This window comes from Nonomuraea sp. NPDC050536 (assembly GCF_044457685.1).
Classification (GTDB): Bacteria; Actinomycetota; Actinomycetes; order Streptosporangiales; family Streptosporangiaceae; genus Nonomuraea.
Genome location: NZ_JBITHD010000015.1, coordinates 222827 through 279060, shown reverse-complemented (window position 1 = coordinate 279060; position 56234 = coordinate 222827). Strand labels below are relative to the sequence as shown.

Below are 56234 nucleotides of genomic sequence, written 5' to 3'. Positions count from 1 at the left end.
CCAGTCGACACTGTCGCCGAGCTTCTTCATCTGGCCCAGGATCTTGCCGCCGGACTCGGCCTTCCACTCCCAGACCTTGTCGACGAACGCCTCGCGCCCCAGGTCGTGGCGGGACAGCCCCTGGCCGGCCAGCCGGCGCTCGACGACGTTCTGGGTGGCGATGCCCGCGTGGTCCATGCCGGGCAGCCAGAGCGCCTCCTTGCCCCGCATCCTGGCGCGGCGCGTCAGCGCGTCCTGGATGGAGTGGTCGAGCGCATGCCCGATGTGCAGCACGCCGGTCACGTTCGGCGGTGGCAGCACGATGCTGTACGGCTCGCGCGAGCTGCCGGAGTCGGCGCCGAAATACCCCTCGGCTACCCAGCGCTCGTAGCTCCGGGTCTCGACGTCGGCGGGCGTGTACTGGGTAGGCAGCTCTGGCGTTGTCACAGCAAACCAGTCTAGGGCCCGCACCAGGCGTTCATGGATCGTCAACCAACCGTCGATGCCGCGCCCCGATGCTCACATCCCATGAAGCTCAAATACGCGGCCTGCGGGATGCTCGCGGCCCTAGCCCTTACCGCCTGTGGCAGTGGAACTCCAGCCGAGAGCGCGCCGCCGGCGGCGACGAAGTCCGCCGTCGCGCAGAAGTCCGGCAAGGTCAAGGTGGTCTACGGCGAGGTCACCAAGAACCAGGACCTGGCCGCCGTCAAGGACGAGTGGGAGCAGGACAAGGGCCTCGAGGGCATCGGCGACATGATCACCGGTCTACTCAAGCTCCCCTCCGACATCACCGTGGAGGGCAAGGAGTGCGGGGAGGAGAACGCGTTCTGGCAGCCCGACACCAAGACCCTCACGCTCTGCTACGAGGTCCAGCCGTGGATGGAGGACACGTTCGCGCAGTCCATGGACGAGAAGCAGGCCAAGGAGAAGGCCTCCAATGCGGTGATGGGCATCATCCTGCACGAGCTCGGCCACGCCACCGTCAGCCTGTACAACCTGCCGATCACCGGCAAGGAGGAGGACGCGGTCGACCAGCTGGCCACGGTCCTGCTCGCCAAGGGCGGTGACGATACGGCCGAGATGGCGCTCGACTTCGGCGAGTTCTGGCAGATCCTGGCAAGCCAGAGCGACCTTGAGGATCTGGACTTCGCCGACGAGCACTCCACCGATGACCAGCGCGCCTACAACGTCATGTGCTGGGTCCTGGGCTCCAACCCGGACAAGTTCACCGACGTGCTGGTGGGCAGCCAGGACGACGGCCTGCTGCCCGAGTCGCGTGCCCAGCGCTGCCCCGAGGAGTACGCGCAGATCGAGAAGGCATGGATGACGCTGCTCAAGCCACACCTCGCCGCCTGATCCACCCCGGATACGGCAAAGCCGCCCCTCACGTCGATGGGGCGGCTTGCCGTACGGGATGGGTCAGGCCGACTTCTCGCGCGGAGTGCGCTGCTGCTTGGCGGCCAGCTGATCGCGCGGGACCAGGGTTGGGATCGCGTGCTCCAGCACCGACTCGCGGGTGATGACGACGCGGGCGACGTCCTGTCGGGAGGGCACCTCGTACATGACCGACAGGAGCACCTCCTCCAGGATCGCGCGCAGGCCGCGGGCGCCGGTGCCGCGCAGGCTCGCCGTGTCGGCGATGGCCTCGAGCGCGTCGTCGGTGAACTCCAGCTCCACGCCGTCGAGCTCGAACAGCTTGCGGTACTGCTTGACCAGCGCGTTGCGGGGCTCGGTGAGGATCTGGATGAGCGCCTCGCGGTCGAGGTTGTGCACCGAGGTGATGACCGGCAGGCGGCCGACGAACTCGGGGATCATGCCGAACTTGAGCAGGTCCTCCGGCATGACCTCGCCGAAGATGTCGGCGGAGTCCGTCTCCTCCTTGGAGCGGATGATGGCGTTGAAGCCGATGCCCTTTTTGCCGATCCGGGAGTCGATGATCTTCTCCAGGCCGGCGAACGCGCCGCCGCAGATGAACAGCACGTTGGTGGTGTCGATCTGGATGAACTCCTGGTGCGGGTGCTTGCGGCCGCCCTGCGGGGGCACGCTCGCGGTGGTGCCTTCCAGGATCTTCAGCAGGGCCTGCTGGACGCCTTCGCCGGAGACGTCGCGGGTGATCGACGGGTTCTCGCTCTTGCGGGCGATCTTGTCGACCTCGTCGATGTAGATGATGCCGGTCTCGGCCTTCTTGACGTCGTAGTCGGCGGCCTGGATGAGCTTGAGCAGGATGTTCTCGACGTCCTCGCCGACGTAGCCGGCCTCGGTCAGCGCCGTGGCGTCGGCGATGGCGAAGGGGACGTTGAGCATCTTGGCCAGGGTCTGCGCCAACAGCGTCTTGCCGGAGCCGGTGGGGCCGAGCAGCAGGATGTTCGACTTGGACAGCTCGATGCCCTCGTCTCTGCCTCGGTCACCGGACTGCACCCGCTTGTAGTGGTTGTACACCGCCACCGAGAGGGCCTTCTTCGCCTTGTCCTGACCGATGACATAGGCGTCGAGGAACTCGTAGATCTCTCTCGGCTTGGGCAGGTTGTCCCACTTGAGCTCGGAGGACTCGGAGAGCTCCTCCTCGATGATCTCGTTGCAGAGATCGATGCACTCATCGCAGATGTAGACGCCAGGACCGGCAATGAGCTTCTTGACTTGCTTCTGGCTCTTTCCGCAGAAAGAGCATTTCAGCAGGTCTCCCCCGTCGCCGATGCGTGCCACCCCAGATACTCCTTTGCGTGGGACCGCCCTGCTCCCGCGATCCGTATTTCCGGACCCGGTCCGAACCGCTCAGGTTTCGACGTTACCGTCTTCTGGGCCCTAGGTGAGCCCCCTGGCGGCGAGTCGCACCGGAACGTGCCTTATTGGGCAGCGCTCCGGTGCGCTACACCTCGTCAGGAAGCGACGGCCTGAGCCGCCTTCTTCCTGGACGGGATGATGTCATCGATCAGACCATACGCCTTCGCTTCGTCCGCAGTGAGAATCTTGTCACGTTCGATGTCTTTACGAACATCTGCGGTAGACCTGCCGGTGTGCTTGGAGATGATGTCCTCCATCAGCGCACGCATGCGGAGAATCTCGCGGGCCTGGATCTCGATGTCGCTACCCTGGCCGCCGCCCTCGGTGGACGGCTGGTGGATCAGCATCCGGGCGTTCGGCAGCGCGAAGCGCTTGCCCGGCGTGCCACCGGCCAGCAGCACGGCCGCGGCGGAGGCGGCCTGGCCGAGGCAGACGGTCTGGATCTCCGGCCGGACGAACTGCATCGTGTCGTAGATCGCCGCCATGGCGGTGAACGAGCCGCCGGGCGAGTTGATGTAGATGCTGATGTCACGGTCGGGATCGAGCGACTCAAGCGTCAGCAGCTGCGACATCACGTCGTTGGCCGACGCGTCGTCGATCTGCACGCCGAGGAAGATGATCCGGTCCTCGAAGAGCTTGGTGTACGGATCCATGGTCTTGGATCCGTAGGACGTGCGCTCGGTGAACTGAGGGAGCACGTAGCGGCTTTCGATATTCACTTCAACTCCCCCCTTAGGAGACTGCGCCCTGCGATTGCACCTGCCGCGCGCTGCGAACGACATGGTCGATGAAGCCGTAGTCCTTGGCTTCCTCGGCCGTGAACCAGCGGTCGCGGTCGGAATCGGACTCGATCAGATCGAGCGACTGACCGGTGTGGAAGGCGATCCGCTCGGCCAGGGTCTTCTTGATGTAGAGCATCTGCTCCGCCTGGATGGCGATGTCGGCGGCGGTGCCACCGATGCCGCCGGAAGGCTGGTGCATCATGACGCGAGCGTGCGGAAGCGCGTAACGCTTGCCCTTGGCACCTGCGGACAGCAGGAACTGGCCCATGGAAGCGGCCATGCCCATGGCAACCGTGCACACGTCGTTCGGCACGTATTCCATCATGTCGTAAATCGCCATTCCGGCACTGACCGAGCCGCCGGGCGAGTTGATGTACAGCCAGATGTCACGGTTGGGATCGTCGGCCGCGAGCAGCAGGAGCTCCGCGCAGATGCGGTTGGCGATCTCGTCGTTCACCTCCTGGCCGAGCACGATGATCCGCTCACGCAGCAGGCGCTGGTAAAGCTGGTCCTCAAGCCGGAAGGCAGAGCCGTTCTCACGGCCTCGTGACTCGGGCTGATAGAAGGTCGGCGGGCTGGTCACAGCGTCACCTTCCGATGCGTCGTAATCGATGGGCTTGCTTGTGACCTTAACGCGCGTCGCGCACAGGTCATGCCCAGTCCACGTACTGTTCGCTGACGGCGCAGGTTGGCCTTGCGGGGAATAACAGGCGGAATACGGCAAGGCCCCGGAACCCGCGTGCCGCGGGTCCGGGGCCTTGCTCGTACGGGTCACTCGTCGGTCTTGTCCTCGGCCGAGTCGTCGGCCTGGTCCTCGGCGGCCTCCTCGACCGGCGGCTCACCGTTGATCTCGGTGTAGATCGCCTTGAGGTCGACCTCGTTGCCGTCGGTGTCGACGACCTTGGCGGCGTCGCCGACCACGGCCTTGGCCTTGTCGCGGACGATCTCGACCATGGCCAGCGTGAGCTGGTCGTTGTCGGCCAGGTGCTGGGCCAGCTGGTTCGGCTGGACGCCCATCTCCATGGCGCGCCGTACGACGAAGTTGGTGAGCTCCTGCTCGGAGACGCCCAGCTCCTCGGCCTTGACGATCTTGTCAAGGACGAAGCCGGCCTTGATGGCGCGCGAGGAGTTGTCGTCGAACTCCTTGAAGCGCTCCTCCTCGGTCGTCTGGTAGAGGCGGAAGTAGGCGTCGCGGCTGAGCCCGCTCTCGGCGATCTGGTGCTCGAGGTTGTGCTTGCGGGCGTCGACCTCGGCCTTGAACGCGCTGTCGGGGATCGGGATGTCGATCTTCTCGAGCAGCGCCTCGAGGGCCTTCTCGCGGGCCTGGACGACCTGGTCGATGAGCTTGTTGCGGCGGGCACCCTCGCTGATGCTGGTCTTCAGCTCCTCCAGCGAGTCGAACTCGCTGGCCAGCTGGGCGAACTCGTCGTCGAGCTCGGGGAGGACCTTCTCCTTGACCGACTTGACGCTGATGATCACGTCGGCCTCGTCGCCGGCGTTGGCGCCGCCGACGAGCTCGGTCTTGAAGCTCTTCTCCTCGCCCGCGGACATGCCCTCGAGGGCGTCGTCGAGGCCCTGCAGCACGGAGCCGGCGCCGACCTCGTAAGAGACCTCGTTGGCCTGCTGCTCCTCGATGTTCTCGCCGTCGATCTCGGCGCGCAGGTCCATGACGACGAAGTCGCCCCCGGTGGCCGCGCGCTCGACGCCGGTCAGCGTGGCGAAGCGCTGGCGCAGCGCGTCGAGCTGGGTGTCGACGTCGGCGTCGGTGACCTCGGCGGAGTCGACCGTGACCTCGGCGCCCTGGTAGTCGGGCACGTCGAAGTTGGGCCGGATGTCGACCTCGGCGGTGAACTCGATCTGGTCACCGTCCTCGATCTTGGTGACCTCGATGTCGGGCTGGCTGACCGGGAAGACGTCGACCTCGTCGACGGCCTGGCCGTACAGCTTGGGCACCGCGTCGTTGAGCGTCTCCTCCAGCACCACCGCCCGGCCGAAGCGCTGCTCGATGATGCGGGCCGGAACCTTGCCAGGGCGGAACCCGGGGACGCGCACCTGCTGCGCGACCTTCTTGTACGCCGCATCCAGGCTCGGGCGCAGCTCGTCGAACGGCACCTCGACAGTGAGCTTCACCCTTGTCGGGCTGAGCTCCTCGACAGCGGTCTTCACGGGGTGGTCTCCTTGATCAAGCTTCGAGTGATCGCGGGCGCGTCCATTCGGTACGGCTCACGCGCCGCGCCCACATGAGCGGCGCCGGGCATGCTCCGCCACGGCGGGAGCCGAGCGCCACGGCCAGTCTAGGGCAGACCAGGCAGCTCTCAGAACTCTTCGGCTATGGCGCGCAGCAACTCGACCGTCTCGTCGGGAGTGGTGCTGACCGCGCACAACCGTTCCATCACTTCTGTGTACCTGTCGACGTCCTCACGCTTGTCCAGGTAGAGGGCGCTGGCCAGTTGCTCAACGTAGACGACGTCAGGCAGGTCCTGGTCGGGGAAGCGCAGGATGCTGAAGGCGCCCCCCTCGGCGCTGTGGCCGCCGAAGCTGAAGGGCATGACCTGAATCGTGATGTTGGGCTGGCGCATCTGCTCGATGAGGTGCTCGAGCTGGGCGCGCATCACCTCGGCGCCGCCGATCGGGCGGCGCAGCGCCGCCTCGTCGATGACGGCCCAGAAGATGGGCCCGTCGGCCTTGTCGAGGACGCGCTGGCGTTCCAGCCGCAGGTCGACGCGGCGGGAGATCTCCTCGCTGCCGAGTCCCGCGGAGCCGGCGGTCACCACGGCCCTGGCGTACTCCTTGGTCTGCAGCAGTCCGGGCACGAACTGGACCTCGTAGGTCCTGATCCGGGCGGCGGCCTCCTCGAGGCCGACGTAGGCCTGGAACCAGGTGGGCAGGACGTCGTTCCAGCGGTGCCACCAGCCGGGCTCGTTGGCGGTCTTGACCAGGTCGAGTACGGCGGCGCGGGCCTCTTCGTCGGTCACGCAGTACAGCGTCAGCAGGTCGGCGACGTCGCGCTCCTTGAATCCGACCCGGCCGAGCTCCATGCGGCTGATCTTGGATTCCGAGCCCCTGATGAGGTGTCCCGCCTCCTCGCGCGTGACGCCGTTGGCCTCTCTGAGCCTGCGCAGCTGGGAGCCCAGGAGTATGCGCAGCGCCGTAGGCCCGGAACCCGGCTGGTTCTGCGTCACACTTCCTCCTATCAAGGTCCGCACACACAGTGACACCACATCGACGGCTATGACAAGGTCTCAACCTCGTGTCCGATTCGGATACCCACCCTAGTAATCGCCCATGCCGTTGCACATTGCACATGCACGTGCATTTGGGTCTTGCAGCCACGCCAGACGTGACCCATGATGGCCTAGTGCATATTGGGCTAAACATGCACTAAACCCATGGCAAGCGGGAGGTATCGGCGGGATGGTGGAGGATCCTCTGGCCACTGCCGACTGCCTCCAGATCACCCGTGAGGTGGGGTTCGACAGGCTCCTGTCGGACGACCAGCCTTTCACGACCTCCTGCCCGCTCCCTTTTCAGGCGGACTCCGTCAAGACCGCGCGTGACGTCACGCGCTCGACGCTGTCGAGCTGGGGTCTGTCGGAGCTGAGCGACGACGCCGCGCTGGTCGTCTCCGAGCTGGTCACCAACGCCGTCAGGTACGCCGTCTACGCCCGCGCGCGGCGTGACATCCAGCTGCTGCTGATGCGGGTCAGCCCGCACGTCCTGCTGGCCGTGGCCGACCCCAGCGACGACGTGCCCACGCCCAAGGAGCCCGATTTCGTCTCCGAGCACGGCCGCGGGCTGTACATCGTGGAGACCTACAGCCAGTGCTGGGGCTGGGACCCGCTGGCGCACGGCGGCAAGGCCGTCTGGGCGCTCTTCCGCACCGAGTCCTGATTCATTACCCTTTCTTGGTAGTGAAGGGGAGTACCTCTCAACACGCCTGATCGTCAGTACGGCTCGCGCAGCCCGGTCAGGCGGGCCGCCTCCGCGGCGAGGGAGACCTTCCGGCCGATCGACATCGAAGGCTGGAGGTTACGGACATGCGCATGCCGCTTCCCATAGGTCTGCTGACGGCCGCCTACTGCGGCGTGCCGGCAGGGCTCGTGCTCATCGGCGCTTCTGTGCAGGTTCGCGTGGCGCGCTTGATCAACAGGCGGTAGGTTCTCTCGCCGTGACTCGGTTACTGGAGCGGATCGGGCCCGCTTCCCTGCTCGTCGCGCTGGTCGCGGTGCTCGCGGGCATGCGTCTCGAGCATGCCTGGGTGATGGGGGCGCTGGGGATCTTCGCGGTCGCTCTCTCGCGCGCCGGTGTACGGCGGGCTGCCACGATCGCCACGGTCTACAACCGCAGCACCTCGGTGGCGGGGATGACGCTCGGACTGGTCGCGGTCGGGCTGGCCATCGTCAAGATGGCCGTCGTGCCGCTGGTCTTTCCATGAGTCGGGGCGACAGGATTTGAACCTGCGACTTCGTGCTCCCAAAGCACGCGCGCTACCAAGCTGCGCCACGCCCCGCGGCGCCAGGTGCGCACACGCTCCGCGACTCCGGTACGCTTACGCCCTGACGACCGGATGAAGTCTAGACCAGACTTCGACCGGTTCGCGCGGACGTAGCTCAATGGTAGAGCCCTAGTCTTCCAAACTAGCTACGCGGGTTCGATTCCCGTCGTCCGCTCTCATGGCGAAAGGCCAGGTCAGCCCCTCCGGGGAGACCTGGCCTTTCTGATGCTCTTTTTGATCTTCCGTGCCCGATACGTGTCCGATCGCTTGGCGATCTTGAGTCCTTCCCGAAGATCCACAGCCGTGATCGGGCGAGGGTAGTCTCGCCATGACCTACGCCGGGGACTGTTCAGAGGAGGGTCGCGTGGGCGTCCTGTTCGACTACTACCGCGCCGCGGATCGTGAGGCGGCGATGGTACTGCCCGAGCTGGGGCGGGCCGGCAACCGTCGCATGCCGGAGGGGCAGGGCTTCGACGCGGTGGACGCCAAGGGCATCGAGCCGGCCGTGATTCTGGGGCAGCTCATCGGGCTCATCCAGGGGGTTCCGTGGTCTGTGGGCCTGGTGGAGATGGTGGAGATCTATCCGCCATCCGAAGGCGCTCCGCGGACCGAGGAGGAGTGGGAGGCCCTGCCGCCCGATTCGCCCTTCCTGGACGGCCCGGGGATTGAGGAGTTGTCGGCCGCCGTGCGCGACACGCTGGCCGATGTGGACCATGGCCGGATGGCCGAGTTGGCCGAGCAGTGGGCGGGGATCGAGGAGTTCGATGGGCGCGCCGACGCCGAGTTGCTGCGTGGGGTGATCGAGGAGCTCGTGGGGCTGGCCAGGCGGGCCAAGGAGAGCGGTCAGCTGTTGTACTGCTGGACGTTGGTGTAGTGCGAGCCCACCCGATTTCGTTCGACGCCCTGGTGGGCGAGCTGGTCGAACGGATCGACGGCGTCGCCGGGCGGGTGCGCGTGGTGGTGGACGGGGCGCCGGCGGCGGAGCCCGGGCGGCTGGCCGAGGCGTTGGTGGATCCGCTCCGGGTTCTGGGGCGGGGCGTGGTGCGGGTTTCCGCGGGCGACTTCCTGCGGCCGGCTTCGCTCAGGCTCGAGTTCGGGCGGGAGGACCCCGACGTCTTCTATGACGACTGGCTCGATCTGAAGGCGCTCCGGAGGGAGGTGCTCGAGGGGCGCGACGGGCGGGTGCTGCCGAAGCTGTGGGACGCGGCCGCCGACCGGGCCTACCGCGTGCCGTACGAGGAACTCCCGGCGAACGGGGTGATCGTCGTGGACGGGGCGCTGTTGCTGGGCAGGGGGTTGCCGTTCGAGGTGAGCGCGCATCTGTGGCTGTCGGGCCGGGCGCTGGCGCGGCGGACCCCGCAGGAGCAGGAGTGGACGCTCCCGGCCTACGAGCGGTACGAGCGCGAGGCCCGTCCGCGGCAGATCGCTGACGTCGTGATCAAGGCCGATGACCCCCGGCATCTGGCCAGGGTGATCGGATGATCACCCCCTGAGCAGGGCCTCGAGCTCGGCGATCGCCTGCGCGGTGTCCCTGAAGTGCACCGCCCGCATCCCGACCGCCCGCGCCCCCTCGACGAACGCCTCCACGTCGTCGAGGAAGATCGCCTCCTCGGGCCGTACGGCGAGCCGTTCGCAGGCCAGGTGGTAGATGCGCGGGTCGGGCTTGGCCACGCCCACCTCGTGCGAGTAGACGATGTGGTCGACCAGGTCCTCGAAGCCGTAGGCGGCCTGTTCCCGCTCACGGGCGCCCACGAAGCTGTTGCTCATGATCCCGGTCCGGTAGTGGGGGCGCAGCCCGCGCAGGTATTCGGCCAGTTCCGCGTTGAGGGTGCCGAGGTACTCCGCCCACAGGTCCTCCATGTAGGCCTCCGCGTGGTCGCCGATGACGTCCCTGAGGGCCGCCAGCACCTCGTCGTACGACGCCGCGCCGATGGTGCCCGCCTTCCACGCGGCGGTCATCCGGGTGCCGATCTCCCCCGTGGGCAGCCCGAGCCTGCGCTCCCATCGACCCGCCACGTCGAGTCTGGGGGCGATCTCCAACACGCCGCCGACATCGAAAATGATCGCTTGTGAAGTCATTCAACCAATGTAGTAAGCGTGTGATGGATTGTCTATGCCCGGCCCGCTACCAAACGCCTCCGCCTAGGAGGTCGTGCCCGACTGGTGGCTCTGGAACGCGGCGGGCAATAGCGCGAGACTGGATCGATGACGCCCAGCCACTGGTACAACGTCGTTCCAGATCTGCCAGAGCCGCCTCCGCCGCCGCTGCACCCGGGCACGATGCAGCCGGTCGGCCCGCAGGACCTCACGCCGCTGTTCCCGATGGAACTGATCGCGCAGGAGGTCAGCACCGAGCGCTTCATCCCGATCCCGGGCGAGGTGCTCGACGTCTACCGGATGTGGCGGCCGACGCCGCTGTTCCGGGCGCGGCGGCTGGAGAAGGCGCTCGGCACGCCCGCGCGGATCTACTACAAGTACGAGGGGGTCTCCCCCGCCGGGTCGCACAAGCCGAACACGGCCGTCCCGCAGGCGTACTACAACGCGCGCGAGGGCGTGCGCAGGCTCACCACCGAGACCGGCGCCGGGCAGTGGGGCAGCGCGCTGGCGTTCGCCTGCTCCCAGTTCGACCTGGAGTGCGAGGTCTGGATGGTGCGGGCCTCCTACGACCAGAAGCCCTACCGCCGCTCGCTCATGCAGGTGTACGGCGCGACCGTGCACGCCAGCCCGTCACCGCTGACGAGCTCGGGCAGCAAGGTGCTGGCCGACGAACCCGAATCGCCCGGCAGCCTGGGCATCGCGATCAGCGAGGCCGTCGAGGTGGCCGGCGGCTCCGACGACACGCGCTACGCGCTCGGCTCGGTGCTCAACCACGTGCTGATGCACCAGACCGTGATCGGCGAGGAGGCGCTCAAGCAGCTGCCCGAGATGCCCGATCTGATCGTCGGCTGCACCGGCGGCGGCTCCAACTTCGCGGGCCTGTTCTTCCCGTTCCTGCGCGAGAAGCTGGCGGGCAGGGTGGCCACCACGTTCCGCGCGGTCGAGCCGGCGGCCTGCCCGTCGTTCACCCGCGGCCGCTACTGCTACGACTTCGGCGACACGGCCGGGTTCACGCCGCTGCTGAAGATGCACACGCTGGGGCACGACTTCGTCCCTGACCCGATCCACGCCGGCGGGCTGCGCTACCACGGCATGTCGCCGCTGCTGTCGCACATGTACGAGCTGGGCATGTTCGAGGCCGTGGCCAAGTCGCAGACCGAGTGTTTCGAGGCGGGCGTCCGCTTCGCCCGCACCGAGGGCATCGTGCCTGCGCCCGAGCCCACCCACGCGCTGGCCGAGACCATCGCCGAGGCGCTGCGGTGCAAGGAGAGCGGGCAGGAGAAGGTGATCCTGACCGCGCTGTGCGGCCACGGCCACTTCGACCTGGCCGCCTACGACCGCTATCTGTCGGGCGAGATGGAGGATTACGACCTCCCGCAGGAGAAGATCGACGACGCGCTGGCTAGGTTGGGGCCATGGACGTCGATGTGATCGTGCTGGGAATGGGGCCGGGCGGCGAGGATGTCGCGGGACGGCTGGCCGAGGCGGGGCTGCGGGTCGCCGGTGTAGAGGGCAACCTGGTCGGTGGCGAGTGCCCCTACTGGGGATGCGTTCCCTCCAAGATGATGGTCCACGCCGCCGCGGCGCCGAAGCCCGACTGGCCGGCGCTGGCGCGCCGGATCAGGAAGGAGGCCACCGACGACTGGAACGACAAGGTGGCCGCCGACCGCTTCACCGGCAAGGGCGGCCATCTGGTCAGGGGCTACGGCCGGATCACCGGCCCGCGCGAGGTCACGGTCGGTGACCAGGTGCTGCGGGCACGCAAGGGCATCGTGATCGCCACGGGTTCGCAGCCGGCCGTCCCGCCCATCGACGGGCTGGAGGGCACGCCGTACTGGACCAACCACCAGGCGATCGAGGCCGAGGAGCTGCCGGGGTCGCTGATCGTGCTCGGGGGCGGGGCGATCGGGGTGGAGCTGGCGCAGGTGTTCTCGCGGTTCGGCTCGCGGGTGACCGTGCTGGAGGGCTCCGACAAGGTGCTGTCCATGGAGGAGCCGGAGTCGGGCGAGCTGATCTGCAAGGTCTTCGCCGACGAGGGTATCGACGTGCACGCCGGCGTGCACGTCTCGCGCGTCGACTACGACGGCTCGATGTTCACGCTGGACGGCGCGCGGGCCGAGAAGCTGCTGGTCGCCACCGGGCGGCGGGTCGATCTGAAGGCGATCGGCGTGGGCGCGCTCGGGCTCGACGAGAGCGCCAGGGCCGTCCCGACGGACGCGCGGATGCGGGTCACCGACGGCGTGTGGGCGCTGGGCGACGCGGTCGGCCACGGAGCGTTCACGCACATGTCGATGTATCACGCCGACATCATCGTCAAGGAGATCCTTGGAGCGCAGGAGCTCGGGCGGAGAGAGCGAGGCACGATGCCAACGGAGCCCGAGCGGGCGCGACCATGGGCACAGCAGGGCTCACACGACGCCGAGTACCACGCGGTGCCGCGGGTGACGTTCACCGATCCCGAGGTGGGCGCGGTCGGTCTCACCGAGGCGCAGGCCCGCGACAAGGGGCTCGACGTGCGGGTCGCGGTCGGCGACCTTGGCACTCGCGGCTGGATCGCGCAGGCCCAGGGGTTCGTCAAGCTCGTGGCGGCCGACGGAGTCCTGGTGGGCGCGACCTGCGCGGGCCCCGGCGGTGGTGAGGTGCTGGGGCTGCTGACGCTGGCCGTGCACGCCAGGATCCCGCTCCAGCGGCTCGACGAGATGATCTATGCGTATCCCACGTTCCACCGCGCCGTCTCGGCCGTGGTGCGGGAGCTCGTCAGTTCGCGTTAGGGCGCTTGCCGTGGTTCGACCTCTTCTTCTTGCGAGCCCTGCCCTTGCGTGCGCGCCTGGCCATGAGATCTCCTTCCACAGGTCCTAGATCCAACCTCTCGCGCCCGCCGCTCAAACACAAGCGACATTCCCCAACATAGTCGTGTCATAATTTGGTGGAATGTGTTGGAAGGAGGGGGCGTGCTCGCACAGCAGCGGCAGCAGACGATCCTCGAGCGAGTACGCAGCACCGGTGGTGTCCGGGTCGCCGACCTGGTGCGCGAGCTGGGCGTCTCCGACATGACGATCCGCCGTGACCTGGAGGTGCTCGCCGAGCGCGGGCTGCTGGAGAAGGTGCACGGCGGCGCCACCGCCCTCGGGCCCGGCTCGACCGAGGAGCCGGGCTTCACCGCCAAGTCCTCCCGCCAGCAGGGCGAGAAGGAGGCCATCGCGCGTCGCGCCGCCGAGCTGGTACGGCCGGGCACCGCGGTGGCCCTGTCGGCGGGGACCACGACGTGGGCCCTGGCCCACCACCTCATCAGCGTTCCCGAGCTGACGGTGATCACGAACTCGATCCCGGTCGCCGACGTCTTCCACCGCAACCCGCGCGCCGACCGCACGGTCGTGCTGACCGGCGGCGTGCGCACGCCCTCCGACGCGCTGGTCGGGCCCGTGGCCGTGGCCGCGATCCGGCGCCTGCACGTGGACACGCTCTTCCTGGGGGTGCACGGGATGAGCGTGCGCGCCGGGTTCACCACGCCGAACCTGCTGGAGTCCGAGACCGACAGGGAGCTGGTAGCGGCGGCGCACCGGCTGGTCGTGCCCGCCGACCACACCAAGTGGAACACGGTCGGCATCAGCACGATCGCCGAGCTGGCCGAGGCCGACGTGGTCATCACCGACTCCGGGATGCCGCAGGAAGCACGTACCGAGCTGGCCGAACGGGCCGGAGAACTGATCATCGCGGAGGGCTCGCAGTGAAGCGCACCATCACCCACCTGGCGGACGGCCGAGAGTTGATCTACTTCGATCAGCGTGACGACGCCGACAGGAGCGCGATCGACCGGCGGGCGCTCGATCCCAGGCCGGTGGCTTCCGAGCTGCGGTACGACCCGCTGACCGAGGAGTGGATCGCGATCGCCGGGCACCGGCAGACGCGCACGTTCCTGCCCCCGGCAGACGAGTGCCCGCTGTGCCCGTCCACGGACACGCGGCTGTCGGAGATCCCGGCCCACGAATACGACGTGGTGGTGTTCGAGAACCGCTTCCCCTCTTTCTCTGGAAATTTCGGGGCTTATCACGATGTGGGCGGGCTGAGTGAGGTCCGTCCGGGCGTGGGGCGGTGCGAAGTGGTCTGCTTCACCTCCGACCACGACTCCTCCTTCTCGCGGCTGTCCGACGCGCAGGTGGAACTGGTCATGGAGGCCTGGGCCGACCGTACGGCGGAGCTGTCCGGGATCGAGGGCGTCGAGCAGGTCTTCGTCTTCGAGAACCGGGGCGAGGAGATCGGCATCACGCTCCCCCACCCGCACGGTCAGATCTACGCCTACCCCTACATCACGCCGCGCACCAAGCTCCACCTGGCCGCCGCGGAGAAGCGCCCCACCCTGTTCGCCGACGTGCTCACCGCCGAGCGCGCCGCCGGGACCCGGGTGGTGGCCGCCAACGACCTGTGGACCGCCTTCGTGCCCGCCGCGGCGCGCTGGCCGTTCGAGGTACACGTCTACCCGCACCGCCAGGTTCCGGACCTCGCGGCGCTGTCGGAGGCGGAACGGGCCGCGTTCGCGCCGCTCTACACCTCGGTGCTGCGGGCGCTTGACGGGCTGTTCGGGGTGGCCATGCCGTACATCGCGTCCTGGCACCAGGCGCCGGTGCGGCAGCGGCGCGAGCTGGGATACCTGCACCTGGAGCTGTTCAGCATCAGGCGGGCGCCGGGGAAGCTGAAGTACCTGGCGGGGTCGGAGTCGGCGATGGGCGCCTTCGTCAACGACGTGCTGCCGGAGGAGGCGGCCCGCATGCTTCGATCACAGGTAGATCACTAATTGATTTCGCCTTGGAGTCGCATTACCCCGGATATACGACTAGTATCCCTCACGCATCGGTCGTAACACCCGTTGCATGCCTAATCCCGGGCGCGTCGCCCGGGAGCCGGGGACCCACCGCACTCCGGGGTGAATCCACGCAAGTGGTAGGGAAGCTCCCACGCCCGAACCCGTCAGCTAACCCGGTCGGCAGAGGGAGAGGAACCCCCACGTGGCACGGGCGAACTTCGCCATCGGCCTCATCGCCGCCACAGCCGTGGCCCTCAGCGCCACTACTCCCGCCTCGGCGGCCCCCAAGCCCACGGAGAAGCAACTCCGCGCCGAGCTGAAGCAGCTCAACAGCAAGATCGACACGCTCATCGAGTCCTACAACGCCAAGCGGGTCGAGCTGACCAAGGCCAAGAAGGCGGCCGAGACCGCCAAGCAGCGCCTGGCCACCGCCCAGCAGGGGCTCGACCAGGCCGAGCGGAAGGTGGCCGAGCTGGCCACGCTCCGCTACCAGAACGGCGACCCGGCGCTGTCCAGCCTGATCCCGCCACCGACCGGCAGCGGCGCCGCCGTACTCGAGCAGCTCACCTCCGACCAGGTGGCGATGGTGCAGGCGGTGACCACCGCCCGTGACGAGACGAAGCAGGCCTCCGACGACGCGGCCGCGCTGGCCGCGCGGATCAAGGCCAACGCCGACGACGTCGGCAAGGAGAAGGACCAGGCCGAGGGGCTCATCAAGGACATCCAGCAGAGGCTGCAGAACCTCATCCCCTACGGGCCCGGCCGCAAGTCCGACGGATCCTGGGCGCCCGAGCTGCCCGGCGGCTCCGACAACATCACGCCGCGCATGCGCACGATCCGCGGCCTGATCGAGAAGAACTTCAAGCTGCCCTTCGACGTCGGCTGCTTCCGCTCCGGCGGTGGCGGCGAGCATCCGCTCGGGCGCGCCTGCGACTTCATGATGAGCTCAGGCGGCACGATGCCCGGCGCCGCCAACAACACGCTGGGCGATCAGATCGCGGCCTGGGCGCTGAAGAACCAGGACAAGCTCGGCGTGAAGTACGTGATCTGGAAGCAGCGCATCAACATGGGCTCAGGCTGGCGCGCCATGGAGGACCGCGGCAGCATCACCGAGAACCACTACGACCACGTGCACATCTCGATGAACTGACAGCCGAGCCAGATCGATCACAAAGGTGATAAATTCCCGTGATGTCTGATGTCCATGGGGCATGGCGGGAGAGGCTTTCATGGCGGGGTTCGATATCTACTTCGACGCGCTCGAAGACTGTGCGGGTAAGGCCAACGGCGTCGCGAACCAGTTCAAGACCGTGGCCGACGAGAACCCGGCAGGCCCCACGCAGTCCTGCTTCGGCTCCCTCCCGGACGCCTCCGGCAAGCTCGTCGAGGCCGTCAAGAAACTCGAGTCGAAGCTCGCCTCCGAGACCCGGCACGCCCAGCGAAACCTGAAGAAGGTCGAAGCGGCCCTGTACAAGGTCGTCAGCAACGTCCGCAAAGCCGACAACCCAGGCTCCGAGGTGGCGCAGGCGTGACGGACATCTGGCAGTCGTACCTCAGCGCCATCCAGAACATCATCAACGACCTGAACGGCGATGATGACGCGATCTACAAGATCGCGAAGCGCTGGCGGACACTGGCCACCAACGCGACCACGCACGTCGGCACCCTCAAACGCGCGGTCACCACCGTCGACGACGCCTGGAACGGCGACGCCTCCGAGAGCTTCAAGACGCACATGGCCCAGTATCCCCAGGCCGCCAATGCGCTGAGCGGCGCGCTGACGAGCTGCGCCGACAAACTGGACACCGCAGGGACGACGCTGGCAAGCACCAGACGCGAGGTCCAGTCCATCTATCACCAAGTGGACGAGAAGCGTAAGAACAGCGACGGCGACCCGACCGAGGGCGCCAAGTCCGAGCTGGCCACCGCGCTGGGGCGAGCCCAGATGCAGAAGCAGCTGGCGGTCGACGCCGTCGGCAAAGCCACCGACGAGATCAACAAACGTTTCGGCGACGACGTCAAGTTCTTCGAGTCCATCGGCGCTCCAGGTGACGAGGACTTCGTCCCGCACGACGGGCAGCGCTGGATCCCCGACCCCGGCTTCCGGCCCGCGGCCACCCAGTTGGCGACCTACCACCCCAACGGAAACGGCGGCGTGGCAGACAGCGGCGTGAGCGGCGGCGTGGCAGACGCCGGCGTGAGCGGCGGCGTCCGCTACTCGGGGAACATCACGCCCCCGCCGAACGCCCTCAGCCTCGCCGCGAACCCGCGCGCCCAGAGCGTCATCGACTACGCGCTCAAGCAGCTCGGCGATCGGTACGTCTGGGGTGCGACCGGGCCCGACACCTTCGACTGCTCCGGGCTGACGCTCCGCGCATACGAGGCGGCCGGGATCACCATCCCCCGGGTGGCCGCCGACCAGTGGTCCCACGGCCCGCGCATCCCCGATGGCAAGGAACAAGCCGGTGACCTCATCTTCTTCGACAGCACCGGAGACGGCGTGCCGGATCACGTGGGAATCGTGCTCGACCCGGTGAAGCACACGATGATCCACGCCCCCAATTCGCGCACGGTGGTACAGATCACGAACTACGCCGAGTACGGCACCCCTCGTGTGGGGTTCACCCGCCCCGGAGTGCCCTGACCCTCGACCGCGCGGTCAGGGCAGCCGCTCGATGAGCGACTTGGGGGCGATCACGCGGTAGGCGTCGGTGACGATCTCGGCGATCTCGTCCCAGTCGGCCTCGACGTCGAGGTAGACGCCCAGCCACCCGCGATGCCCGACGTACGGCGGGCGGAAGAACCGCTCCGGGTCCTCGCCCACCAGCTCCTGCTGGGCCCCGGGCGGCGCCGCGCACCAGAAGCCCAGCCGGTCGTCGTGATGGTGGTCGGCGTACATGACGAACGTCTTCTTCCCGCGCACGAACCACGTCGGCTCGCCGTGGCTGAGCCGTTCCGTGGTCTCGGGCAGCGCCAGGCAGATGCGGCGCAGCTCCTCCAGCGGGTCCATCCGTCAGCGTGTGATGGTCAGCGGGTTGAACACGTCCGCGTACATCAGCAGCCCGGCCATCACGATCATCAGGATGGCCAGCGCGTAGGTCAGCGGCAGCAGCTTGGCGATGTCGACGTAGCGCGGCTCGGGACGCCGGGTGATGCGGGCGAAGCCCCGCTTGATGCCCTCCCACAGGCCGCCGGCGATGTGCCCGCCGTCCAGCGGCAGCAGCGGGATCAGGTTGAACATGCCGACCGCCAGGTTGAAGCCGCCCAGCAGGTTCAGCAGGAACAGCACCTTCTTCTCGAGGGACAGGTCGGAGGCGAGGATCTCGCCGCCCATCCGCCCGGCGCCGACCACGCCCACAGGGCCCTCGGGGTCGCGCTTCTCGCCGGAGAAGGCGGCGTTCCAGACGCCCACCATCTTCTGCGGCAGGTTGACCAGCGACGTCGCCACACGGCCCGTCAGGTCGCCCATGTAGCCGAACACCGCGCCGACGCTCTGCTTCTCCAGCACCTCGGTGGGCATGACGCCGAGGAAGCCGACGTTCTTCTCGATCTTGGTCGGGTCCTTGACCGAGGGGCGGTCCTGGGCGATCAGCGTGGCGTTCAGCGTCATCGGCTTGCCCGCGCGGACGATGCCGATGGCGACCGGCCCCGCGCCGTGGGAGCGGATCACGCGGGTGGCGTCGTCCCAGGTGGCGATCTTCTGGCCGCCGAGCGAGACGATCTGGTCGCCGGGCTTGAGCCCCGCCTTGGCGGCCGGGGTCGGCTGGTCACCGGGCAGGCAGGCGTCGCGCTTCTCGGCGACGGGGATGACGCAGGTCTGCGTCTCGGGCGACACGACGGGCTTGTAGCCGGTGGGCAGGCCGACGCCCACCAGCATGATGCCGAAGAACACGAACGCGAGCACGAAGTTCATGGCCGGGCCGCCGGACATGATGATGACCTTCTGCCACCACTTCTTGCGGTAGAAGACCCGGCCCTCGTCGCCCGGCCTGACCTCCTCCTGCGCCGCCTCGCGGGCCGAGTCGATCAGTCCCTGGAACGGGCCCGTCGAGGTGCCGCGCAGCTTGCTCGGGTCGTCGCCGGGCCTGGGCGGCAGCATGCCGATCATGCGGATGTAACCGCCGAGCGGGATCCACTTGATCCCGTACTCGGTGTCGCCCTTCCGCCTGGACCAGGCCGTGGAACCGAAACCCACCATGTACTGGGTGACCTTGACGCCGAAGAGCTTGGCCGGCACGAGGTGGCCGATCTCGTGCAACGCGATGGAAGCCATCAGCCCAAGGAGGAAGATGACGATCCCCGCGAGATAGAGCCAGTTCATGTAGGCGCGCTCCAGGGCAGACGGAAGGTCCCAACCATCCCCAGAGTAGTCGAACTCGCCGGACGTGAACGGCTTGCGGAGGCTTTGGCGAATCGGGAGACTTCGTTGACAGTACGCAATCACGCGATCACTCTGGGAGATGACGGAGGGAGCGCCTTGATCCGGATTCTGGTCGCCGAGCACCTGCCTCTGGTACGGCGGGGCCTGGTCGCCTCGCTCGACGCCGAGCCAGGCCTGCGCGTCGTGGCCGAGGTGGGCACCGGCGAGGAGCTCGCGCGGACGGCCTGCGAGCCGGACGTCGCGGTCATCGATCTGGATCTTCCCGAGACCGGCGGGCTGGCGGCCATGGCCTGGCTGCACGAACGGGATCCCGGCTGCCGGGTGCTGATCCTGTCGGCGCAGCCGAGCCCCGGTCAGGTGCGGGCCGCGTTCGCGGCCAGGGCGCTGGGGTTCATGAGCCTGGACGTGGCGCCCGAGCAGCTGGCCGCCGGGCTGCGGCGGATCGCCTCCGGGCGGCGGGCGGTCGACTCCGAGCTGGCCGTGGCGGCGCTGGAGTCCGCGGCCAACCCGCTGACGCGGCGGGAGCTGGACGTGCTGCGGATCGCGGCGGGCGGGGCCCGGTCGACCGAGATCGCGGATCAGCTGTTCCTGTCGGTGGGGACCGTGCGCAACCATCTGTCGCGGATCATGTGCAAGACCGGCGCCAGGAACCGGATCGACGCAGTGCGCATCGCCAACGACTCCGGCTGGCTGTAGACGCGCTCAGGGGGCGGCTCGCCGTACGGGCGAAGGCTGTCCCGCCGCCGGGTCGCCGAGACACCGGGCGGCCCGGCGGCGGGAGGTGTCGGATCGGCCCAGGACGGAACGCAGCCTCCGCCGCCTGATCCCCCGCGCGCTCCGGCTCCCTCCCTACACGGCCGTGAGCGAGCGGCCCGCGCACCACCGCGGGTCTGCCGGGCCCCGGCGGAACCGCGCCGCTCCCCCGGGACCCGGGCTCCTGGTACCCCGCGGCGGCCAGGGCCTGGGAAACCTGGCCTGGGAAACCCTCAGCGGGGAGCTCACCAGCAGAATCTCAAGCCACCCAGGCCCCGGCCAGTGACCTGTTTCACCATGTGGGCGTGACGAACCACACGGGTCATGGACGCCAGATGAGCACCAGCGCGCAGTCGTCGTTGTGACCCGAGGCCATCGCGTTGACCAGCGCTCGCGCGCCGTCGCGGAAACCTGAGGGCAGCAGCCGCTCCGCCTCGCCCAGCAGCTTGTCGAGTCCGGCGTCGATGTCGCGGCCCGGCTGCTCGATGAGCCCGTCGGTGTACAGCAGCAGCGCGTCGCCCTTGCGCAGCACGCCGCTGTCGGGCTCGCAGTGCAGGTCGGGCACGACGCCGAGGACCACGCCCTTGGCCGAGGCGACCTGCCAGTTGCCGGTGCCGGAGTCGAACTTCACCACCGGCGGGTGGCCGGCCGAGGTGATCGTGTACTCGCCCGAGGCCAGGTTGATGCGGACGTGCACGGCCGTGACGAAGCCCTCGTCGCCGCGCTGGCGGTGCAGGTAGGCGTTGCAGGCCTGCAGGAAGTCGTCGACGGAGCCGAGCAGCCCGCCGAACGTGCCCGACAGCAGCAGCGCCCTGGTGCCCGCGTCGACGCCTTTGCCCGACACGTCGACCAGCGCGATCTCCAGGTTGTCGCCGTCGCGCATGGAGACCAGGAAGTCGCCGCCGAAGGACGACCCGCCGGCCTGCTTGAGCACCACCTTGGCGCCCCAGTCCTTGGGCAGCGCGGGCAGCTCGCCCTGGCTCTTGAGCCGGTCGCGCAGCTCGAGCAGCATCGCGTCGCCGCGCAGCCCCTGCACGCCCAGCTTGCCCCTGGTCCTGGCCATGAGCGCGGCCAGCACGGCGGTGAACCCGATCGTCACCAGCAGCCCGAGACCCACCCTGCCCGCGCCCAGCGTCAGGGCGATGTACCCCAGCGCGACCACCACGGCCACCAGCAGCACGGCCAGGCTGCGCAACCGCAGCTGGAGCCCGCCGACCAGGGTGACGAGGATGAGCAGCGAGGGCGAGAACCATTCCGTGGAGACCCGTGCGGCCAGCCCTCCGACCACCAGCGTGACGAGGCACAGCGTGATGAGCAGGTTCCGGTCGCGCGCCAGTGGCCCGCGCCGCAGGAACCGGACAACGGGCACCAGTAGCGGCACCCGCTGGAGGAACGCGCGGAGCCGTGGCGGGAGCAGCGGCGCCGGACGGGAACTCATGATGCGCATGACTGTATCGGGCTCATTCACGTTTGGGCAGCCCACTTGACCAACGCCTTGATCATTAAGCATGGATATTGGGTAGCCAGCCTGCTTTGCCCTTTCATACGTTGGACGGATGACGTATCCGATTCGTCCGATCGGCGAAGCCGAGTGGCACGCGTACTCCAACGTGCTGTCCGAGGGCTTCGGCTGGCAGCCCCATCCCCAGCAGGCCGAGCGGTGGCGCAAGGCCACCGAGTTCGACCGCACCCTCGCCGCCTTCGACGGCGACCTGATCGTGGCCACCACGGCCATCCACAGCTTCACGATGACGGTCCCCGGCGGCGCGCTCCCTGTCGCGGGCGTCACGTCCGTCGCGGTCCTGGCCTCGCACCGCCGCCGCGGGCTGCTCACCTCCCTCATGCTCCGCCAGCTGGCCGACATCCGCGAGCGCGGCGAGGCCGTCGCGGCCCTGTACGCCTCCGAGGCCGCCATCTACGGCCGCTTCGGGTACGGCGAGGCCGCCAACGAGCTGCGGGTCAGCATCCCCAAGCACGCCTCGGCCTTCGTACGGCACGCCCCCTCGGACCCGTCGGTCCGGCTGCGCGTGATCAAACCCGCCGAGGTACGCGCGGATCTGGAGCGCCTGTTCGAGACCGTGTTGGGCGAGCGCCCCGGCCTCTACGCCAGGAACGCCGACTTCTGGGACGGCGTGCTGGCCGACGAGGAGTTCGACCAGCAGGGCAACGGGCCGCTGCGCGGCATCGTGGCCGAGGACTCCGGCGGCATCCGCGGGTACGCGCTCTTCCGCATCAAGTCCACCTGGGGCGACAACGGCGCCCCGAACGGCGAGCTCAGGCTGCACGATCTGCACGCCACCGACCCCGCCGCCCGCGCGGCCCTGTGGCGCAGCGTCCTGGACAGGGACCTGGTGACCACCACCGTGGCCGGTGTGCCGGTCGACGACCCGATCACCCAGTGGGTGGCCGACTCCCGCCAGCTCAACGCCCGCTGGGGCGACGAGCTCTACATCCGCCTGGTCGAGGTGGACCGCGCCCTGACGGCCCGGGCCTACTCGGCGCCCGTGGACGTGGTGCTCGAGGTCGAGGACCAGGCATGCCCGTGGAACGCGCGCCGGTGGCGGCTGACCGCCGACACCTCGGGCGCGGAGTGCAAGCCGGTCGACGAGGAGCCGGACCTGACGCTTCCCGTCACCGCGCTCGGCGGGGCCTACCTGGGCGGCGGCTCGCTGGGCGGGCAACTGGCCGCGGGGCTGCTGCGTGAGCACACGCCGGGAACGCTCCAGTCGCTCGCCGCGGCCATGTCCTGGACGCCGATGCCGTGGGCGGGGCTGGTGTTCTGACGTACTGTCGAAGGCATGGCGCTGCAGAGCTTGCAGATCACCGCGGTCATCGCGATGAGGGCACGTGACGTCTCGCGGCCGTCGAAGGAGCAGCAGGAGGCTGCCGACCGGCGGCCGCTGCGCGACGAGACGCCGCGTCGCGAGCCCAACCGACGGTCCTGAGACCGGGCCCCGCGCTCGGCTTCAGCCGTCCCCTCGGACTGCACTAGGCTGTCCCGCGCACTCCGGCAGGCGGGATAGATAGGGCAATTTCGTGACGAGCGAGCAGGAGACCGAGGAGCCGGTCGAGTCGGGGTACTCCCCCGAACGGATGATCTTCTTCTCCGACGCGGTGTTCGCCATCGCGATGACGTTGCTGGCGATCGAGATCGAGCGGCCTGAGGAGAAGGACCTGGTGAGCTCTGCCGCCCTGGCCGAGTTCCTCTGGCACCACATCAGCTCGCTGATCGCCTTCGTGCTCGGCTTCTTCCTGCTGTGGGGGGTGCAGCGGCGGCACCACGTGCTGATGGACCGGGCACGGCGGCTGACCCATCGGATGTCGGGGTGGAACGCCGCCGTCCTCGTCCTGGCGGCCTTCCTGCCGTTCCCCACGGCGATGATCGGGCACGGGTTCGGCAACTCGCTGGCCGTGGGGATCTTCGCGGTCACGTACGCGGCGCTGCTCGGGTGCGAGGCGATGCTCAAGCACACGGCGGTGCGGGAGGGCGTCGTGTCGAACCCGGCGGCGGTGCGGCTCGGGGTGGTCGTGTCGGTGGTGCTCGCCGCGTTCTTCCTGCTCACGGCGCTCGCGGTGCAGTTCGCCGGGGCCGTGCCCGCTCTGGGGTATGCCGCGCCGTACGGGTGGATCGCCATTCCCCTGGTCATCGACCTCACCCACCGCGTCTGGCGCCGCCGCCATCCGGACGCCCCCTGAGACGCGCCCGGCAGGCGGCGTGCCGGACCGCTAGGCGTCGGGGAGGGAGGGCAGCTGGCCGATGGTCTCGTAGGTGGCCAGCTGGGCGATGCGGCGGCTGTGACGCTCCGCGCCGGAGAAGGGCGTGGCCAGGAAGACCTCGACGAAGCGCGTCGCCTCCTCCTGGGTGTGCATGCGCGCCCCGATGCCGACGACGTTGGCGTTGTTGTGCTCGCGCGACAGCTGGGCGGTCTCCTCGCTCCAGGCCAGCGCCGCGCGGATGCCGCGCACCTTGTTGGCCGCGATCTGCTCGCCGTTGCCCGAGCCGCCGATGACGATGCCCAGGCTGGCCGGGTCACCCGCGACGCCCTCGGCGGTGCGCAGGCAGTAGCCCGGGTAGTCGTCCTCGGGGTCGTAGACCTGGGGACCGCAGTCGGTCACGTCGTGGCCGTGATCCTTCAGCCAGGAGACGAGGTGGTTCTTGAGCTCGAAGCCGGCATGATCGGAGCCGATGTAGACACGCACGCGCCCAGTCTTCCACAGTCGCGGCGGCCCCTGATTGACCACCACGCTAGGGTAATTGGCGTTAGTGGTATTCACCTCTTACCAGGAGCGTTCATGCGCGACATCCGGACCCTGGGCGACCCGGTCCTGCGCACCCCGGCCGACCCCGTGGAGACCTTCGACCGGGAGCTGCGGCGCCTGATCGACGAGATGTTCCAGGCGATGTACGCGGTCAACGGGGTCGGGCTCGCGGGCCCGCAGATCGGGGTGTCGCGGCGGCTGTTCGTCTACGACATCAGCGGGCGCAAGGGCCACGTGATCAACCCCGTGCTCACGGTCGACGACGCCGAGGAGGTGCTGGACGAGGAGGGCTGCCTGTCGGTCCCCGACAAGGGCACCGGCCTGCCGATCTACGCTCCGGTGGCCAGGGCGGCCGGCGTCACGGTCGAGGGCGTGGACCGGCTGCGGCGTCCGGTGCGGATCAAGGCCAGGGGCCAGCTGGCGCGCTGCTTCCAGCACGAGACCGAGCACCTGGACGGCCGGCTGTACGTCGACCGGCTGCCCAAGAGCGAGGCCCGCAAGATCGCGCTGCGCGCATAGGTCGGTCCCCATGGGGACTTTTGGGTCTCCCCCGGCGCCACCGACACCGACCTGCTGCGCTCCAGCAACCCCCCGGAGGCGCTGGAGCGCTCGGCCGCCTGGGCGGGCCCGACGACGTGGCGGCCGTGGTCGCCTTCGTCGCCGGGCCCGACGGCCGCTGGATGACCGGCCAGAACGTGCCGGCCGGCGGCGGCATGCTGGTCTAGCTCAGGACGCCGCGTCCTTGGCGCGGTTGCGCAGGGCGCGGCTGACGCCGTCGGCGCCCTCCAGGATCAGCCTGCGCAGCGCCTGCGGGTGGTCGCCCTCGGCCAGGAAGCGCTCGGCCGCGTCCACGGTCTCCTGCTCGATGAGCAGCGCCGGGAACGCGCCGACCGCGAAGGTCTGCGCCGAGTCGAACGTCCACTCCTTGTAGATCCGCCCGACCTCCGCGAAGTACTTCTCGCGGTAGGGCACGAGCAGCTCGGGGTGGTTCGGGTCCTGGAGCCCGGCGATCGTCACGCGGGTGATGTGGTTGGCCAGCGTGCCGCCGACGACCGACTCCCAGGCGGCCGCCTTGCCCTCCGGCGTCGGGATGGCCGCGCGGCACAGGGCCGCCGACCGCTCGCCGGTGGCCGTGGGGTCGCGCTCCAGCTCGGCGTCGATGTCGGCAGCGCCCAGCTTCCCGCCGGACACCAGCGCGCCGACCAGCGTCCAGCGCAGGTCAGTGTCGACGGACAGGCCCTCGGGTACGGCGGTGCCGTCCAGGATCCCCTGCAGCACCGCCAGGTCCTCGTCGGAGACGGCCACGGGAGCGAAGGCCTGCACGTAGGCCAGCTGCTGGTCCGAGCCCGGCTCCGCGGTGGCGAGCAGCGACCTGAGCGCGTCGGCGAGCAGGCGCAGGCCCTCGGCCCGCCAGGCCGGGTCGGCGTACTGCTGCACGGCCAGGCGGGCCTGGCGCAGCACGGTCTGCAGGACCGTGATGTCCCTGAGCGTGGCCACGCCCGAGATGACGAGCTTGACGTAGTCGCGGGTGGACATCTCGCCGTCGCGGGTCATGTCCCAGGCGGCCGACCAGGACAGCGCGCGGGGCAGCGACTCGGTGAAGGCGGTGATGCCGCCCTCGACCAGCGTGCTCAGCGAACGCTCGTCCAGGCGGACCTTGGCGTAGGTCAGGTCGTCGTCGTTGATCAGCACCAGGTCGGGCTGCTCGACGCCGACCAGCTCGGCCACGGCCGTGCGGGCGCCGACGACGTCCAGCTCGACGCGCTTGGTGCGCTCCAGCTTGCCGTCGTTCATGGAGTACAGGCCGATCGCGACGCGGTGCGAGCGCAGCGTCGGATGGTCGGCGGGGGCCTCCTGCAGCACCTCGAAGGTCTCGAAGTGACCGTCCTTGACGGTGAAGCTGGGGCGCAGCGTGTTGACCCAGGAGGTCTCCAGCCACTCCTTGGACCAGGACGACAGGTCGCGGCCGCTGGTGCGCTCCAGCGCGCCCAGCAGGTCGGCGAGCGTGGTGTTGCCCCAGGCGTGCTCGCCGAAGTAGTCGCGGACGCCTGCCAGGAAGTTGTCCAGGCCCACGTAGGCGACCAGCTGCTTGAGCACCGAGGCGCCCTTGGCGTAGGTGATGCCGTCGAAGTTGACCTCGACCGCCTGCATGTCCGGGATGTCCGCGGCGATCGGGTGCGTCGAGGGCAGCTGGTCCTGGCGGTAGGCCCAGGCCTTCTCCACGTTGGCGAACGTGGTCCAGGCGCCGCCGCCCCAGCGGGTGGCCTCGGCCTGGCACAGCACGGACATGTAGGTGGCGAACGACTCGTTCAGCCACAGGTCGTCCCACCAGCGCATGGTGACCAGGTCACCGAACCACATGTGCGCCATCTCGTGCAGGATCGTCTCGGCGCGGCGCTCGACCACGGCGTCGGTCACCCGCGAGCGGAAGACGTAGTCCTCCAGGAACGTCACGCAGCCGGCGTTCTCCATCGCGCCGGCGTTGAACTCCGGCACGAACAGCTGGTCGTACTTGCCGAAGGGGTAGCGGACGCCGAACACCCGGTGGAAGAAGTCGAAGCCCTGCCGGGTGACCTCGAGGATGTTGTCGGCGTCGAGGTACTGGGCCAGGCTTTCGCGGCAGTAGATGCCCAGCGGGATCCCGTCGTGCTCCGAGGTCACCTTGTGGTACGGCCCGGCCACCAGCGCCGTGATGTAGGTGGAGATCACCGGCGTCGGCGGGAAGACCCACAGGCCGTCGTCGGAGCTGTCGGCCGCCGCGTTGGAGACCACCTCCCAGTCGGCCGGCGCCTTGACCGTCAGCTGGAAGGCGGCCTTGAGGTCGGGCTGGTCGAAGCAGGCGTACATGCGGTGCGCGTCGGCCGTCTCGAACTGGCTGTGCAGGTAGACCTTCTGGTCGACCGGGTCCACGAAGCGGTGCAGACCTTCGCCGGTGCGCATGAACTGGCAGTCGGCCTCGACGCGCAGCTCGTTGCTCTCGGCGAGCCCGTCGAGCGGGAAGCGGCCCTTGTCCGCGTCGTAGGCGGACACGTCGAGGTCCGCGCCGTTGAGCGTGACCTTCCTGACGACCGCGCCGTGCAGGTCGATGAACGTCGAGGCACCGGGGCGCTCGGCGGAGAAGCGGGCCGTGGTGATGCTTTCGAAGCGGTCCTCTCCTTGAGTCAGGTCGAGCTCCACCGCGTACGAGTCGACCTTCAGCAACCGGGCTCGCTCGCGCGCCTCATCCCGGGTCAGGTTGCCTGCCAAATTTCCGCTCCTCTACACCACTTCGTCGGGGTTTGCCTGAATCATGCCATGGTGGGAATAGGCCGGATCCACTCTCAGGTTATGGCCCTGCGTGACTGAGAAGACTCCGGTAGACCTGTGGTTCGATCCTTTCTGTCCATTCGCATGGGTTACGTCTCGATGGCTTATCGAAGTCGAGAAGGTCAGGCCCATCGACATCCATTGGCACATCATGAGCCTCAACGTCCTCAACGAGGACAAGGACGTGCCGGAGGCCTACCGCGAGCAGATCGCCAGGGCGATCGAGCCCGTCAGGGTCGTGGCGGCGGCCCGCGCCAAGCACGGCGACCACGTGGTCGGCGCGCTCTACACCGAGCTGGGCACGCGCCTGCACAACGAACGGCAGATCAAGCGCCTGGGCAGGTTGCGTGAGACCGTCGAGGCCGCGCTGGAGGCGGCCGGGCTGGAGCCCGAGCTGGCTGACGCGATGGACTCCGAGGAGTTCGACGAGGCGGTCCGCGAGTCGCACAACGAGGGCATCGGCCTGGTCGGCCAGGAGGTCGGCACGCCGGTCATCCGCATCGGCGGCAACGCCTTCTTCGGTCCGGTGATCACCAAGATCTACCGGGGCCAGGAGGCGGGGCGGCTGTGGGACGGCGTGGTCGCGGTGACCTCGTTCGAGGACTTCTTCGAGCTCAAGCGGTCGCGCACGAAGACGCCCGCCTTTGGGTAAGCACCCTGCGTGGGGCGATTCGGGGGGATCGGCGCCTACCTGTCGCTGAAGCCGCGGGGCGAGCGCCTGCGGGACACGATCTGGTTCGTGCCGCTGCTGATGATGGTCTGTGCCTATCTGGCAGCGGTCACGCTGGAGCACGTGGAGGCCTGGATGGAGGGCAGCGCCACCGTCCAGGGCCTGCTGCGCGACACCATGCCCGACTGGGCGCTGCCGACCGACCCCCAGGTGGTGGCCGAGACCAAGGACGGGATCAAGAGCAGCCTGTCCACGCTCACCGGGGCGCTGATCAGCACGATCACTCTGCTCATCTCGGTCACCCTGGTGGCCGTGCAGCTCGCCACCTCCCAGATGGGGCCGCGGCTGATCGGCGACTTCCTGCGCAACCGCGTCGTGCAGGTCACCATCGGGCTGTTCATCGGCACGTGGATCTTCGGCAACCGCACCACCAGCTCGATGAGCCGCGACGTCCAGCTGCCCTACCTCGGCCACGTCAGCACCCAGCTGCTCACCGGAGCCTGCCTGATCATGCTGGTGCTGTTCGTCCAGGCCGTGGTCAGCGAGGTGCGCATCCCCGTGGTGCTGCCGCGGCTGGTGCGCGAGGTCGACCAGCTGCTGCCGCGCGACCTCGAGGGCGGGCGGATGGCGGCCCCCGCCGTGCCGGGCACGCGGGTGCCCGCCGCCCGCTCCGGCTATCTCGACTGGATCCACACCAAGGCGCTGGTGCGCTGGGCCAGGCGGCGCGGGACGGTCGTGGTGCTGGCCCGCGCGCCCGGCGACTTCGTCATCCAGGGGACGCCCATCCTGACGATGGCCTCCGGGGGCGAGCTGAGCAGGCGCGACCTGCGGCTGCTTGACCGGTGGATCACGCTGTGCCCGCTGCCGCGCACCGGCTCGACCGTGCGGGGACCTGTCTACCGGATCGTGGAGATCGCCCTGCGCGCGCTGTCGCCCGCGCTCAACGACACCAACACCGGGCTGGCCTGTGTGGAGTGGCTCGGGGAGGCGTTCAGGCGGCTGATCCCGATCCCGGAGGCGCCCGAGGGGCACACCGACAAGCAGGGCGCGCTGCGGCTGATCACCTGGCGCACCGACACCGCGGCGCTGGCCGAACACGCCTTCGGCATGATCAGGGTCTCGGCGAAGGACAACCCGGTGGTTCTCGTCCGGATCCTGCGAGTTTTCCGAGATCTGGGACATCTCCCGCTATCCGCGGCGCTTCGCCGTACCCTTCTGGAAGAAGGAGACCGAGTGCTGGCCACCGCTCGCGACCATGTGCGGCCGGCCGGCGATGTGCATGCGGTGGAAAAGGCGCACCGCGTGATGCGTCGTGCCCTCGCATTGTGACGGCAGGCGCGCGAGGATGGGGGCTATGCGTCAGCTGTACATCGGCGGTGCCTGGATCGCTTCTGTTTCGGGCAAGGCCATCGAGGTCGTCAACCCGGCCACCGAGGAGATCATCGACCGGGTTCCCGCAGGCGCCCCGGACGACGTCGAAGCGGCCGTGGCAGCGGCGAGAAAGGCCTTCCCCTCCTGGTCGGAAACGGCTCCGGCCGAGCGCGCCAAGCTCCTGGGAGCGGCCGCCGAACTGCTGAAGGAACGCGCGGGCGACATCGCCAGGACCATCGCCACCGACATGGGCTCGCCGCTGGGCTTCGCACTGAAGGTGCAGACGCTGATGCCGCAGGGCGTGCTCGCCTCCTACGCGCAGTTGGCCGAGAGCCACCAGCGCGAGTCGCGCGTCGGCAACTCGCTGGTCGTCAAGGAGCCCGTCGGCGTCGTGGCAGCCATCACGCCGTGGAACTACCCGCTGCACCAGATCATCTGCAAGGTCGCGCCCGCGCTGGCCGCCGGGTGCACGGTCGTGCTCAAGCCCAGTGAGGTGGCGCCGCTCGCCGCCTACGCGCTGACCGAGATCTTCCACGAGGTCGGGCTGCCCGCCGGGGTGTTCAACCTGGTCAGCGGCGTCGGGCCGGTCGTGGGCGAGGCCATGGCGGCACACCCGGAGGTCGACATGATCTCCTTCACCGGCTCCACCGTGGCCGGACGCCGGGTGGCCTCGCTGGCCGCGGAATCGGTCAAGAAGGTCGCGCTGGAGCTGGGCGGCAAGTCGGCCAACATCATCCTTCCCGACGCCGACCTGGGCACCGCGGTCAAGGTGGGCGTGGCCAACTGCTTCATCAACGCCGGGCAGACCTGCTCGGCCTGGACCCGGATGATCGTCCACCGCGACCAGTACGACGAGGCCGTCAGGCTGTCGGTCGAGGCCGCCAGGAAGTACACCGTCGGCGACCCCTTCGACGAGGCCACCCGCATCGGCCCGCTGGTCTCCGCCGCCCAGCGTGACCGCGTCGTGCACTACATCAACCGCGGCCAGGAGGAGGGCGCCCGCCTGGTCGCCGGCGGCACCGAGCGCATCTTCGACCGCGGCTTCTACGTCGAGCCCACGGTCTTCGCCGCGGTCGAGCCGGGGATGACGATCGAGCAGGAGGAGATCTTCGGTCCCGTCCTGTCGATCGTCCCCTACACCGCCGAGGACCAGGCCGTGCAGATCGCCAACGGCACCAGGTACGGCCTGGCCGGTGCGGTCTGGGCGGGCACCCAGGAGCGCGCGACGGCCGTGGCCAGAAAGCTGCGCACCGGTCAGGTGGCGGTCAACGGCGGCCAGTTCAACCCGCTCGCGCCCTTCGGCGGCTACAAGCAGTCGGGCGTGGGCCGCGAGCTGGGCGAGCACGGCCTCGAGGAGTTCTTCGAGATCAAGGCGCTGCAGCTCTAGCCAGCCCCGATCGAAACACGACAGCGCGCTCTGATCGCGCGTCGGTCACGCGGTACTCAGTCGCCCTGATCGCCCCGCCAGTCGCCCATGTGGTACCCGGTCGCCCTGATCGGCCCCCGCCACGCCCTGCCGCAGATCCGGCCGCGCCGCGCCCCCACCAGCTGGGCTCCGCGGCGACCGCGATGCGCGAGCAGCCCTACGGCCATGCCTCGAACCACGTGCCGCGGCGCCTTGGTGGTCCGGGCCATCGGGGTTACGCCGCGCCGTTGCGGTGAGCAACCGTCACCGACTCGCCGGAAGCGCCGGTCGCAGGCCCCGGGCCGGAGTGCGGCGGGCGGCCGGTGGCGGCGGCCTGCCGTAAGAGATGAAGAAGCTCACCCAGCGACAGACATCCGGGGGTTGACAGGGGGAGGGACTGGATCCATATTTTCATCACTAACTTTATTCCTAAAGAAAGTCCCTTCGCATGGTTGGCACTGATCGCGGGGACCTCACCAGGACGGCGATTCTCGCCCTCCTGGGCACGGTCGGACCGCTCAGCCGTACCGAGATCGCGCGGGAGCTGGACGTCAGCCCCGCGACCGTCACCCAGCTCACCCGCGAGCTCATCGGCTCGGGCATGCTCGAGGAGCTCGACCTCAAGCCGTCCAGGGGCGGGCGCCCGGCGCAGCTGCTCGGGCTCGTCGGCGACGCGGGCCGGGCGCTCGGTGTCAAGGTGACGGCCGACCACCTGGTCCTGGTGGACGTACGGCTGGACGGCGAGGTGCTCGGCTCGTGGGAGCGCCCCTTCGATCCGGCCTCCCCCGACGCGCTCGGCGACCTCGGCGGCGCGGTGGAATCCGTGCTCGGCGGGCTCGAGGAGGGCCCGCGGCTGCTCGGGATCGGCATCGGGGTCCCGGGCAGCGTGGACGACCAGGGCGTGGGCACGGTCAACGCGCCCACGCTCGGCTGGCAGGCGATGCCGGTGGGCGAGCGGCTGCGGCGCAGGCTGCACCTGCCGGTGCTGGTCGAGAACGACGTCAACGCGCTGGCGGCGGCCGAACGGCTGTACGGCAGGGGCCGCACCCATCCCGACTTCCTCGTGGTGACCGTGGGGCGCGGCGTCGGCGCGGCCATCGTGGCCGACGGCCGGGTGTATCGGGGGGCTCGCGGAGGCGCGGGAGAGTTCGGCCACCTGCCCGTCGACCCCGACGGCCCCCTGTGCGGATGCGGGGCGCGCGGATGCCTGGAGGCCCTGGTGGGCGCGGCCGGGCTGCTCGCGAGCGCCCGCTCGGCCGCAGGGGCGGCGGATACCGGCTTCGGCTCGGTCGCAGAGCTCGGTGAGGCAGCCGAGCGGGGCGACGTGGTGGCGCGCGAGGTCTTCGCCCAGGCGGGCAGGATCCTCGGCCGGGCCACGGCAGGATTGATCAACGTCATCGATCCCGAGGTCGTGGTGGTGCTGGGCGAGGGGACGGCCGAGTGGCCGTTCTGGCAGCCGGGGTTCGACCGTGCCGTGCGGGCGCATCTCTACCCGGGGCGCCGCGACATCTCCGTCGAGGTCGAGGGCTGGGACGACACCAGCTGGGCGCAGGGCGCGGCGGCGCTGGTGCTGGCGACCCCGTTCGACGCGGCGGGCGCCGCCGGAGAGCAGGGCCGCCTGGTCAGGGCCCGGCTGATCGGGGCCACGCCATGACCCTCACGACCGCCACTCCCCCGAAGACGACGCCCAGGCATGTGGCCGGGCCGCCGCGGCGCAGGCTGCGGTACGCGGGCACGGTCGCGGTGTTCCTGCTGCCGAGCCTGATCCCGCTGGTGCTGTACACGCTGATCCCGATGGTGGGCTCGTTCTGGACGAGCCTCCACGAATGGGACCTGATCACCGACATGCGCTGGGTGGGGCTGGGCAACTACATCGAGCTGCTCGGCGATCCGGAGACCCGCGCCGCCTTCCTGCACACGCTGTACTTCATCGCCGGATACCTGCCGCTGGTCTACGTGGGCGGGCTCGGACTGGCGATGCTGCTGAACACGGCGATGCGTGGCCGGAGCTTCCTGCGCGGCATCTACTTCCTGCCGGTGATCACCAGCTGGGTGGTCGTCGCGCTGATGTGGAAGTGGCTGCTCAACCCGGCCAGCGGCATCGTCAACTGGGTGCTCGGCGTGTTCGGCGTCACCGGCCCCGGCTGGTGGACCGACCCGAACTGGGCGATGCCCTCGATCATCCTGGCCTCGGCCTGGAAGGACCTGGGCTTCGTGATGATCATCCTGCTGGCCGGGCTGCAGGCGATCCCGCGCGAGTACCAGGAGGCCGCGATGGTCGACGGCGCGAGCGCGTACCGCCGCTTCCGCCACATCACGCTGCCGCTGCTGTCGCCGTCCACGTTCTTCGTGATCGTGATCTCGCTGATCAACGGCTTCCAGGTCTTCGACCAGGTCAAGATCATGACGAACGGCGGGCCGGGCGCCGCTACCCAGGTCGTCGTCTCCCAGATCTACGACCTGACCTTCAGGTACGGCAGGGCCGGGACGGCCTCGGCGCTGTCGTGGCTGCTGTTCGCCGTCGTGCTCCTGGTGACGATCGTGCAGATCAGGGGCCAGCGCAGGTGGGTGACCTATGGGTAGGACGCTGCGCTACCTGGTCGTCGGGCTCGGCGCGCTGGTGATGCTGTTCCCGTTCGCCTGGGCGGTCATCACCTCGCTCACGCCGGACGACGCGGTGCTGGCCGTACCGCCGGACTTCACCCCTGACAACGCCAGTTTCGACGCGTACGGCAAGCTGCTCGAGACGTTGCCGTTCTGGCGGATCGTGGTCAACAGCGCCTGGATCGGGGCGGCCTCCACCACGTTGCAGCTGATCACCTCGGCGATGGCCGCCTACGCGTTCGCGCGGCTGCCCTTCCCCGGGCGGGGCGCGCTGTTCGCCGTGTACCTGGCGACGCTGATGATGCCGCTGCCGGTGCTGGTCGTGCCGCTGTTCATCGAGATGCGCACGTTCAACCTGGTCGACACCTACTTCGCGCTGCTGGCGCCGACGATCGCCTCCGCGTTCGGGGTGTTCCTGCTGCGGCAGGCCATCAAGCAGGTGCCGAAGGAGTTCGACGAGGCCGCCGTGCTCGAGGGTGCCGGCCACTTCCGGATATTTCTGCAGATCGTGCTGCCGCTGATCAGGCCGGCGCTGGCGACGTTCGCCATCTTCGGCTTCATGGCCAGCTGGAACAGCTACCTGTGGCCGCTGATCATCATCAAGTCGCCGGAGTTCATGACGCTCCCGCTCGGGCTGGCCACGCTGCACGGCCAGTTCACCACGCAGTGGGACGTGGTCATGGCCGGTTCGGTGGTCAGCGTGGTCCCCATCCTCCTCCTCTACGTCTTCGCCCAGAAGCACGTGATCGCCAGCGTCGCCCAGAGCGGGCTCAAGTAAGAAGGAATCCCCCCATGCGCAAAACCAAGATCGCTGCCGGTGTCGCGGCCGTGGCCCTGCTGGCCACCGCGTGCTCGCAGGGCTCGGCCACCAAGGGCGCTACCAGCTCCGACGGCAAGGTGACGCTGCGGTACTTCACGTTCTCGGCCGCCCCCGACCACGTGAAGGACCTCGACAAGATCATCGCTGGCTTCGAGAAGGAGAACCCGAAGATCCACATCCAGGTGGAGACCGCGCCCTTCGACCAGTACTTCACCAAGCTCCAGACCAGCATCGCGGGCGGCACGGCGCCCGACGCCTTCGAGCTCAACTACGAGAACTTCGTCACCTACGCCTCCGCCGGTTCGCTGCTCGACCTGAACACCGTGGCCGGCGACGGCGACCCGTCGGTCTACGCGCAGGAGTCGCTGAACGCCTTCAAGCACGACGGCAAGCAGTACGCGCTGCCCGCCTCCTTCTCCACGGTCGTGCTCTTCTACAACAAGGACCTGTTCAAGAAGGCCGGGGTCGCCGAGCCCACCGCCGACTGGACGTGGAAGGACGAGCAGGCCGCCGCGGCCAAGCTGACCGACAAGAAGAAGGGGATCTACGGCGACTTCCAGCCGGTCCAGTTCTTCGAGTTCTACAAGACGCTCAAGCAGGCGGGCGGCGAGTTCCTCACCCCTGACGGCAAGAAGTCGGCCTTCGACAGTCCCGCCGGAGTGAAGGCGGCCACCTGGCTGGCCTCCAAGGTCGGCAAGACCATGCCCACCGAGGCGGAGATCGGCGGCACCGCCGACTACGACACCAACCTGTTCAAGTCGGGCAAGCTCGCGATGTGGCACAACGGGATCTGGCAGTTCGCCGGACTGAAGGACGTGCCGTTCGGCTGGGACGTGGTCGTCGAGCCCGGTGACGCGGCCAAGGCCAGCGCGGTCTTCCACAACGCGGTGGCCGCCTCGTCGACGACCAAGCACGGCAAGGAGGCCTGGGCCTGGGCCCGGTACCTGTCCTCGTCCGGCACGGCGGCGACCACGCGGATCGAGTCGTCGTGGGAGCTGCCGCCCGTCTCCGACCAGTCGGTCCTGTCCGGCTACCTGAAGGACCCCAAGCCGGCCAACCGGCAGGCCGTCTTCGACTCGCTCAAGTCGATCGCGCTGCCGCCGGTGATCAAGCGGCAGCAGGAGATGCAGGACGCCGTCACCAAGGAGCTGGGCGAGGCCGCCGCCGGCCGCAAGCCGGTCCAGGACGCGCTCAAGTCCGCCGCCACGGCCGTCGACGCCCTGCTCGGCTGAGCCCGCGCCCCGCGGCGGCAGGCCGTACAGCCAGGAAACCCACTTCTTCAGGAGAGCAGCACCCGTGACCCTCGTGTCGCACAGCCTCGACGTCATCAAGAGGTACCAGTCCGCCGGCGGCGCCTATCCGGCCTCGCCCACCTTCTCCGCCTACCGCGGCTACTCGTGGCTGCGGGACGGGGCGTTCATCGCCGAGGGGGTGAGCAGGCACGGGGACCGGTCCGGTGCGGAGGCGTTCCACGCGTGGTGCGCCCGCGTGATCAGCGACCGCGCCGGGCAGGTGGACTCACTGGTCGCGCGCTCCGAGCGCGGTGAGCGGGTTTCACCGGCCGAGATGCTCCCCACGCGCTTCACGCTCGACGGCGTGGACGGCGACGACGACTGGTGGGACTTCCAGCTCGACGGCTACGGCACCTGGCTGTGGGCGCTGCGCGAGCACTCGCAGCGGTACGGCGCGGCCGTCGCGGGCACCGAGAAGGGGGTCAGGACGGCGGCCCGCTACCTGACCGCCTTCTGGGACCTGCCGTGTTACGACTGGTGGGAGGAGCACGTCGAGCAGCGGCACGTGGCGACGCTCGGCTCGATCCACGCGGGACTGCGTGCGGCTGTCGCGCTCGGCGTTCTCTCCCCGGCGGAGTCGGCGGCCGCCTCGGAGGCCGTGGCGGGCATCGAGGCGCTGGTCTCGGCGGACGGGGTGGCCGAGTCCGGATATCTCATGAAATGGCTGGGCAATTCTGCCGTGGATGGGAGCCTGCTGGCCTGCGTGGAGCCGTTCGGGCTCTACCCGGTGGGCCACCCGGTGGGCGAGGCGACCGTTCGCGAGGTCGAGAGGCAGCTGGCCGTGGAGGGCGGTGTCTATCGCTACCTGGCCGACACCTTCTACGGCGGCGGGCGGTGGGTGCTGCTCGCGGGCTTCCTCGGCTGGAACCACGCCCGGGCGGGCCGCCGCGAGGAGGCCCGGCGCTACCTGGACTGGATGGCCGCCCAGGCGGACCCCTCGGGGGACCTGCCCGAGCAAGTTTCCGACCGGCTGCTCGTCCCCGGGCGCGAGCAGGAGTGGGTGGAGCGCTGGGGCCCGGTGGCCAAGCCGCTGCTGTGGTCGCACGGCATGTACCTGATCCTCGCCGACGAGCTCGGAGTCACCTCATGATCCGACACCGCCCCTACGGCTCCGGCCACCCTTACGCCGAAACCGAAGACCAACGAGTCCCCACCCACCCCTTCGACGGCAACCCCGTAGAGCTACGCGTCAGAGCCTCCCCCAACGTCACCTCGATCGTGTGCGAGTGGGTAGAGACGAGCAACACCGAGGCGCTCAATGCCGGGGCGCAGCCAGCAAGCGTCGCGGAAGCAAGCGCCGCCGGGGCGAAGCCAGCCGAAGCGAGCAAAGCCGGGGCGAGCGAAGCGACGCCTACCCCGGCGGTGCTCACCCTGCGCCGGGTCGGCGAGGAGGGGGGCGGTGGGGCTCGGCGCAACTCGGTCAGCGAGGACGCGGGCACCAACGACGTGAGCGCCATGGATGGCGGGCATCTGGCGGCGGCGCAGGCTAGGGCGGCGCGGGATCAAGCTGGGTCGTGGCGGGTTACGACGCCGCCCGTCCGGGAGGGGAAGCGGTATCGGTATCGATTCACCGAGACGGATGCTGAGGGAGCACGCCGTACCACGAGATGGTTCGAGGTGACGGCCGCGAGCTGGAGCGACAGCGGCGGGAAGCTGCACGGCGAGCGGATCGTCCCGGGCAGCGTGCGCTGGCTGAGCGACGGCGACCGGGTGCTGCGGGTGCGGTTCGAGATCGCGCTCGAGCCGGAGGAGCACGTGGTCGGCTTCGGCGAGCGCTACGACGCGGTCGACCAGCGCGGCAGGTCGCTGGACGCGGTGGTGTTCGAGCAGTACAAGGCGCAGGGCGCGCACGGCAGGACGTACCTGCCGATGCCGTTCGCCCTGGTCGTCGGCGGCGCCGAGCCGTGGGGGTTCCACCTGGAGACGACCCGCCGCACCTGGTACGACATCAAGGACACGATCACGGTCGAGGCCGAGGTGGGGCCCGAGGCGGAGCTGTTCGTCAAGACGTACGGCGAGGCCACCCCCGCGGGCGTCCTCGGGAGGTTCCTCGACGACGTGGGCCGCCCGACCGAGCTGCCCGCGTGGGTCTTCCGGCTGTGGGCCAGCGGCAACGAGTGGAACACCCAGGCCCGGGTGCTGGCCGAGATGGACAGGCACCGCGAGCTCGACATCCCGGTGGGCGCGCTGGTGATCGAGGCGTGGAGCGACGAGACGACGTTCACGGCCTTCCGCGGCGCGCAGTACGAACCCTCCGAAGAGCCGCACGCCTACAAGGACTACACCTTCCCGGCAGACGGCCCGTGGCCCGACCCCAAGGGCATGGTGGACGAGCTACACGAACGGGACATCAAGGTGCTGCTGTGGCAGATCCCGCTGCAGAAGATGCGCCCGCATCCCAGGCACCAGGCGGCCGTCGACGCTCGGCAGATCCTGGACAAGTCCGTCAGGGAGGCTGACGGCAGGCCGTACCGCAACCGCGGCTGGTGGTTCCCGCTGGCGCTGATGCCGGACCTGTCGGTCCAGGAGGTGCGCGACTGGTGGACGGCCAAGCGCGCCTACCTGGTCGAGGAGGTCGGCGTCGACGGCTTCAAGACCGACGGCGGTGAGCACGCCTGGGGCCATGATCTGCGCTACGGCGACGGCCGCCGCGGCGACGACGGCAACGGCCTGTTCCCCGTGCACTACGCCCGCGCCTTCGGCGACCTGCTGCGTGAGCACGGCAAGCCGCCCGTGACGTTCAGCCGGGCGGGGTTCGCGGGATCGCAGCCCCACGGGGCGTTCTGGGCGGGCGACGAGGACTCCACCTGGGAGGCGTTCCGCTCCTCGGTCAGGGCCGGGATCACCGCTTCGGCCTGCGGGATCGTGTACTGGGGCTGGGACCTGGCCGGGTTCTCCGGCGAGATCCCGCCGGCCGAGCTCTATCTGCGGGCGGCGGGCGCGGCGGCGTTCATGCCGATCATGCAGTACCACTCGGAGTTCAACCACCACAGGAAACCGTTCAACGACCGGACGCCGTGGAACATCGCCGAGCGGACCGGGGACGACCGGGTGATCCCGGTGTTCAGGCGGCTGGCCAAGCTGCGCGAGCGGCTCGTGCCGTATCTCTCGGAGCAGGCCCGTCAGGCGATCGCGACCGGCGCGCCGCTGATGCGGGGGCTGTTCTTCGACTACCCGGCCGACGCGCGGGTGTGGGAGTTCCCGCTGCAGTACAAGCTGGGCGACGCGCTGCTGGTGGCACCCGCGATCTCGCCGGACATCTCGGAAATGTCGGTGTATCTCCCTGAAGGCGACTGGGTCGACGTGTGGACCGGCGAGGTCCTGCGCGGCGCCCGTGAGGTCGTCCTGCCCACCCCGATCGACCACCCGCCCGTGCTCTGCGCGGCGGAGCACTGGCCGAGCCTCTCCCCTGTGTTCGCCGTCTGAGAGGAATTTCTCCGTGTCCCGGTTACGGTCGGGCCTCATCGTCGCGGTGATGGCCCTGCTGGCATCGCTCGTGTCCGTCCCCGCCTACGCGCTGGACGGCGTCCACCACAACCCCACCGGCGTCGACGACCTCTACTCGACCGAGCCGACCGAGCGCGCCCCGCGCGACCCGATGGCCGGGGACCAGGTCTGGATCAACGCCACGACCTGGCCGATCGAGTCGGGCCAGACCGTCTGGGTCACCTGGACCAAGAACGGGGTCAACCAGACCCCGATCGGCGCGGCCTGGGACCACAACAGCGGCAACAACTCCTACTGGAAGCTCAACCTGGGCAGCTTTTCCCGCGGCGACAAGATCTCCTACACGGTCAACGCGGACGTGAACGGGGGCGGGCAGAAGAGCACCGGGCCGTTCTCGTTCACGGTCACTTCGTGGAGCACGGTCACGAACGTCACCGGGTACACCGACAACGGCACGTCGGTGGATGTCACGACCGGTGACAGCGCGGGCTCGTTCACGCCGAAGATCCGTTTCGCCTTCCCTGCGCTCGACCGGTTCCGCACGCAGATCGCGCCCAGCGGTCAGGGGCTGAACATCTCCGGCGTTTCCGGATACAGCGTGACGGACTCGGCGGGCACGCTGACGATCTCCACCAGCTCGCTCGTGCTGAAGATCCAGAAGTCGCCCTACCGGCTGTCGGTCTACAAGGGCGACGGGACCACGCTGATCACCCGGCAGTACGACCCGGCGGTGTTCAGGAACATCGGCTGGGCCAGCGACGGGGCCACCACGATCACGAAGATCGAGGACCATTTCATGTCGCCGGCCGGCGAGCGCTTCGAGGGCTTCGGCGAGCGGTACGACCGCCTCGACCAGCGTGGCACCGACGTGCACAACTACGTCTACAACCAGTACAGGGACCAGGGCACGACGCGCAGGACGTACCTGAGCGTGCCGTTCTTCCTGAACTCGGCGGGCTACGGCGTCTACATCCCCAGCACCCGTTACGCCATCTTCAACCTGAACACCCATCTGAGCGATCTGGCCGGGTTCACCGTGGACACCGGCGGCGCGCTCAGCTCGACCCTGGACTACCACTTCTTCGCCGGGACCCCGGCCGAGATCGTGGACGACTACACCGCCGTGACCGGCCGCCCGCAGCTGCCGCCGAAGTGGGCCTTCGGCGTGTGGATGTCCGCCAACGAGTGGAACACGCAGACCGAGGTCACCAACGAGCTCAACAACGTCACCACCTACAAGATCCCGCACACGGCGATGGTGCTGGAGCAGTGGAGCGACGAGGCCACGTTCTACGTGTGGCACGGCGCCACGTACACCCCCACACCGGGCAGCGGCAAACTCTCCTACGCCAATCTGACGTTCCCGGCGGGCGGGGAATGGCAGGACCCGAAGGCCATGGTGGCCAACGCCCACAGCAAGGGGATCAAGATGATCCTCTGGCAGATCCCGGTGTTCAAGGAGAACTTCGACACCAACCCGCCCACGGCTCCGCAGCAGCACCTCAACGACAAGGCCTACGCCGAGGCCCAGGGGTACGTCGCCAAGAACCCGACCAACGGCCCCTACCGGATCCCGACCGGGCAGTGGTTCGGCGACTCGATGGTCCCCGACTTCACCAGCACGGCCGCCACCAACTGGTGGATGAGCAAGCGCGACTACCTCGTCGACGACATCGGCATCGACGGCTTCAAGACCGACGGCAGCGAGGCCGTCTTCGGCAGGGGCGTCCAGTTCGCCGACGGCCGCAAGGGCGACGAGATGCACAACGCCTACCCCAACAGCTACACCAAGGCCTACGACTCCTACGTCAAGGGCAAGAACCCGAACGGCACGATCTTCAGCAGAGCCGGTACGGCAGGCGCCCAGACCACCGGGATCTTCTGGGCCGGCGACCAGAACTCCAGCTTCTCCGCCTTCCAGGAGGCCGTCCGGGCCGAGATCTCGGCGGGGCAGTCGGGCGTGCCGTACACGGCCTGGGACCTGGCGGGCTTCACGGGCACCTTCCCGAGCGCGGAGCTGTACCTGAGGGCGGCGGCGCAGGCGACGTTCTCGCCGATCATGCAGTACCACTCGGAGAAGTCGAACCCCTCGACCTCCGAGGCCAGGACGCCGTGGAACGTGCAGGCCAGGACCGGCGACACCAGCGTCATCCCGACATTCCGTAAATTCGCGAATGTGCGGATGAACCTGATCCCGTACCTCTACACCGAGGCCAAGGCCGGCTCCACGACCGGGTCGCCGATGGTGCGGGCGATGAGCTTCGCCTTCCCCGGCGACGCCACGGCGGCGGCTCAGGACCAGCAGTACCTGTTCGGCTCGCAGTTGCTCGTCGCGCCGATCACCACGCAGGGCGCCACGTCCAGGAACGTCTACCTGCCGGCGGGCGAGTGGTACGACCTGTGGAACGGCGGGCGTTTCACCGGCCCCGGCACCAAGACCTACAACGCGGCGCTGGACACGATCCCCGTCTACGCCCGGCCGGGGGCGATCATCCCGCTGAACCTCAACGCCGACTACGAGCTCGGCGGCGAGATCGGCAACAGCGTCGACACCTACACCAACCTCGTCTTCCGGATCTATCCCTCGGGGTCCTCCTCGTACTCCTATTTCGAGGATTCGGCGAACGCGAGCCGTACCATCTCCTCCGCCGAGAACTGGGCGGGGCACACGGAGACCGTGACGGTGCCGGCGCTGACGACCACCAGCACGCTGCAGGTGGCGAGCACGAAGCCGACGTCGGTGACGGGCGCGACCGCGCGGGCCACGCTGGCCGACCTCAAGGCGGCCTCCGAGGGCTGGTGGTGGGACCCGGTGCGGCAGCTGACCCACGTCAAGCTGGCCGGTTCCGCCTCCAGCAGGACCGTCACGCTCAACGGCGTCGACAAGGCCGCCTACGAGGCGGAGTTCGGCACGGGCAGCGGGACCTCCACCAACGCCGACCACCCCGGCTACACCGGCACCGGGTTCGTGGACGGGTTCGCCGAAGCGGGTGACTCGGTCACCTTCCAGGTCAACGCGGACGCCTCCGGTAGCCACCAGCTGAAGTTCCGCTACTCCACCACGGTCCCGTCGACCCGGACGATCTACGTGGACGGCACCGGCGTCGGCACGCTGTCGCTCCCGGCGCTGGCCAACTGGGACACCTGGGGCACCGCCACGCTGACGACCTCGCTGTCCGCCGGTTCCCACAGCGTCAAGATCGCCTACGGCTCCGGCGGGATCAACCTCGACAACCTGGTGGTGGCGCGGCCATGAGACGAGTCCTGCTCCTGCTGAGCGCCCTGCTGTTACCGCTGTTCGTCGCGCTGCCCGCGCAGGCGGCGGTGCAGCGGGTCCAGTTCACCTCCGGCTCGGCCTACCTGATCGTCGAGTTCCTCGACGACGACCTCGTCCACTTCGAGCTGGCCGACGGGACCGGCCCGGGCACCGGATCGCCGATCTTCACCACCGCGCAGGTGGCGAAGAAGGACTACACAGGACCCACGAGCTTCACCCAGAACGGCAACACCCTGACGACCGCCTCGATGAAGGTGGATGTCGCGCCCGCGACCCTCTGCGTGACTGTGTCCGACCCGGCCAGGCAGCTCTACCAGGCCTGCCCGCGCAACCTCAGCCAGGCGTGGAAGGGCCTGACGATCACCAAGGGGTCGATGCAGAACGCCTACGGGCTGGGCGAGCAGTTCTTCACGGGAGGCAGCGCCGACGGCGACTGGGTGGGACGCGACCGCACGCCCGGCGGGAACTACGGCAACGCCATGGCCTACGACACCGACAACGGGCCCGTCGGCAACGCGCAGATCCCGGTGCTGTTCGCCGTCGGCGCTGCCAACCTGAACTACGGGCTCTTCCTCGACCAGGTCTACAAGCAGGAGTGGAACCTGACCGGCGACCCGTGGACCGTGGACACCTGGGGCGACCAGGTCCGCTGGTACACCATGACCGGGCCCGACCTGACCGACCTGCGCAAGGACTACCTGGAGCTGACGGGGCGGCCGCCCGTGCCGCCCAAGAAGGCCTTCGGGCTGTGGGTGTCGGAGTACGGCTACGACAACTGGGCCGAGATCGACAACCGGCTGTCCGCGCTGCGCACCGACAAGTTCCCCGTGGACGGGTTCGTGCTGGACCTCAACTGGTTCGGCGGGGTGACCGCGGGGTCCGACAGCACCCGGATGGGCACGCTGTCGTGGGACACGGCCAACTTCCCCAACCCCACGGCGAAGATCTCCTCGCTCGCCTCGAACGACGGCGTCGGGCTGATGACGATCGAGGAGTCCTACATCGGCAGGAACAACCCCGAGCACGCCGACCTGGCCTCGCGCGGCTACCTGGTCAGGGCCGGCTGCTCGTCCTGCTCGGCTGCCTACCTGACGACGAACGACTGGTGGGGCCGCGGCGGCATGATCGACTGGACGCAGGACGCCGCGGGCGACTACTGGCACACGCTCAAGCGCCAGCCGCTCATCGACCAGGGCGTCCTGGGCCACTGGCTCGACCTGGGCGAGCCGGAGATGTACGACTCCACCGACTGGACCAGCGGGGTGCTGCCCGGCAAGCACGCCCACGCCGACTACCACAACCTCTACAACCTCAAGTGGGCCGAGAGCATCGCGCGCGGCTACGCCTCCGGCACCAAGCGGCCGTTCATGCTGGCCCGCTCGGGCGCGGGCGGCATGCAGCGGTACGGCGTGGCCATGTGGTCGGCCGACATCGGCTCCAAGCTGACCGCCCTGGCCCAGCAGCAGAACGCCCAGCTGCACATGTCGATGTCGGGCATCGACTACTACGGCTCGGACATCGGCGGATTCCGCCGCGAGATGCTCGACTCGGACCTGAGCGAGCTGTACACGCAGTGGTTCGCCGACGGCTCCTGGTTCGAGGTGCCGATCAGGCCGCACACCGAGAACCTGTGCAACTGCGCGCAGACCGCGCCCGACAAGATCGGCAACGTCGTCAGCAACCTGGCCAACCTGCGGCAGCGCTACGAGCTCGCGCCGTACTACTACTCGCTCGCGCACCGGGCCTACCGGTACGGCGAGCCGGTAGTGCCGCCGCTGGTGTACTACTACCAGAACGATCCCAACGTGCGGGAGATGGGCCACGAGAAGCTCGTCGGGCGCGACCTGCTGGTCGGCGTCGTGGCCGGCAAGGGCGAGCGGTCGCGCACCATGTACCTGCCCGCGGGCGGCTGGTACGACTACGCCACCGGCGAGAAGCTCACCAGCACCGGGCAGTGGTTCAACGACCGGCCGCTGTGGGTCAACGGCGTCTTCCGGCTCCCCGCCTTCGCCCGGGCCGGCGCGATCATCCCCAAGATGTTCGTGGACGACAAGACCATGAACGTGGTGGGCAAGCGCACTGACGCGAGCACCCGCGACGAGCTGATCGCCCGCGTCTACGCCGACCCGGCGTCCTCCGGCTTCACCCTGTACGAGGACGACGGGACCAGCACCGGCTACCAGAGCGGCTCGGTCCGCACCACTCAGCTTTCGCAGCAGCTCAGCGGCTCGACCGCGACCGTCACCGTGGCGGCCTCCAGCGGCACCTACACCGGCGCGGCCGCCTCCCGGCAGAACGTCGTCGAGCTGGTCGCCGACACGCAGGCCTCGGCGGTCACGCTCAACGGCGCGGCGCTCACGCAGTACCCCACCAAGGCGGCCTTCGACGCGGCCTCAAGCGGCTGGTACAACGCGGGCGGCAATCTGGTCGTGGCCAAGTCCGCGGCGCTGGCGGTGACGTCGGCCAAGACGTTCGCCTTCACGCTCGGGCAGGCGCCGGTGTCTGTCACCTTCCGCTGCGACAACGGCACGACCGTCGCGGGGCAGTCGGTGTACGCCGTCGGCAGCGTGCCCCAACTCGGCAACTGGTCGGTCGCCAGTGCCGTCAAGCTCTCCCCCACCTCGTATCCCACCTGGACCGGCACGATCACCAAACTCCCACCCAACACCGCGGTGGAATGGAAGTGCATCAAACGCCAGGAAGCCAACTACCCCGACACGGCGGACCAGTGGCAACCAGGGCCCAACACCACCGTCACCACCCCCGCCACCGGCCCCGGCGGCACCACCACCGCCACCTTCTAACCCCCAAGCGCCCTCCCCCGCCCCCAGGCGTCCCGGGAGGGCGCCCCCATGTCCTACAGGGCGGGGAAAGTGGGGCGAAGGTTGGGGAAATGCGCGGGTGGGGACGTGTGGGGCTGGTGATCGGTCGGCCGGTGCGGAGGGCTCGGCGATGTTAGCCTCGGAGACGTGCTCGGTGCCGGAACCACCCTCAACGGCCGCTATGCGCTCACCGACCGTCTGGGCGGCGGCGGCATGGGCGAGGTCTGGCGTGCCCAGGACACGGTCCTGACGAGGACCGTCGCCGTCAAGGTGATGAACGCGGCGCTGACCGAGAACGCCACGTTCGCCCGGCGCTTCCAGAACGAGGCCCGCGCCATGGCCACCCTGAGCCACCCGGGCGTCGTCGACGTCTACGACTACGGGGTGTGCGAGGTCGAGGGCCGCCGGGTCACGTTCCTGGTGATGGCCTACGTCGAGGGCGAGTCGCTGCACGAGGTGCTGCGGTGGGGCCCGATGACGCCCGAGGCGACGATGCGACTCGTCGCGGCGGTGGCGGACGCGCTGTCCGCCGCGCACGCCCGCGGCATCGTGCACCGCGACGTCAAGCCCGGCAACCTGCTGATCAAGGACGACGGCAGCCCGGTGCTCGTCGACTTCGGCATCGCGCACTCGGCCTCGGCCCAGCTCACGGCGACAGGAGCGATGCTGTGCTCAGCCGCGTACTGCGCGCCGGAGATGGCCACGGCCAGCGAGGTCACGCCCTCCGTCGACGTCTACGCGCTGGGCGTGGTGGCCTACGAGTGCCTGACCGGCCGCCTGCCGTTCGAGGGCGAGACCCCGGTGCAGATCATCTACAAACACCTGCACGCCCCGGTCCCGCCGCTGCCGGACGCGATCCCCGAGGGCCCGTGCCACGTCGTGACGCGCGCCATGGAGAAGTCCCCCGAGCGCCGCTGGTCCTCGGCCGCCCGCCTCGCGGAGGTCGCCCGCCACGCCGCCACCCACCCCGCCCAGCCCTCCGCCGTCCTCACCTCAGGACCGACCGGCCCGGCAGGCCCAGCCCTCCCGGCAGGTACGGCAGGCCAGGGCGAGAGCGAGCGCCCGGGCAGGGGCCGCGCGCCGCGCACGGGACAGGGCGGCTCGTGGACGACGGGCGCAGGCCGCGGCTCCGACGAGGCCGAGGGCTGGACGACCGGGCCGAGCCAGGGCGCCCGAGGCGGCGTCGGCGCGTGGACACCCGGTCAGAGCGCGGGTGACGGGTGGCATGCCGAGATAGGTGAGAGTACAGGAGACGCGGGGCGGACCGCGGCCGGTGAGGACGCGGGACCTGGAGCCGCCAGGACGGCCGCGGCCGGTGAGGGCGGGCACGGCCGCGCGGCCACAGGTGGCGCGCGGACGATGGAGGCCGGGGACGACCCGCGGTCGTCCACGGGGCGGCGGGCGCTGGTGGCGTCACTGGCCATGGCGGCCGCCGTGGTCGTGACCGCGGCGGTGACCGCCTCGTCGTTGTGGATGCGCCCGGCTCCGGCCGACGAGGAGACTCGCGTCTACTCGCCGGAGATCTCAGCCACGACGGCGCCGACGCAGGCCGTACCGCAGAACAAGAAGCACCCGGCCGCGCCGCCGCCCAAGGAGTCGCCCAAGCCGCACCCGTCGGGCTCGCACTCGGCCAGCGCGACGCCGACCGCGACGGCCACGCCCACGGTGAAGCCCACGGTCACGCCGACGACCCACCCCACGACGCCGACGGCCGCGCCGTCGAGCCCAGGCCCGGAGGAGCCGCCCGACAGCGAGCCCCCGGTGACCGACCCGCCGGGCGACGTCCAGTGCGTCAGGACCCCCTGCCACCCGTAACCCGGCACAGGCCCAGGGCGTAGCCGCCGGGGTCAAGGTTGCAGGGTCACCGACAGGGCGGGCGCGTGGACCGGCTCGTCGTCGGCGGAGGAGAAGCGCTTCCAGGCGAAGGAGTCGGCCTCGTCGGCGGCGCGCAGCATGATCGAACCGGTCCTGGAGGCGTCCTTGGCCCAGTCGCGCACCAGTTCTGTCACGTCGGCCTCGACCCAGCCGTCGGCGCACTTGTCGCCGAAGCCGGTCGTCTGGATGGAGGCGGCCCGCAGCGCGATGGGCGGCGGCCCCGGCCAGCGGGTCGCCCGGGTGGCGGACGGCGCCGACCACACCTCCCAGGAGCGCGACCGGCACGACCAGGAGTGCTGGTTCCACAGCCGTAGCGTGGCCGTGGTCAGCGTGCGGCCCTCGAGGGCGGTGGTGTCGAAGGTCAGGAAGGACCTGGCGACCGACGTGCCGTTGAAGCCCAGCTTCAGCTCAGGCTGCTTGGACTGGTCGTCCTCGTAGTCTTGTTGGACGAAGGTGTCGAAGACGGGCTTCAGTTCGATGGGCCCATCCACGGGTGCAAGCAGCGACATCGCGGTCAGCATGGTCAGCATGTGCCGGAGCGTATGCATGCCGCACCCCTGCGGTCGTCGGACTTTCCCGGCTCATGAGAGAGTGATCACGTGGATACGACTCGTGACCTGCTGATCGCGCTGGCCAGGCGGTACGCGTTCGCGGATCTCGGCGCACTGGCCCGTGACGAGGTGGTGGCGGGCGTGTGCGAATTCGGCCAGCGGCTGCTCTCGCTGGACGCGGAGGACTTCGCCGTGGAGGCGAGAGCCGTACCCGCCGACCTGCGCAGGCAGGCGCGGGCGTGCCACATGCCGCAGACGCCGCGCGAGCAGCCGCGCGGGGCGCTGGAGTCGCTGCGTCCCGTGTACGGCCTGCTGCTCGAGGTCATCGCGATCCGGTGGTTCAGGCGGGAGCTGAGCCCGCTGATCGCGGCCGTGCACATCGCCGGCGAGTATCTGCCGCTGCTGGCCTTCGAGCCGCACCTGGGCCACGCGGGCGACCCGGCGCGCTGGCCGGAGGGCCTGAGCGCGACGGGCAGCAGGTTCGGCGTGATCGGCGACAGGGAGTGCGACCACACCAAGTCCGAGCAGTCGGCCACGAACCGGACGCTGCGCGTGGCCCAGGAGCCGCCGGAGGGCTGGCGCGCCTACTTCGACCGCCAGCACAGCCAGGTGGCCGGCGCGGTGGCGGTCTGCGTCGCCACCTGCCGCAACCCCTGCACGGCGATGCACTGGATCGATCCCGAGCCGCGCGCCGACCTGGCCACGCGCGCCCGCACCGCGCTGGCCTTCGCCGAGACTCCGCTGGTACGGCTGCGCCACGCCGCGCCCGTGGGCCACGGGTTCGGCGTGCCGTCCCAGGAGGAGGTGCTGGAGGCCTGGGAGCGCAGCCGCTTGGCGCTGGACAAGAACCCGATCGGGACGGCGGCGATGAAGGACGACGGCTTCCCGCTGCCGGGACTGGCCTCGCTGTTCTCGGCCGTCGCCACGGTGCCCATCGTGCCCGCCACCCTGTTGCGGGGCGTGAGCGAACACGTGGTGAGGCTGCTCGAAGGCTGATCGCGGGCGGCTCCCTGCGCGCCGTAGCCCCGCACCCTGGAACCCTCCAGGCTGACGAAGCATGACACCTCCTTTAGAACTGGACATGTCAGAGGTCCACACGATGACGGGAGGCGGTCATGCTGAAGCCTGACCCAGGCGTGGGCTGGGGCTGATCCGACCCAGGGAGGGTTCGATGGCGGGAAGCAGCCTGGCGGGCCTTGTGAGCCCGGAGGCACAGGCGCTCTACGACCGGCTTCGCGAACGGGGGACGTTGCGGCTGGGCGTGGACGTAGACGGGGATGCGCCGGAGACCCTCGAACTGATGGCAGCGGGCGTCGCCTTCCGCGGAGGCGAAGGCGACGCCCTGCTCAGGCCGGTCGGTACGGCTGCCGCGCTGCGGCTGCTGGTCGACAGGGAGCACGCCGACCTGGTGAACCGCCAGGCCAGGCTGGCGGCCGGATGGCGGGGGCTGGTGGCGAGGCTCGGCTTCCACGGCGTCAGGGCGGGGCCGGTGGCGGGAGACGGGGTCGAGGTGATCGACTCGATGCCGGAGGCGGCGGCCAAGGCCGTGGAGCTGTACGCGGCCGGGACCCGGCTGGTCAGGGCGGCGTTCACGGTGACGTTCGAGACCGAGCCGACCGCGCACCGGTTGCTGCTGCCGCCGCCCGCGGCGTTGGCCGCGGGGGCCGAGTATCAGGGGCTGTACGACGTGGCCTACACCGGTGTGCCGTGGGGGCGCCGCCTGATGGCCGACTCCGCGGCGGCGGGCGAGAGCGTGCGCATGCGCAAGGACGTGCCGACCAAGATGATCCTCGTGGACGACGCCACCGCGCTGGTCGCGGTCGCCGCCGCCGGGGTGCCCGCGCTGCTGGTCACGGCCACGGACCTGCTGCGCGTACTCGCCGACTGGTTCGACCTGATGTGGAGGGATTCCGTGAGGCCGGAAGGTGACGACGTCCCGCTGACCGCCGCGCAGCGGCGGGTGGTGCGGCAGCTGGCCACCGGGATGACGGACGAGCAGATCGCGCACGAGAGCGGGGTGAGCGTACGGACCGTGCGGCGGCACATCGCGGTCGCCATGCGGGCGCTCGGCGCCGAGACCCGCTTCGCCGCGGGCGTCGCGGCGGCCAGGAAGGGCTGGCTCTAGCGGCGCGCGGTGGCCTGCTCACCCAGGGCGGCGATGCCGAACAGCAGGCCGCCCACCAGGTCGCCGACGCTGAAGGCGGTCGCCATCGACATCGCGGTCATCCGGCACACGCTGTCGGGCAGCCGCCGCCTGGCCCGCTCCCCTGTGACGATCTCCAGGCCGCGCCCGTTCACGTCCACGAGCAGCACCACCGCGTCGTCGGCCTCCTCGCCCAGCGCGGCGTGCAGCCGCTCGGCGAAGTGCCGCCGCCCGCCGGCGGGCTGGCCCAGGAACACGCCGAAGCGCAGGCCGCTGCGCCGCTCAGCGGTGATCAGCGCCTGACGGACGTCGTCCGCCTGCGCGGCGGTCAGTACCCGCATGACGCCTCACCACCCTGCCGAGGCGCCGCCGACGCGCCTGCTCGGTTCCGCCGTCTCGGCCGCGGCCACCCAGTCGGACTCGGGCGCCGGCGCCCAGTGCGCCACCCGGTCGGCCAGGACCAGACCGGAGGTGCTCACGCCGCGCTCGCTCCTGGACGGGCCGCCCAGCCACACCGCCTCGGCCTCCGCCCGGCGCGCCGGACCCCTGCTCGGCACGAAGACCAGCAGGGCGACGACCACGAAGATGCCGAGTGACGTGGCGAGGAGAACTCCCAGAATCATCCACGGGCTGTTCACACCATGAACGTAATCCTCGTTCGGCTGTCAGGCCAGTACCCCACAATGAGAGAGTCTGACTCAAGATCCCCCACTCGAGGTCATGTCAACTGTGGAGACTCCAGCTTCGATCGGCCGGTATCCGATCGAGCGTGCCCTGGGTTCGGGCGCGTTCGCGTCGGTGTGGCTCGGCCGTGACGACCGGCTCGACTCGTTAGTGGCCATCAAGGTGCTGGCCGACAACTGGGCGGCCGAGCCGGCGGTGCGCGAGCGGTTCGTCAAGGAGGCCCGGATCCTGCGCCAGGCGGACTCGCCGCGGATCGTCCAGGTCCACGACATCGGCGAGCTCCCCGATGGCCGGCCGTACTTCGTCATGACCTATGCGGACATGGGGACGCTGGCGGGGCGGCTCGCGGAGGGTCCGCTGCCGGTGGACGAGGCGCTCAGGATCGTCGGCGAGATCGCCGAGGGCGTCGAGGTGCTGCACCGCCTGGGCATCGTGCACCGCGATCTCAAGCCGTCGAACGTGCTGTTCCGCTCGCTGCCCGGCGGCGGCGAACGGCTGATGGTGGCCGACCTCGGGGTGGCGCGCTCGCTGGCCGACGCCACCAGCCACACCATCGCCGCCGGCTCGCCCGGCTACATGGCGCCCGAGCAGATGCGCATGGACGGCGCGCCCGACGAGCGGGCCGACGTGCACGGCCTGGGCGCGATGGCCTATCACGTGCTCACCGGCCAGGTTCCCGGCTCGGGCGCGGTACGGCTGGCGCCGCACCGCCTGCGCAAGGAGATTCCCGAGCGGGTCAGCGCGGCCATCATGAAGGCCATCGACCCGGATCCCGACCAGCGCTGGGCCGGCGTGTCCGAGTTCGTCGAGGCCCTGCGGGACCCTTCTCCCGAGCAACCCCCACCGCCGCCACCCACAGACCGCCGCCCCCTCCTGATCGGCGCGGGCGCGGCGGTCGTGGCGGCCGCCCTGATCGCGGGAGTGCTCTTCTGGCGCTCGGGGTCCACGCCTTCCGCGACCACCACGACGCCCTCGGCGAGCCATACCGTGCTCCTCGGGCTGCGGGACGACCAGGGCATCCCGGCCAAGTACCGCAAACTCATCCTGCAGGCGGGCACTTGGTGCGACAACGTGCCCGGGCTGAGCCCGGCGCTGATCGCCGGGATACTCAAGGTGTCGAGCGACTTCGACGCGGACCTGAGCGACCGGGCCAAGGACGAGTACGGCATCGCCCGCTGGACTCCCCGGGTCCTGTGGTTCTGGCAGCCGCACGGCAACCGCGGCCCGATACCGGAACCGCCGTTCCCGCCGGAGATGTCGCTGCCCGCGATGGGACGCTTCTTCTGCGGTCTCGGCCCTCAGATCGCCGACGTGCCCGGTGATCCCGCGGCCAAGCTCGCCGCGCTCTACGTCTCCGGCGTCCAGCCCGTCACACGGGCGGGCGGTGTGCCGCCCAAATGGCAGAGCTACGTCGACCAAGTCCTGAAATATCGCAACCAGTACCAGAGCTAGGGCAGCAGGCGCAGATCGGCGTCGGTCACCAGGTCGAAGCGCAGGGCGAGGTTGATCAGCGCCGCGCGCTGCCAGTCGGCCTTGCCGCCCCCGTCGGCCTGCTTGACCTTCAGCTTGGTGCGGGCCAGGTAGTCGATGTGGAAGTTCACCCCGCTGCGGGTCAGGTCGGTGCCGCCCAGGCGCTCGATGAGCTGCGGCACCGTGGGCACGAACGTGCTCGACGGGTCTCGCAGGCGCGCCTCGCACAGGGCCACCAGGATCAGGAAGTACTTGGCCGTCTTGTCCAGCGGGAAGACGCCCATCGTGGTCGCGCCGGAGCCGGCGGTCGTGGCGGCCTTGCCGTACACGTGTTCGGGGGCGAAGACCAGGAAGCCGGTCGTGCCGTGCTCTGCGGGCAGGATGACCCGGGAGAACTCGAAGGGCACGGGCATGCCCATGCGCAGCGGCGGGACCTTGACGAACTCGCCGCCGCCCTCGGGGTTCTCCACCACGTAGGTGCGGTCGGTGCTGAGGTTGCTGATCTGCCAGTAGTCCTCGATCGCGGTGATCCGCCCCGCCAGCCGCGACACCGCTCGATCGGAGACCACGATGTCGACGCTGATCCCGTCGGCACCCCGGCCGAATGTGGCGGACTCGCCCGGCTTCAGCTCGGCCGCCACGGCCGTGTCGGTCTGGATGAGAACGGTGCGCATGCGCATGGTTGTACGTCCTTGCCGCCTATCGGACCATCTGTAACCTTGCAGGGGATCACCAGATGGGCGGCCGCCGGGTTCCCCAGAAGCTCCCCCGGTAGGCCTCGATCTGCGCGGAGAGCGAGATCAGGGTGCTCTCGCCGCCGATCCGCCCGCCCAGCATGACGCCGATCGGCAGGCCCTGGTCGGTCCAGTACAGCGGCAGGTTGACCGCGGGCTGGCCGCTCACGTTGTAGATCGCGGGGAAGGCGGCGAAGCGCTTCATCCGCTCGAAGGTCTCGTCCACGTCCTCGACGTCCTCGAACCAGCCGACCGGCCGGGGCGGCTGCGTGACTGTCGGGGTGAGGACCGCGTCGTAGCCGTCGGTGATCGTCAGCGCCTGCCTGACCGCACCCTGCAGCGCGGCGTGCGCCTGCAGGAAGGTGGGCGCGCTGGTGGCGAAGCCGCGCTCGCGCAGCCGTGCGGTGATCGGGCGCAGCTCGCCCACCTGGTGGTCGGCGACGGGATGCATGCAGGCGAAGGCGAACCACAGCGTCGAGAACTCGGGCACCACCTCGGGCCCGAACGGCGAGGGGATCTCCACCACCTCGTGCCCGAGCGCGGCCAGCGTCTTGGCGGCCTCCTCGTAGGCGGCCAGCACCTCGGGCTCCACCACGGCCCCCGGTACGACGGGCTCGGCGTAGCGGGCGATGCGCAGGCGGCCGGGATCGCGGGTGGCGTGCTCCAGGAACGTGCCCTCGTGCGGCGGCGCGAGGAACACGTCGCCGGGGTTGTTGTGCGCCATCACGTCGAGCAGCGCCGCCGCGTCGGCCACGGTGCGCGCGATCGGGCCGTTGGTGGACATGCCCACCAGGTCGGGGATGATCGGCGCGAAGCTGATCCTGCCGCGGGTGGGCTTGATGCCGAACAGCCCGCAGACCGCCGCCGGGATCCTGATCGAGCCAGCGCCGTCGCTGCCCTGCGCCGCCGGGGCCAGCCCGGCCGCCACCGCGGCCGCCGCGCCGCCGCTCGACCCGCCCGCCGACCGGGCCAGGTCCCAGGGGCTGCGCGTCGGCGGTGACAGGTACGTCTCCGTGTAGCAAGGCAGTCCGAACTCCGGGGTGGCGGTCTTCCCGAGCATGACCGTGCCCGCCTCACGCAGCCGCTCGACCACCGTGTCGTCCACGGGCGAGACGAAACCCCGATAGGCGTTGGACCCGAACATGATCGGAACGTCCTTCACCAGGTTAAGATCTTTGATCGGGATGGGCACTCCGGCAAGGGGTCCGTCCGGCAGCTGTTTCTCCAGGTCACGCGCCTGATCCAGGGCCAGCTCGGCGGTCACGGTCACGTACGCGCCGACCTGCGGATCGATGCGCTCGATCCGGTCGAGGTAGTGCCGGGTGAGCTCGACCGGGGAGATCTCCCGCTCGCGGATGGCACGGGCCTGTTCGAGGGCGGAAAGCTCGTGAAGTTCTCGCACGTCTGCACACTAGGGATCTCTAGAGATGAACGTAATAGATACCCGAAAAACGGGCGTAGAACACGATGAGCTGGGCCATAAAAGTATGGACACGGCAAGACTAGGAATCGTTCCGACCATCAAGCTACGGTGAGTTACGTGGACTCCGACCCTCAGCGCGAAGACGGTCACACAACGTCACCGATCTGGGTGAGCGACAGGCCGGAAGGCGACAGGCGTGCGGCCACTAGCACGCCGGCAGCGCCCACATCGACATACGCGCCCATCGAGCGCGCATCCCTACGGACCTTGCTGCAACAACCCCGCTTCCTCCGCCTGCGCAACCGGGCGCTCATCGCCCTCGGCGTCGGCCTGCTCGTGGGCTTCCTCGTGCGCGACTGGCGGGTGGGCGCCACGGCGGCGGTCGTCGCGGCGATCCTCGACACGGTCTACCGTGCGCGCCAGGCCTCCACCGTGCCCGCGTGGCGGCGTGCCTCCGTGGCCGAGCGGCGCACCGAGGCCCAGTTGCGCAAGCTCGAACGCAGCGGCTACCGCACGCTGCACGCCAGGGCGATCCCGGGCAGTGAGGCCCAGATCGACCACCTGGTCGTCGGGCCCACCGGCGTGTACGCGGTCGACTCGGAGAAGTGGGACAAGCGGCTGCCGGTCCGTGTGCAGATGGGCAAGAAGCTCTTCCACGGGCCGTTCGACATGAAGCCCCGCCTCACGGAGGCGAGCTGGGAGGCCTCGCAGGCCAGCGAGCTGATCAGCAAGGCCTACGGCCGCGAGATCTCGGTCGTCCCCTCGCTGGCGATCTACGGGCCGCCGGTGCCGTGGAAGATCATGACGATCCGCGGGGTTGACGTCTACGAGGGCGCCCGCGCCCGCAAGTGGATCACCAAGCGCGAGCGCGCGCTCACCGACGCCGAGATCGACCGCCTCTACGAGATCGCCGCCCAGGTGCTTCCAGCCCGCTATGGAGACGGATAGAGATTCATTACGGCAGGCCGCCCGCTAGCCGTACGCCCAGTTCGTCGAGTTCTGCGGCGATGACCTGGCTTGGTGGGGCCTCGCGGGGTAGGCGCGGGAGGATGGCGGTGCCGTAGCCGGCCATGCGGATGGTGTTGTCGATGAGGTCGTCCGGCCAGGGGAACGACGGCTGGGCGATGAGCAGCGAGGCGCAGCCGTGCACGGCCGTCCACATGGCCAGGGCCAGGTCCTGCGGGTCACCGCGAAGCACCCCGGCCTCGACGCAGGCCGTCACGGCCGTGACGATGTGGCTGAAGCACGCCGAGGCCGCCTCCTGGGTGGCCGGGCGCATCATCAGGACCCGGTACTGCACCGGGTGGTCGAGGGCGAAGCGGACGTAGGCCCGCGCGCACCGGCCGAGGGCGTGGAACGGGTCGCCGCCGGCGTTCTCCTGGACGAGGCGGCCCAGCTCGTCCCACACACGCAGGCAGACCGCCTCCACCAGCGCGTCCTTGTCGGCGAAGTGCAGGTAGACCGACGGCGTGGAGACACCGGACCGCTCGGCAACCGCGCGCACCGTGAGCGCGTCCTCGGTGCCCGACTCGGCCAGCAGCGACTCGGCCGCGCGCAGGATCTCCTCGCGTAGCAGCGATCCCTCACCCTTGCGGGCACGCATGCGTCTGGTGGTCATGAACAATACGTTGACGCCGTCAGGTTAACGATGTCAATCTGACCATATGGGGACATTTCGTGAAGCGACCGCTTTGACTGTGCGGGATGGCGGCTTCGAGGCGAACCTGGACGCGCAGTGGAGCGTGGGCACCCGCCTGCACGGCGGCTACCTGCTGGCCGTGCTCGGCAGGGCGGCGGTCGAGACCGCCGGTGACGGGCACCCGCACGTGACCGCGGTCAGCGGGACCTTCATCGAACCGCCCGCGCCCGGGAAGGCGGACGTGCACGTCAGGACGCTGCGGGTGGGCAGGACCGTGGCCCAGGTCCAGGCGGAGCTGGCGCAGGAGGGCAGGACGCGGCTGGTCTCCCTGATCACGCTGGGCGTGCTGGACGACGCCGACCCGTGGTGGTC

At 69.5% G+C, this 56234-nt stretch carries 54 protein-coding genes, 2 tRNA genes, 1 pseudogene and 1 riboswitch (2 of these 58 running past the window's edge); of the genes and pseudogenes, 36 read left to right on the top strand and 21 right to left on the bottom strand.

What is annotated here, in order from left to right:
• Positions 1-426, bottom strand: the 5' end (the start) of a protein-coding gene (locus tag ACIBHX_RS35890) for a valine--tRNA ligase (RefSeq protein WP_397071866.1). It extends 2136 nt beyond the left edge of the window; only the first 426 of its 2562 coding nucleotides appear in the window; it begins with the start codon at positions 424-426; its stop codon lies off the left edge, out of view.
• Between the two features lie 81 nt (positions 427-507).
• Here ACIBHX_RS35890 and ACIBHX_RS35885 point away from each other — a divergent pair, with 81 nt between their 5' ends.
• Entirely contained in the window at positions 508-1335 is an 828-nt protein-coding gene (locus ACIBHX_RS35885) for a DUF4344 domain-containing metallopeptidase (protein ID WP_397071865.1), read from the top strand.
• A gap of 63 nt (positions 1336-1398) precedes the next feature.
• Here ACIBHX_RS35885 and clpX read toward each other — a convergent pair whose 3' ends face one another.
• From clpX to ACIBHX_RS35860, 5 genes are all read right to left on the bottom strand, one after another.
• Complete coding sequence (gene clpX, locus ACIBHX_RS35880; protein WP_397071864.1) at positions 1399-2682, bottom strand: ATP-dependent Clp protease ATP-binding subunit ClpX; 1284 nt, start codon at positions 2680-2682, stop codon at positions 1399-1401.
• Positions 2683-2855: 173 nt separating this feature from the next.
• A complete protein-coding gene (locus tag ACIBHX_RS35875) occupies positions 2856-3479 on the bottom strand; it encodes an ATP-dependent Clp protease proteolytic subunit (protein ID WP_397071878.1) in 624 nt (207 codons plus the stop codon).
• Between the two features lie 13 nt (positions 3480-3492).
• Positions 3493-4125, bottom strand: a complete 633-nt coding sequence (locus tag ACIBHX_RS35870; RefSeq protein ID WP_397071863.1) for an ATP-dependent Clp protease proteolytic subunit — start codon at positions 4123-4125, stop codon at positions 3493-3495.
• A 188-nt stretch (positions 4126-4313) separates the two neighbouring features.
• Positions 4314-5708: a trigger factor gene (tig, locus tag ACIBHX_RS35865; protein ID WP_397071862.1), complete on the bottom strand. Its 1395-nt coding sequence runs from the start codon at positions 5706-5708 to the stop codon at positions 4314-4316.
• A gap of 149 nt (positions 5709-5857) precedes the next feature.
• The gene (locus ACIBHX_RS35860) at positions 5858-6724 is read right to left on the bottom strand and encodes a helix-turn-helix domain-containing protein (protein ID WP_397071861.1); all 867 of its coding nucleotides are present in this window, start codon (positions 6722-6724) and stop codon (positions 5858-5860) included.
• Between the two features lie 232 nt (positions 6725-6956).
• Between ACIBHX_RS35860 and ACIBHX_RS35855 the strand changes: the two genes are divergently transcribed.
• Together ACIBHX_RS35855 and ACIBHX_RS35850 are read left to right on the top strand one after the other, a co-directional pair.
• A complete protein-coding gene (locus ACIBHX_RS35855; RefSeq protein WP_397071860.1) occupies positions 6957-7433 on the top strand; it encodes an ATP-binding protein in 477 nt (158 codons plus the stop codon).
• A gap of 277 nt (positions 7434-7710) precedes the next feature.
• Positions 7711-7977, top strand: a complete 267-nt coding sequence (locus tag ACIBHX_RS35850) for a hypothetical protein (RefSeq protein ID WP_397071859.1) — start codon at positions 7711-7713, stop codon at positions 7975-7977.
• A 1-nt stretch (position 7978) separates the two neighbouring features.
• On the opposite strand, the gene ACIBHX_RS35845 is transcribed toward ACIBHX_RS35850, so the two are convergent.
• A tRNA-Pro gene (locus ACIBHX_RS35845) sits at positions 7979-8052 on the bottom strand.
• An 89-nt stretch (positions 8053-8141) separates the two neighbouring features.
• Here ACIBHX_RS35845 and ACIBHX_RS35840 point away from each other — a divergent pair.
• The 3 genes from ACIBHX_RS35840 to ACIBHX_RS35830 all read left to right on the top strand — a co-directional run bounded on the left by ACIBHX_RS35840 (position 8142) and on the right by ACIBHX_RS35830 (position 9519).
• Positions 8142-8212: transfer RNA gene (locus ACIBHX_RS35840), tRNA-Gly, on the top strand.
• Positions 8213-8401: 189 nt separating this feature from the next.
• Positions 8402-8911 carry a hypothetical protein gene (locus ACIBHX_RS35835; protein ID WP_397071858.1) on the top strand — a complete coding sequence of 170 codons (510 nt, stop codon included), beginning with the start codon at positions 8402-8404 and terminating at the stop codon, positions 8909-8911.
• The gene (locus ACIBHX_RS35830) at positions 8911-9519 is read left to right on the top strand and encodes a uridine kinase (RefSeq protein ID WP_397071857.1); all 609 of its coding nucleotides are present in this window, start codon (positions 8911-8913) and stop codon (positions 9517-9519) included. Before ACIBHX_RS35835 ends, ACIBHX_RS35830 begins: the two co-directional genes overlap by 1 nt.
• Here ACIBHX_RS35830 and ACIBHX_RS35825 read toward each other — a convergent pair whose 3' ends face one another.
• A complete protein-coding gene (locus tag ACIBHX_RS35825) occupies positions 9520-10116 on the bottom strand; it encodes an HAD family hydrolase (RefSeq protein WP_397071856.1) in 597 nt (198 codons plus the stop codon).
• 126 nt (positions 10117-10242) lie between these two features.
• On the opposite strand from ACIBHX_RS35825, the gene ACIBHX_RS35820 reads away from it, so the two are divergent.
• On the top strand, positions 10243-11565 hold the full coding sequence (locus tag ACIBHX_RS35820) for a TrpB-like pyridoxal phosphate-dependent enzyme (RefSeq protein ID WP_397071855.1): 1323 nt from the start codon (positions 10243-10245) through the stop codon (positions 11563-11565).
• On the top strand, positions 11550-12905 hold the full coding sequence (locus ACIBHX_RS35815; RefSeq protein ID WP_397071854.1) for a dihydrolipoyl dehydrogenase family protein: 1356 nt from the start codon (positions 11550-11552) through the stop codon (positions 12903-12905). Before ACIBHX_RS35820 ends, ACIBHX_RS35815 begins: the two co-directional genes overlap by 16 nt.
• On the opposite strand, the gene ACIBHX_RS35810 is transcribed toward ACIBHX_RS35815, so the two are convergent.
• Positions 12892-12969 (bottom strand): 50S ribosomal protein bL37, encoded by a 78-nt coding sequence (locus ACIBHX_RS35810; protein WP_372455775.1) that lies wholly within the window; start codon positions 12967-12969, stop codon positions 12892-12894. The two genes, ACIBHX_RS35815 and ACIBHX_RS35810, sit on opposite strands and share 14 nt — an antisense overlap.
• A 116-nt stretch (positions 12970-13085) precedes the next feature.
• Here ACIBHX_RS35810 and ACIBHX_RS35805 point away from each other — a divergent pair, with 116 nt between their 5' ends.
• The 5 genes from ACIBHX_RS35805 to ACIBHX_RS35785 all read left to right on the top strand — a co-directional run bounded on the left by ACIBHX_RS35805 (position 13086) and on the right by ACIBHX_RS35785 (position 17579).
• Positions 13086-13865 (top strand): DeoR/GlpR family DNA-binding transcription regulator, encoded by a 780-nt coding sequence (locus ACIBHX_RS35805; RefSeq protein WP_397071853.1) that lies wholly within the window; start codon positions 13086-13088, stop codon positions 13863-13865.
• Positions 13862-14926: a galactose-1-phosphate uridylyltransferase gene (gene galT, locus ACIBHX_RS35800; protein ID WP_397071852.1), complete on the top strand. Its 1065-nt coding sequence runs from the start codon at positions 13862-13864 to the stop codon at positions 14924-14926. Before ACIBHX_RS35805 ends, galT begins: the two co-directional genes overlap by 4 nt.
• Before the next feature lie 67 nt (positions 14927-14993).
• A riboswitch (cyclic di-AMP (ydaO/yuaA leader) is annotated at positions 14994-15132 on the top strand.
• A 5-nt stretch (positions 15133-15137) separates the two neighbouring features.
• Entirely contained in the window at positions 15138-16085 is a 948-nt protein-coding gene (locus ACIBHX_RS35795) for a coiled-coil domain-containing protein (RefSeq protein WP_397071851.1), read from the top strand.
• Positions 16086-16164: 79 nt separating this feature from the next.
• Positions 16165-16467, top strand: coding sequence for a hypothetical protein (locus tag ACIBHX_RS35790; RefSeq protein ID WP_397071850.1), 303 nt, complete (start codon positions 16165-16167; stop codon positions 16465-16467).
• Positions 16464-17579 carry an NlpC/P60 family protein gene (locus ACIBHX_RS35785; RefSeq protein ID WP_397071849.1) on the top strand — a complete coding sequence of 372 codons (1116 nt, stop codon included), beginning with the start codon at positions 16464-16466 and terminating at the stop codon, positions 17577-17579. The genes ACIBHX_RS35790 and ACIBHX_RS35785 overlap by 4 nt, the downstream gene beginning before the upstream one ends.
• 15 nt (positions 17580-17594) lie before the next feature.
• On the opposite strand, the gene ACIBHX_RS35780 is transcribed toward ACIBHX_RS35785, so the two are convergent.
• Both ACIBHX_RS35780 and ACIBHX_RS35775 read right to left on the bottom strand, forming a co-directional pair.
• A complete protein-coding gene (locus tag ACIBHX_RS35780; RefSeq protein WP_397071848.1) occupies positions 17595-17945 on the bottom strand; it encodes an MmcQ/YjbR family DNA-binding protein in 351 nt (116 codons plus the stop codon).
• A gap of 3 nt (positions 17946-17948) precedes the next feature.
• Positions 17949-19256, bottom strand: a complete 1308-nt coding sequence (locus ACIBHX_RS35775; RefSeq protein WP_397071847.1) for a M50 family metallopeptidase — start codon at positions 19254-19256, stop codon at positions 17949-17951.
• Positions 19257-19412: 156 nt separating this feature from the next.
• Between ACIBHX_RS35775 and ACIBHX_RS35770 the strand changes: the two genes are divergently transcribed.
• Entirely contained in the window at positions 19413-20012 is a 600-nt protein-coding gene (locus ACIBHX_RS35770; RefSeq protein WP_397071846.1) for a LuxR C-terminal-related transcriptional regulator, read from the top strand.
• Between the two features lie 379 nt (positions 20013-20391).
• Here ACIBHX_RS35770 and ACIBHX_RS35765 read toward each other — a convergent pair whose 3' ends face one another.
• Positions 20392-21507, bottom strand: a complete 1116-nt coding sequence (locus tag ACIBHX_RS35765) for a PP2C family protein-serine/threonine phosphatase (protein WP_397071845.1) — start codon at positions 21505-21507, stop codon at positions 20392-20394.
• Positions 21508-21625: 118 nt separating this feature from the next.
• Here ACIBHX_RS35765 and ACIBHX_RS35760 point away from each other — a divergent pair, with 118 nt between their 5' ends.
• The 3 genes from ACIBHX_RS35760 to ACIBHX_RS35750 all read left to right on the top strand — a co-directional run bounded on the left by ACIBHX_RS35760 (position 21626) and on the right by ACIBHX_RS35750 (position 23765).
• Positions 21626-22852 (top strand): GNAT family N-acetyltransferase, encoded by a 1227-nt coding sequence (locus ACIBHX_RS35760; protein WP_397071844.1) that lies wholly within the window; start codon positions 21626-21628, stop codon positions 22850-22852.
• Positions 22853-22867: 15 nt separating this feature from the next.
• Positions 22868-23014 carry a hypothetical protein gene (locus ACIBHX_RS35755; protein ID WP_397071843.1) on the top strand — a complete coding sequence of 49 codons (147 nt, stop codon included), beginning with the start codon at positions 22868-22870 and terminating at the stop codon, positions 23012-23014.
• Positions 23015-23105: 91 nt separating this feature from the next.
• Positions 23106-23765, top strand: a complete 660-nt coding sequence (locus ACIBHX_RS35750; RefSeq protein WP_397071842.1) for a TMEM175 family protein — start codon at positions 23106-23108, stop codon at positions 23763-23765.
• Between the two features lie 30 nt (positions 23766-23795).
• Here ACIBHX_RS35750 and ACIBHX_RS35745 read toward each other — a convergent pair whose 3' ends face one another.
• Positions 23796-24269 carry a ribose-5-phosphate isomerase gene (locus ACIBHX_RS35745; RefSeq protein WP_397071841.1) on the bottom strand — a complete coding sequence of 158 codons (474 nt, stop codon included), beginning with the start codon at positions 24267-24269 and terminating at the stop codon, positions 23796-23798.
• A 93-nt stretch (positions 24270-24362) separates the two neighbouring features.
• Between ACIBHX_RS35745 and def the strand changes: the two genes are divergently transcribed.
• The gene (def, locus tag ACIBHX_RS35740; protein WP_397071840.1) at positions 24363-24848 is read left to right on the top strand and encodes a peptide deformylase; all 486 of its coding nucleotides are present in this window, start codon (positions 24363-24365) and stop codon (positions 24846-24848) included.
• 207 nt (positions 24849-25055) lie between these two features.
• On the opposite strand, the gene pepN is transcribed toward def, so the two are convergent.
• Positions 25056-27575: an aminopeptidase N gene (pepN, locus tag ACIBHX_RS35735; protein ID WP_397071839.1), complete on the bottom strand. Its 2520-nt coding sequence runs from the start codon at positions 27573-27575 to the stop codon at positions 25056-25058.
• A 91-nt stretch (positions 27576-27666) separates the two neighbouring features.
• Between pepN and ACIBHX_RS35730 the strand changes: the two genes are divergently transcribed.
• From ACIBHX_RS35730 to ACIBHX_RS35720, 3 genes are read left to right on the top strand one after another with little or no spacing between them, the layout of a single operon-like run.
• Positions 27667-28287: a DsbA family protein gene (locus ACIBHX_RS35730; RefSeq protein WP_397071838.1), complete on the top strand. Its 621-nt coding sequence runs from the start codon at positions 27667-27669 to the stop codon at positions 28285-28287.
• Positions 28288-28296: 9 nt separating this feature from the next.
• Positions 28297-29634 carry a DUF2254 domain-containing protein gene (locus ACIBHX_RS35725; protein WP_397071837.1) on the top strand — a complete coding sequence of 446 codons (1338 nt, stop codon included), beginning with the start codon at positions 28297-28299 and terminating at the stop codon, positions 29632-29634.
• A gap of 25 nt (positions 29635-29659) precedes the next feature.
• Positions 29660-31063, top strand: coding sequence for an aldehyde dehydrogenase family protein (locus ACIBHX_RS35720; RefSeq protein WP_397071836.1), 1404 nt, complete (start codon positions 29660-29662; stop codon positions 31061-31063).
• 56 nt (positions 31064-31119) lie between these two features.
• On the opposite strand, the gene ACIBHX_RS35715 is transcribed toward ACIBHX_RS35720, so the two are convergent.
• The gene (locus ACIBHX_RS35715; RefSeq protein ID WP_397071835.1) at positions 31120-31269 is read right to left on the bottom strand and encodes a hypothetical protein; all 150 of its coding nucleotides are present in this window, start codon (positions 31267-31269) and stop codon (positions 31120-31122) included.
• A 260-nt stretch (positions 31270-31529) separates the two neighbouring features.
• Between ACIBHX_RS35715 and ACIBHX_RS35710 the strand changes: the two genes are divergently transcribed.
• The 10 genes and pseudogenes from ACIBHX_RS35710 to ACIBHX_RS35665 all read left to right on the top strand — a co-directional run bounded on the left by ACIBHX_RS35710 (position 31530) and on the right by ACIBHX_RS35665 (position 47158).
• Positions 31530-32735, top strand: coding sequence for an ROK family protein (locus ACIBHX_RS35710; RefSeq protein WP_397071834.1), 1206 nt, complete (start codon positions 31530-31532; stop codon positions 32733-32735).
• Complete coding sequence (locus tag ACIBHX_RS35705) at positions 32732-33664, top strand: carbohydrate ABC transporter permease (protein WP_397071833.1); 933 nt, start codon at positions 32732-32734, stop codon at positions 33662-33664. Before ACIBHX_RS35710 ends, ACIBHX_RS35705 begins: the two co-directional genes overlap by 4 nt.
• On the top strand, positions 33657-34463 hold the full coding sequence (locus ACIBHX_RS35700) for a carbohydrate ABC transporter permease (protein WP_397071832.1): 807 nt from the start codon (positions 33657-33659) through the stop codon (positions 34461-34463). Before ACIBHX_RS35705 ends, ACIBHX_RS35700 begins: the two co-directional genes overlap by 8 nt.
• 14 nt (positions 34464-34477) lie before the next feature.
• Positions 34478-35737, top strand: a complete 1260-nt coding sequence (locus tag ACIBHX_RS35695; RefSeq protein WP_397071831.1) for an ABC transporter substrate-binding protein — start codon at positions 34478-34480, stop codon at positions 35735-35737.
• A gap of 64 nt (positions 35738-35801) precedes the next feature.
• Complete coding sequence (locus tag ACIBHX_RS35690) at positions 35802-36887, top strand: glycoside hydrolase family 15 protein (RefSeq protein WP_397071830.1); 1086 nt, start codon at positions 35802-35804, stop codon at positions 36885-36887.
• Positions 36884-37357 (top strand): annotated as a pseudogene (locus ACIBHX_RS35685) (hypothetical protein); the annotation flags it as partial. The gene ACIBHX_RS35690 and the pseudogene ACIBHX_RS35685, both read left to right, overlap by 4 nt.
• Positions 37358-37414: 57 nt before the next feature.
• Entirely contained in the window at positions 37415-39223 is a 1809-nt protein-coding gene (locus ACIBHX_RS35680) for a TIM-barrel domain-containing protein (RefSeq protein ID WP_397071877.1), read from the top strand.
• A gap of 13 nt (positions 39224-39236) precedes the next feature.
• On the top strand, positions 39237-42500 hold the full coding sequence (locus ACIBHX_RS35675) for a TIM-barrel domain-containing protein (RefSeq protein WP_397071829.1): 3264 nt from the start codon (positions 39237-39239) through the stop codon (positions 42498-42500).
• Positions 42497-45325 (top strand): TIM-barrel domain-containing protein, encoded by a 2829-nt coding sequence (locus tag ACIBHX_RS35670; RefSeq protein WP_397071828.1) that lies wholly within the window; start codon positions 42497-42499, stop codon positions 45323-45325. The genes ACIBHX_RS35675 and ACIBHX_RS35670 overlap by 4 nt, the downstream gene beginning before the upstream one ends.
• 165 nt (positions 45326-45490) lie before the next feature.
• Positions 45491-47158, top strand: coding sequence for a protein kinase (locus ACIBHX_RS35665; RefSeq protein WP_397071827.1), 1668 nt, complete (start codon positions 45491-45493; stop codon positions 47156-47158).
• 32 nt (positions 47159-47190) lie between these two features.
• On the opposite strand, the gene ACIBHX_RS35660 is transcribed toward ACIBHX_RS35665, so the two are convergent.
• Positions 47191-47748 (bottom strand): DNRLRE domain-containing protein, encoded by a 558-nt coding sequence (locus tag ACIBHX_RS35660; RefSeq protein ID WP_397071826.1) that lies wholly within the window; start codon positions 47746-47748, stop codon positions 47191-47193.
• 69 nt (positions 47749-47817) lie between these two features.
• Between ACIBHX_RS35660 and ACIBHX_RS35655 the strand changes: the two genes are divergently transcribed.
• Positions 47818-48765 (top strand): hypothetical protein, encoded by a 948-nt coding sequence (locus tag ACIBHX_RS35655; RefSeq protein WP_397071825.1) that lies wholly within the window; start codon positions 47818-47820, stop codon positions 48763-48765.
• Between the two features lie 175 nt (positions 48766-48940).
• Positions 48941-49894, top strand: a complete 954-nt coding sequence (locus tag ACIBHX_RS35650) for a LuxR C-terminal-related transcriptional regulator (RefSeq protein WP_397071824.1) — start codon at positions 48941-48943, stop codon at positions 49892-49894.
• Here ACIBHX_RS35650 and ACIBHX_RS35645 read toward each other — a convergent pair.
• Positions 49891-50253: a DUF5130 family protein gene (locus ACIBHX_RS35645; protein ID WP_397071823.1), complete on the bottom strand. Its 363-nt coding sequence runs from the start codon at positions 50251-50253 to the stop codon at positions 49891-49893. The genes ACIBHX_RS35650 and ACIBHX_RS35645 overlap by 4 nt on opposite strands.
• A 6-nt stretch (positions 50254-50259) precedes the next feature.
• On the bottom strand, positions 50260-50550 hold the full coding sequence (locus ACIBHX_RS35640; RefSeq protein ID WP_397071822.1) for a hypothetical protein: 291 nt from the start codon (positions 50548-50550) through the stop codon (positions 50260-50262).
• A gap of 82 nt (positions 50551-50632) precedes the next feature.
• On the opposite strand from ACIBHX_RS35640, the gene ACIBHX_RS35635 reads away from it, so the two are divergent.
• Entirely contained in the window at positions 50633-52048 is a 1416-nt protein-coding gene (locus tag ACIBHX_RS35635; RefSeq protein WP_397071821.1) for a serine/threonine-protein kinase, read from the top strand.
• Here ACIBHX_RS35635 and ACIBHX_RS35630 read toward each other — a convergent pair.
• On the bottom strand, positions 52045-52740 hold the full coding sequence (locus tag ACIBHX_RS35630) for a winged helix-turn-helix domain-containing protein (RefSeq protein WP_397071820.1): 696 nt from the start codon (positions 52738-52740) through the stop codon (positions 52045-52047). The two genes, ACIBHX_RS35635 and ACIBHX_RS35630, sit on opposite strands and share 4 nt — an antisense overlap.
• A 55-nt stretch (positions 52741-52795) precedes the next feature.
• Positions 52796-54202 carry an amidase gene (locus ACIBHX_RS35625; RefSeq protein ID WP_397071819.1) on the bottom strand — a complete coding sequence of 469 codons (1407 nt, stop codon included), beginning with the start codon at positions 54200-54202 and terminating at the stop codon, positions 52796-52798.
• A 288-nt stretch (positions 54203-54490) separates the two neighbouring features.
• On the opposite strand from ACIBHX_RS35625, the gene ACIBHX_RS35620 reads away from it, so the two are divergent.
• On the top strand, positions 54491-55171 hold the full coding sequence (locus ACIBHX_RS35620; RefSeq protein ID WP_397071818.1) for a nuclease-related domain-containing protein: 681 nt from the start codon (positions 54491-54493) through the stop codon (positions 55169-55171).
• A 7-nt stretch (positions 55172-55178) separates the two neighbouring features.
• On the opposite strand, the gene ACIBHX_RS35615 is transcribed toward ACIBHX_RS35620, so the two are convergent.
• Positions 55179-55841 (bottom strand): TetR/AcrR family transcriptional regulator, encoded by a 663-nt coding sequence (locus ACIBHX_RS35615; protein ID WP_397071817.1) that lies wholly within the window; start codon positions 55839-55841, stop codon positions 55179-55181.
• A 79-nt stretch (positions 55842-55920) separates the two neighbouring features.
• On the opposite strand from ACIBHX_RS35615, the gene ACIBHX_RS35610 reads away from it, so the two are divergent.
• A protein-coding gene (locus tag ACIBHX_RS35610) for a thioesterase family protein (RefSeq protein ID WP_397071876.1) crosses the window boundary here: on the top strand, positions 55921-56234 show its beginning. Its footprint extends 457 nt past the window's final position; the window shows 314 of its 771 coding nt (coding positions 1-314); its start codon is at positions 55921-55923; the stop codon falls past the right edge of the window.

What these genes read in the sequence shown, in the direction of transcription:
- ACIBHX_RS35755 (WP_397071843.1), top strand. Translation starts at nt 22,868, where the DNA reads ATGGCGCTGCAGAGCTTGCAGATCACCGCGGTCATCGCGATGAGGGCA.
- ACIBHX_RS35855 (WP_397071860.1), top strand. Translation starts at nt 6,957, where the DNA reads ATGGTGGAGGATCCTCTGGCCACTGCCGACTGCCTCCAGATCACCCGT.
- ACIBHX_RS35720 (WP_397071836.1), top strand. Translation starts at nt 29,660, where the DNA reads ATGCGTCAGCTGTACATCGGCGGTGCCTGGATCGCTTCTGTTTCGGGC.
- ACIBHX_RS35645 (WP_397071823.1), bottom strand. Translation starts at nt 50,253, where the DNA reads ATGCGGGTACTGACCGCCGCGCAGGCGGACGACGTCCGTCAGGCGCTG.
- ACIBHX_RS35710 (WP_397071834.1), top strand. Translation starts at nt 31,530, where the DNA reads ATGGTTGGCACTGATCGCGGGGACCTCACCAGGACGGCGATTCTCGCC.
- ACIBHX_RS35615 (WP_397071817.1), bottom strand. Translation starts at nt 55,841, where the DNA reads ATGACCACCAGACGCATGCGTGCCCGCAAGGGTGAGGGATCGCTGCTA.
- ACIBHX_RS35780 (WP_397071848.1), bottom strand. Translation starts at nt 17,945, where the DNA reads ATGGACCCGCTGGAGGAGCTGCGCCGCATCTGCCTGGCGCTGCCCGAG.
- ACIBHX_RS35670 (WP_397071828.1), top strand. Translation starts at nt 42,497, where the DNA reads ATGAGACGAGTCCTGCTCCTGCTGAGCGCCCTGCTGTTACCGCTGTTC.
- ACIBHX_RS35715 (WP_397071835.1), bottom strand. Translation starts at nt 31,269, where the DNA reads ATGGCCGTAGGGCTGCTCGCGCATCGCGGTCGCCGCGGAGCCCAGCTG.
- ACIBHX_RS35765 (WP_397071845.1), bottom strand. Translation starts at nt 21,507, where the DNA reads ATGAGTTCCCGTCCGGCGCCGCTGCTCCCGCCACGGCTCCGCGCGTTC.
- ACIBHX_RS35660 (WP_397071826.1), bottom strand. Translation starts at nt 47,748, where the DNA reads ATGCTGACCATGCTGACCGCGATGTCGCTGCTTGCACCCGTGGATGGG.
- ACIBHX_RS35885 (WP_397071865.1), top strand. Translation starts at nt 508, where the DNA reads ATGAAGCTCAAATACGCGGCCTGCGGGATGCTCGCGGCCCTAGCCCTT.
- def (WP_397071840.1), top strand. Translation starts at nt 24,363, where the DNA reads ATGCGCGACATCCGGACCCTGGGCGACCCGGTCCTGCGCACCCCGGCC.
- ACIBHX_RS35810 (WP_372455775.1), bottom strand. Translation starts at nt 12,969, where the DNA reads ATGGCCAGGCGCGCACGCAAGGGCAGGGCTCGCAAGAAGAAGAGGTCG.
- ACIBHX_RS35630 (WP_397071820.1), bottom strand. Translation starts at nt 52,740, where the DNA reads ATGCGCACCGTTCTCATCCAGACCGACACGGCCGTGGCGGCCGAGCTG.
- ACIBHX_RS35775 (WP_397071847.1), bottom strand. Translation starts at nt 19,256, where the DNA reads ATGAACTGGCTCTATCTCGCGGGGATCGTCATCTTCCTCCTTGGGCTG.
- ACIBHX_RS35695 (WP_397071831.1), top strand. Translation starts at nt 34,478, where the DNA reads ATGCGCAAAACCAAGATCGCTGCCGGTGTCGCGGCCGTGGCCCTGCTG.
- ACIBHX_RS35705 (WP_397071833.1), top strand. Translation starts at nt 32,732, where the DNA reads ATGACCCTCACGACCGCCACTCCCCCGAAGACGACGCCCAGGCATGTG.
- ACIBHX_RS35820 (WP_397071855.1), top strand. Translation starts at nt 10,243, where the DNA reads ATGACGCCCAGCCACTGGTACAACGTCGTTCCAGATCTGCCAGAGCCG.
- ACIBHX_RS35650 (WP_397071824.1), top strand. Translation starts at nt 48,941, where the DNA reads ATGGCGGGAAGCAGCCTGGCGGGCCTTGTGAGCCCGGAGGCACAGGCG.
- ACIBHX_RS35700 (WP_397071832.1), top strand. Translation starts at nt 33,657, where the DNA reads ATGGGTAGGACGCTGCGCTACCTGGTCGTCGGGCTCGGCGCGCTGGTG.
- ACIBHX_RS35635 (WP_397071821.1), top strand. Translation starts at nt 50,633, where the DNA reads ATGTCAACTGTGGAGACTCCAGCTTCGATCGGCCGGTATCCGATCGAG.
- ACIBHX_RS35790 (WP_397071850.1), top strand. Translation starts at nt 16,165, where the DNA reads ATGGCGGGGTTCGATATCTACTTCGACGCGCTCGAAGACTGTGCGGGT.
- ACIBHX_RS35760 (WP_397071844.1), top strand. Translation starts at nt 21,626, where the DNA reads ATGACGTATCCGATTCGTCCGATCGGCGAAGCCGAGTGGCACGCGTAC.
- ACIBHX_RS35825 (WP_397071856.1), bottom strand. Translation starts at nt 10,116, where the DNA reads ATGACTTCACAAGCGATCATTTTCGATGTCGGCGGCGTGTTGGAGATC.
- ACIBHX_RS35815 (WP_397071854.1), top strand. Translation starts at nt 11,550, where the DNA reads ATGGACGTCGATGTGATCGTGCTGGGAATGGGGCCGGGCGGCGAGGAT.